We start from the raw sequence: 55,226 nt of genomic DNA, 5'->3' as shown, positions 1-55,226 counted from the left end.
GAGGAAATCACTGGACTGATAACGGGGGCCATCCGTGGCGAATAGTGTTCAGGAGTCAGTTGGCGTTCAGGGCTCAGTCGAAGAACATGGCCGGCCGGCCATGTCGGATTTCGTCCCGACCAAGGAAAAAACAGTTCTCCAACGTGTGATTTCAAGTCAGCCCTTCTGGGTGACGATCGCGCTCATCGCGCTCGTCATGTTGATGACTGCGATGGAGCCGAGCTTCGGCACCTCTGAAAACGTCGCCAATGTGACGCGCAATTTCGCACCTTTCGGCATCATGGCCCTCGGCATGACGATCGTCATCATCACCGGCGGTATCGATCTGTCGGTCGGCTCCGTCATGGGTCTCGTGGTCATCGTCGCCGGCCTGTTCCTCACCTGGCATTATCCCTGGTACGTCGCCTTCGCCATGGGCCTTTTCTCCGGTCTGGCCTGTGGCGCGGTCAACGGATTCTTTGTCGCCTATGTCGGGATGCCGTCCTTTGTGGTCACCCTCGGTATGCTGTCCGTCGCGCGCTCGCTGGCGGTCGTATTCTCGGCCAACCAGATGCTCTACCAGTTCGGGCCCGATGCTCCGATCGTGAAGGCAATCGGTCAGTGGAAATGGCCGCGGCATGGTCCGAACGACTGGGCACCGCATTGGATACCAGAACTGTCGTCACAATTCTGGACCATGGTGATCTTGGCCCTGATTGTCGGCTTCGTATTCAACTTCACAGCCTGGGCCCGGCATCTCTTCGCCATCGGCGGCAATGAGGAGGCGGCACGGCTCACCGGCGTTCCGGTCAACTGGATTAAATTCCAGGCCTATGTCTTCTCGGCTTTCACCGCCGCGCTCGCCTCGCTCCTGCTCCTCGGCTATAACGGCTCGGCCATCAATGCCATGGGCCAAGGCTACGAGCTGCGCGTTATCGCCGCGACAGTCATTGGCGGCGCCAGCCTCATGGGCGGCGCCGGCACGGCCTTCGGTGCGATCATCGGTTCGGCCTTCCTCGAGGTGATCAGGAATGCGCTGCTGATGGCCGGCATCGATTCAAACTGGCAGGGTGCCTTCGTCGGCGCCTTCATCGTTCTTGCGGTTCTTTTGGGCATGCAAACCGGCGGCAAATCGATTCTCGCCGCGTCGCTGGCAGTCTTGATGCCCAAAAAACGCCGCTAGAAACCCGCCGGCGGGAGGCTTGCGGGATCACACCCAGGAGGAGAACGTCACATGAAAAAACATCTGCTGACGGCCGCCGTGGCGCTTGGCGCAATGGTGCTCGCCGTTTCCGGCGCCCAGGCGAAATACACCTTCGCCCTGGTGCCGAAGAACATGAACAATCCTTTCTTCGACCAGGCACGCGACGGCTGCAAGAAGGCCGAAGCCGAATCCAATGGCGCCGTGGAGTGCATGTATATTGGCCCCGGCGAGCATGGCGGCGGCGACGAGCAGGTACAGATCGTACAGGATCTCGTGGCCAAGAAGGTGGACGGCATCGCCGTGTCGCCATCGAACGCCGCGGCGATGGCGGTTGCGCTGCAGGCCGCCAAGGAAGCCGGCATCCCGGTCCTCACCTGGGATTCCGACCTCCTGCCCGAAAACAAGGATCTGCGCGTCGCCTATATCGGCACGCACAATTATGAGATCGGCGAGAACCTCGCCAAGCTTGTCATGCAGATCAAGCCCAAAGGCGGCACGATCTGCATCCAGTCCGGCGGCGCCGCGGCGGCCAACCACAACGAGCGCATGCAGGGCATTCGCGATACACTTTCGGGCACCAAATCGGCGGCCTCGCCCGGGGATCGGCTGACGGGCCAGAACGGCTGGACCGAAATCGAAGGCTGTCCGCTCTACACCAACGATGATTTCCCGCTTTCGGTGCAACAGTTCGAGGATATCATGGCGAAAAACCCGAACCTCGACGCATTCGTCCCAACCGGTGGCTTCCCGCAGTTCATTCCCGATGCCAACCGCGCCGCGGTCGCACCGTACAAGGACAAGATCGCCTCGAAAGCCCTGGCCCTTGTCGTTGCCGACACGCTTCCGGTACAGATCGACCAGATGAAGGAAGGTTTCTCCCTTGGCCAGGTCGGCCAGCGGCCGTTCGAGATGGGCTACAAGACGATGATGGCGCTGAAGGAAATGAAGGAGGGCAAGGCTCCGCCGGCCGACCCGACCTACACGGGCCTCGATGTCTGCACTCCGGAGACAGCCGACACTTGCGTCGCCAAATAGTGCTTTTGGGCGGGAGGAAACTCCCGCCCTTTTCATAGGGGATCTCAATGCCGGAATTGTTCTCGCTCAAGGGCCGTGTCGCATTGGTCACGGGTGCCTCGCGTGGTCTTGGTTTTGCCATGGCCAAGGCACTTGCGGAAAACGGCGCGACGGTGATCGTCAATGCGCGCGACATGGCCGCCCTTTCCGCGGCCGCCGAAAGGATCGGTGCAGAAGCCCTGCCGTTCGATGTCACCGACGCGGCGATCTCAAGGGCGTCGCTCGAAGGAATCGTCGAACGCCACGGCCGCCTCGATATTCTGGTCAACAACGCCGGCATCCAGCATCGGAAACCGCTGGTCGAATGGCAGGACGAGGATTTCAACCATGTGGTTGCCGTCAATCTGTCGGCTTGCTTCCGCATGATGCGCGACGCGGTGCGCCTGATGCTGCCAAACAAGTTCGGGCGCATAATAAACACCGGATCGGTCGCAGCGATCCTTGGCCGTCCCACCATTCACGCCTATGTGGCGGCAAAGGCGGGCCTGCACGGGCTGACACGCTCCACTGCCGCTGAGCTGGGCCGTCACGGCATCACCGTCAACGCGATCGCCCCCGGCTATTTCGCCACCGAGCTCAACACCGCACTTATGCGCGACGAGGCCTTCACCAAATGGGTCGAGGCACGAACCCCCGCGGGCCGCTGGGCCCAGCCTGAGGAGCTCGGCGGAGCCGTGGTGTTTCTCGCCTCCGACGCTGCCGCTTACGTCAACGGGCACGTGCTGGCGGTTGACGGCGGGCTATCGGTTTCCCTGTGATTTCAACCGGCGACACCGTGCCGGCAGGGCGTGCCTGCTAGCCGCCTGAAATGACGACTTGCTGCATGCGCTGCTGGCCCGGTCCCCTGCACGGACGCCGACGCCACACGATTGGATGGCGCGCCGTATTGCAGCCGCCGACTTTCGATTCGCAACGGGTTATTTCGACGTCCGGCGGCATCGATGCTTGATGCCGCCAATATTTCATTCCACACACCGGTCACAATGAGAGACGACATAAGGGATCAGCGCCGGGTATTCGGGTGGGCCTTGCCTGCCTCCGCGGTCGTGCATTTGCTCGCCGCCGCGCTTCTTTTGTCCGCACTGCCGCTGTCGCCCCCGCAGCCGCAGAAGGAGCAGCCCATCGCAGTGGATATTGTGCCGCCCCCTAAACCGCCGGAAAAAACCAAACCTCCGTCCCCCGCTGAACCGCCCAAGCCGGAAAAGCAGCCGGAAGCCAAGGTCGAGACGCCGACGAGCCGTGAGGTCGCCGCGCAGAGAGCTGTCTTCGAATTCGGTGAGAAGGACGCCGGTCCTCGCAAGTCTCTGGACGGCAACAGTGCGGAGGATGGTTCGGAACAACCGCCAGCGCCGCAAGATCCCAATAAACAGGACCTTGCACAGGCGCCGGACGTGACCGCGGTCGGCGGCAAAGTCTCGGCTCCGCCGCCTGGCGTATCCGCGCCGCCTAAGCCCAAGCCAGCGAACGTCGCCAAGGAGCAAAAACCCTTGAAGCTTCAGCAAGCCAAGACGTTGTTCTCGGAAGCAGCAACCGGTGATCCGATAGCGACAAGCGCAATGGGTAATATACCCCGCCCCGTGCGGATCGGTCAGCTCTGCCTCACGGAATTGCGCGAACAGTTGCGCCGCGCCTCGCCCCCCTATTTTCCCGACCTCTTGCGTTCATTCAGGCTGAAGGAAGGCACTATCATGCAAGTTCCCAGGACCGCCTTCCGTGCCAACGGGCAGTGGTACGATTTGAGCTATCGTTGCGAGGTCGATCCGGACGCGACGAAAGTCATTTCCTTCGCCTTCCGTGTCGGAGATCCGGTGCCGCGCAGCGAATGGAAGCGCCGCGGGTTGCCCGCCGAATAGGTGGTCGAGGCCACGGAGGCTGGCTGGCCGGCGCCATCAAATCCGGCCGGCGATGTCTTCGCGCGCTCCGGGCTGCCGAACCAACACGCGCCAAAAGTGGCTTTCGTCAGCGGCTGCCGAAGTCTAGCATACGGCTTTGGGAGGAGGCTTCGATGACTTCAAGTTTCAACGTTCACCATGCTGCCGGCTATGAGCAGCTCATGGGCCGCTGGAGCCAAAAGCTCGCGCCGCTGTTCATCGGCTTCGCGGGCCTCAAGGACGGCGAAAAGATCCTCGACGTCGGATGCGGCACCGGCAGTCTGACCTTCGCGCTCGTCAAGGCCGCTGACCTCGGTGAGGTCGCGGCGATCGACTTTTCGGCCGTTTTCGTCGAGGAGGCAATCCGGCGCAACACCGATCCGCGGATAAAAATCCGTCAGGCGGATGCCTGCGCCCTGCCCTTTGAGGATGGCGCGTTCGACCGTGCCCTAGCCCTGCTCGTGCTCCATTTCGTGCCGGAAGCCGGCAAGGCAGTCGCCGAGATGCGCCGCGTCGTGCGGCCGGGCGGCGTCGTCGCGGCGACGGTATGGGACCATCTCGGCGGCATGCCGGGGATGCGCATGATGATCGACACGGTGGCGGTGCTCAGTGAAGGCGGACGCCAGCTGCGTGCCCGCTATTGCACGCAGCCGATGATGCAGCCGGGTGAAATGAAACGGACCTTTGTCGAACAGGGTCTCCGCGACGTTACGGAAACCCAGTTGATGATCCGCATGGACTACCAAAATTTCGATGATTACTGGGCGCCGATTGCCGCCGGCGAAGGGCCGCTCGGTAAGTATGTGGCCACGCTCGACCCGGAAGAGCGGGCGCGCACCGACGCCGCCATGCGCGACGCCTATGAGGCCGGCCGGCCCGACGGCCCGAGGTCCTTTGCCAATGTCGCCTGGGCCTGCCGCGGCGTCGTTGCCTGACCTTGGCGCTAATGCATGCCGCGCAAAAAGCGCGTCGCATGAGGCCGATCGAACGCGACGCGCTTTAGCCGATCCCGTAGACCAGCCCGACGCGGCCGTCCGAAAGCTGCTCGACCTTGCGCAGTTCGAGCCCACGACGATTCTTCGCCGTTCCAAACAGCGCCTTTCCGTCACCGGCGAGCAGCGGATAGACGATCAGCCTGAGTTCATCGACCAGCCCGGCATCGATAAGGCTCGCGGTAATTCGGGCGCCGCCCATAAGGTAGATGTCCTTGCCGGGCTGCTGTTTCAGCGCAGCGATATCCTCGAAATTCCGCACGAAGCGCGTCTTTGGCCAGGCCGCCGAAGTCATTGTGTTCGACAGCACATAATGCGGCGTCTGCGCGGCGAAGCGGGCCCATTCGAGCTCGGCCGGCTTCGGCAATTTGCCGGTCATCGGCAGCGGCTTGTCGGGCTCGTTCTGGATGGCGCTCCAGTAGCGCTCGTAGCCGGCATACATGACGCTGCCAAGCAGGCAAGCGTCGATTTGCGGCGTCAGGCCGTATTCGTCCGACCACGCGTCGACCCAATCGGCATAACCCTCGGGCCCCTCCATCTTGCCGTCGATGGAAATCTTCATTCCAGCGATCAATTTGCGCATGACTTCCTCCATCAGGCTTGCGGGATGCAAGCACGTTTCATCGTTTCAGCGTTGCTTCGTGTTGCTGGCGGCGACCTCAGGGATGGCCGCCGCGAGTTACATCAGGCCGGCAGGCGGCGGTCGTATTCTTCCCGCAGGCGGCTCCAGCCGTCCCAGAACGAGGTCGGCGTCTTGCCCGCCAGGCGGGCGGCCAGCAGGTCGAGGTGTATGTGCCAGCCGGCCGTGATGTTGAGCTGGATTGCACGTTCCGGCAGGCGGCGATGAACGACGGTGAGCAGCACATCGCTACCCTTCGCCTCCAGCAAGAAGGAGACGCCGCCGGTGTTTCCCCAGGTGATGGAAAGCTTGCGCGGCGGATCGAGTTCGGTGATCCGGCCCTCCATCCGATGCTCTTCGGGAAAGCCCGCGGGTCGCTGGCCAGGCGGGTCCGTCAGCTCGTCGTTACGCCAGACCAACTCGAACGAGCTGCCGGCCTTCATTTCCATCTGGCCCGCGGCCATCCATTGCCGGCGCAAGTCACTCTCGGTGAGATAGGCCCAGACGCGCTCGATGGGGCCGGGCAAGAGGCGCTGGATGGTGAACGTGGCGGGCTCGCTCAGCTCGCCATAGGCGTCGATGGTTCTCATCTGGTTCATTGCTCGTCTCCTTCTTTCGGGTTGGGCGATTTCCTGGACTCATCCTGGGCTTTGCGTGCGTCCTCTTCGCGAAGAAGGCGTTCGAGAACATCGAGACGACCGGTCCAGAAGCGCTCGTAGAAGCTGAGCCACTGATGGGCGCTGGCCAGCGGTCCAGGGGCTAGTCGGCACAGATGCGTGCGGCCCCTCACCTCTCGACGAATAAGCCCTGCGTTCTCCAGCGCCTTGATGTGCTTGGAGGCCGCCGCGAGCGACATCGCGAAGGGTTCCGCCAGCTGGCTTACCGTTTTCTCGCCATCAGCGAGATCGCGAAGCATGTGCCGCCGGGTGGCGTCGCCAAGGGCGTGAAAAACCGCATCCATCTTGGGTGTCTCTAATTCAACCATGTAGTTGACTATAGACGCACGCTTTGAGATAGTAAACCGTTTGGTTGAATAATTTATGTGAAGCGCCGCGGGGCCGTTTGCGCCATCGAGCGTGTCGACGTGACGGGAGATACGGACGCGCCCCGCGACAGTAAGGGCGAGGCCCCTATTTGCCGTTGAAGAAACTGTGGATCGCGGCTTCCAGCTTTTCGATAAGCTGAGGGTTGTGGCAGCTGCCAGCCCAGATCAGGGCGTTTAGCCTCATCTCTTTGTTGATAAAGCTCACTTTCCCAGAATCCAACAGGTATTCCGCGATCTCGTAGTGCCGCCCCTTGATAGCCTCGATGAGCGCGTTGTTTCTCCCCGTCTTGTCGGTCAAATTTACTTCCGCGCCATTCTCCACGAGCAACTTGACGACTTCGAGATGCCCGTTCTTCGCCGCCTCGATAAGAGCCGTTCTGCCGTAGTAGTCAGCTCGCGCGTTGATCTCTATTTGGGGGTGTCTCACGAGGACTGAGATACACGCGTAATGTCCCTTGGCCGACGCAAGGCTCAAGGGCGTGCTCTTCCACTTGTTTCTGGAATTCACGTCGATTTCCGGGTCTTCGATCAGCGCCTCCACCACAGCTGTGCGGCCATTGAGGGCTGAAAGGTGAAGTGCAGACCAGCCGCCGTCGTCCGACTGATTGATGTCGGCGCCAGCCGCCAATTCCGATCGAACCGCCTCCGCATCGCCTTGTTCTGCCGCGACCAGCAGGGGCGACCAGTCTCTTGCCCCTTCGGCTTCCAAGCTGTTGGTCAACGCAGTCGCCTCCTCGGATAGTCCACAGAATACCACAGAATCCGCGATAGTGGGGTCGTCCTGTATAGAGTTCCCTGGAGTCCGTGGGTCACAGAGAGCTGTCGGCCCGAAGCGGAGGATCAGCGCTTCACGTCCGTCTCCTCACATTCTCCTGATATCGACTGGCTTTGGCGGCCATTCAGACTAGATAGAGCCTGCGCCGGGCGGAGCGATGCAGAAGGACCTGAACATGCCTGAACAGATTACCCTGAATAGACCTGAACAAATCAGATTGAACGACGGCTCCGCCATTCCGCAAATCGGCCTCGGCGTGTGGCAGGTCGATCCAGCCATCACCGCCAAGGTGGTGCGCTGGGGGATCGAGGCCGGCTACAGGCTGATCGACACCGCCGAAGGCTATCAGAACGAGGAAGGTGTCGGGCAGGCGATCCGCTCGGCCGGCGTGCCGAGAAGCGAGTTGTTCATCACCTCGAAACTGCGCAACGGCGCACATCAGCGCGACGCCGCCTTGCGCGCCTTCGACGAGACGATGAGCAAGCTCGGCATCGAACAGATCGACCTGTTCCTGATCCACTGGCCGGTGCCCAGCCAGGACAGATATGTCGAGGCCTGGAAGACGCTGATCGAACTCAGGCAATCAGGCCGGATCAAGTCGATCGGCGTTTCGAACTTCAACCAGGACCACCTCGAACGGATCATCGGCGAGACCGGCGTCACGCCGACCGTCAACCAGATCGAGCTCCACCCCCGCTTCCAGCAGCGTGACAAACGTGAATTCCACGACAGGCACAACATCCGCATTGAGAGCTGGAGCCCGCTGGGCAGCGGCCGGCTGTTGAGCGATCCGACGCTTGAAAGCATCGCCAGGAAACACGGCAAGTCGGTGGCGCAGACGATCGTCAGGTGGCACCTTCAGGAAGGGCTGATCGTCATTCCAAAGTCGATCCACCAGGACCGCATCGCCGCCAATTTCGATGTCTTCGATTTCGAGTTGGAAGCGAAGGACCTCGAGCTTATCCGGGGCATGGATTCGTCCGACGGCCGCACCGGCCCGAACCCCGCCACGGCCGCATTCCTGTTCTAACGAGGCGGGCCAACCGGGACGTTGGCATTCCTTCACACCCCCCTCTGTCCTGCCGGACATCTCCCCCTCAAGGGGGAGATCGGCAGCTTCAATAGCTGCGCCCTTCTTGCAGCGTCGGAGATTAGCGAAGGCCGCGATGAGGGCCAATCTCCCCCCTTGAGGGGGAGATGGCCGGCAGGCCAGAGGGGGTGCTGTCCCGCCAGCGATCAAAACTATCCTTCCCGCTAGCCTCATATCCCGGAGCCATCCACCAGCGGCACATCTTCGCCCTCCCAGGGGCTCGGCATCGATCCCTTGCTGAGATTGGCCGACGGCAGCGGCATCCAGCACTTCAGTTCGGGTTCGGCATATTCGACGATGCGTCCTGGAGACGAGTCGGAGGCGCGCCAGCCTTCGCTGCCGAACTGATCGGCGCGGGCCCAGTAAGCCATGTCGACCTCGGCCGGACCCTGTTCGGACGGCCGAACCGTGACAAGGATTCTGCTGCCGTCCCTTGGCGCGCTCGACATGTGGCGCCACTGACCGGGCTCGTCCATTGCATTTCCTCCTGCGATCTTCGCCTCGAACGGATAGTCGCTTCGCGTTCGGAAGCGGTCAACCCGAACTTTTTTGCCTGAGACAAAACCCCTGTCCCGTCGTCGCGGAACAAGTCATGGCACGCCGGGTTTGGGCAAGTTGTTGAAGGAGGCAAAATGAGACCAGCGCCGCGACCGATCCTTACCATTATTGCATGGCAGGCCGCGTCTTTCGTTCGCAACCCGGTCCGGTCGCAATGAGGCAGGCCGGTTCCGATCATTCCATCCCACCGAAGGAGGGCAAAGGCGGCATAGGACGAGCGCTCGGCCTCGGACTGATAACAGGGGCGGCCGACGACGATTGTTCCGCAATAGGCACCTATGCCAGTGCCGGCGCCCGTTTCGGACCCGACCTGCTCTGGACGGCTCCGGTGACGTTGCCGATGATGTACGCGGTCGTCTACCTGTCGTCGAAGCTCGGCCAGGTGTCGGGGCGCGGATTGTTCCACGTCATCAAGGACTTCTACCCGCGGTGGCTGCTCTGGTCGGTGCTGTTGGGTGTGCTCGTCGGCAACACCATCGAGGCAGCGGCAGATCTTGGTGGAATGGCGGCGGCGATCAACATATTCGTGCCGCTTCCCATTCCGCTGATCGTGCTGTTCGTCGCCGCCCTCATCTTCGCCCTCCAGGTCTTCGGCTCCTATACTTTGATCCGCAACATCTTTCGCTGGCTGGCGCTGGCGCTGCTCGCTTATGTCGGTGCCGCCATTCTGGCCAAGCCGGATGCCGCGGCGGTGCTGCGCGGAACGCTGCTTCCCAGGATCGAATTCAACCGGGAGTTCCTGTCGATCCTGGTCGCCATCATCGGTACGACGCTGTCCGCCTATCTCTATACGTGGCAGTCCAATGAGGAGGTCGAGGAGGAGATTGCCCAAGGGCGAACGACGCTCAGGCAAAGGAAGGGCGCCACCGCCGGCGAACTCCGCCGCTCGCGCCGGGACATCCTCATAGGCATGACGTTTTCAAATCTCATCATGTATTTCATCATCCTGTCGACGGGTGCTACGCTCTACAAGGCGGGCCATCACGATATCGACACGGCCGCGCAAGCCGCGGAGGCGCTGCGCCCACTCGCCGGCCAGGCCGCAAGCGTTCTGTTCGCCGCAGGCGTGATCGGCGTCGGTTTCCTAGCGGTTCCTGTCATGACGACCGGCGCTGCCTATGATGTGGCACAAGCCATCGGCTGGAAAAACAGCCTGCACGCCCGGGCTCGAGAGGCGCCCAAATTTTATCTCGCCATCGGATTTTTTACGGCGATCGCCGCCGGCCTCAACTTCCTCGGCTTCAATCCGATGAAGGCGCTGGTCTGGTCCGGCATCGTTCAGGGCTTCTCGACGCCGCCCTTGCTGCTGCTCATCATGCTGATGACTAACAGCCGCAGGATCATGGGCGAGCAGGTGAACAGCCGCAGCACCAACATACTCGGTTGGGCAACGACCGCCGCTATCTTCTCGGCGACGATCGGCCTAGTGGCCACCTGGTTCATGTAAATCCGGCAGGACAAGGGACGCCGCTAGTTGGATTACCCGTTCCCGCTTGCGGATTGCCCCAGCTTTGCCGGCCTTGGAAACTCCACAACATCTCCCACCGGCCGCTTGTATTGCGCTGCGACAATTGCATCGATCAGGAGATCCAGAGCCGCACGAGCCGTGCGGCTCGTCTCGTCCTCGCCGCTCAAATAGTGGCAGGCTCGTTCAAGGTGCAGGTGTGCGGCGGCAAAATCGCTTGTCATAGGCATCTCCCTGTTGCCCGCCCGCCGGCAAGATGACCGCCTCGATTTAGCCAAAAGCAAATATCCACAGCCGGATTTGAATCAAATTGACCTGATTCACCGCAGCCCTAGGGACAAGGTGCTGCCAGGCCTTTGCGTCGCTGGTCGATGCGCTGCGCCGGTGCAGTACGCCGCATTGAATGAACCAATTGCGGGCGATGTGCCGCAAACTCCGTTCGCCCAATGCGCTACCTTTGAAATTTTCTCGCTCTTTTAATTCTACAAACTCTCTAGACTTAAAATAGATCGCTAGACCCAAGATCTTGAAATAGAGCGCTTGAGAGGGAGCCAGGAATGTCGAAAAAGCTCGTGGTGGGGCTGTCGGGCAATTTGACCCGGCCATCGAAGACCAAGGCGTTCGTCAGCCACATTGTCGGGCAGGCCGCCGAAAGCATCGGCGCGGCCTCGGCCGTCTTCGACATCGAGGATCTCGGCGCGTCCCTGCCGCAGGCAAGGCGCCTCGGCGATCTCGACCCGGCGGCGCGCAACATCGTCGAACGGCTGCTGGGCGCCGACATCCTGGTGGCCGGCTCGCCGACTTTCAAAGGCAGCTATACCGGGCTTTTCAAGCATTTCTTCGACCTGCTCGATCCGTCATCGCTGAGGGGCAAGCCCGTCATCCTCGCCGCGACCGGCGGCGGCGAGCGCCATTCGCTGATCGTCGAGCACCAGTTGCGGCCGCTGTTCGGCTTCTTCGAGGCGCTGACCGTGCCGACCGCGATCTACGCCTCCGACAAGGATTTTGCCAATGGCGTGCTGGTGTCGGAAGCCATCCACGCCCGCGCCCGGCAGGCGGTCGCCGAGGCATGCCGTGTAACCGGGGTGCCCTACGGCGTCGGCCTTGCCGCCTGAACGCACCACTGACCCGAGATCCCCTTTCCGATCCGTCCAGGAGCACGCCGCGATGACCAGATCCACCAAATCCAGGCAAATCAAACTGGGCGCTTTCCTGCCCGGCGGCGGACAGCATATCGCCGCCTGGCGCCACCCCGAGGCGCCGGCCGACGGCGCCACCAATTTCGAGTTCCACAAGCAGCTCGCCCTGACCGCCGAGCGCGGCCTGTTCGATGCCTATTTCCTCGCCGACAATCTGACGGTGGGGCTCGGCGCCCGCGAAGGCGGCAATGCCAAGATCGCCGGCTTCGAGCCGGTGACGCTGTTTGCAGCGCTGGCGCCGCTCACCACGCATCTCGGCTTCATCGCTACCGCCTCGACCACCTACGAGGAGCCCTACACGCTCGCCCGCAAATTCGCCTCGCTCGATCATCTGTCGAATGGCCGCGCCGGCTGGAACGTCGTCACCTCGGCCGGCGACGAAACCGCGCGCAACTTCAATCGCGAGACGCAGCCTGCCCACGCCGAGCGCTATGCCCGCGCGCATGAGCATGTCGAGACGGTCAAGGCGCTGTGGGACAGCTGGGAGGACGATGCCTTCATCCGCGACAAGAAATCGGGGCGCTTCTACGACAAGGACAAGCTCCACGACATCGACCACAAGGGCGCGCATTTCAGCGTGAAAGGGCCGCTCAACGTGCCGCGCCCGGTGCAGGGGCACCCGGTCGTGGTGCAGGCGGGGCAATCGGAAGACGGTCGCAAGCTCGCCGCCCACTCGGCGGAAGTCATCTTCACCGCCCATCAGAACCTGGCGTCGGCGCAGGAATTCTATCGCGATATCAAGGCGCGCGTGACGGCCGTCGGCCGCGATCCCGAGCAGGTGCTGATCATGCCGGGCGTGGCACCCTTCGTCGGCCGCACCGAAGAAGAAGCGCGCGCCAAGTACCAGCAGCTGAACGATCTCATCCTGCCCGAAGACGGCGTCGCCCTGCTCAACGGGCTGGCCGGCCAGACGCTCGACATCACCGGCTATCCGCTCGATGGACCGCTGCCGCCGAGCAAGGAGACCGAAGGCATGAAGAGCCGCCAAGCGCTGATCCGCCAGATTGCCGACGAGCACAACTTCACCATCCGACAGCTCTACCAATGGGTGGCAACGGCCCGCGGCCATTATACCGTCATCGGCAGCGCCACGCAGGTCGCCGATCGGCTGGAGGAATGGTTCGGCGACGAAGCCGCCGACGGCTTCAACATCCTGCCGCCCTGGCTGCCCGGCGGGCTCGACGACTTCGTCGAGCTGGTGATCCCCGAACTGCAGCGCCGAGGCCTGTTCCGCACCGCCTATGAAGGCAGGACCCTGCGCGAGAACCTCGGCCTCAGGCGGCCGGAAAACCCCTGGACCGCCGCCCGCTCGGCGGTGCTGGCCGCCGAATAATCCCGAGAAGCCCACTACCCTCGAAGCGAGAGGCAAGACGATGACCTTGCAGCACATCGAACAGGCCGCCAGCCTCGGCACGCGTGACAGCACGACGAGCCTCGGCACCGACTTCCTGCGCCTCGGTGGCCGGGCGGGCATCCGCTTCCTGTCACGCTACGGCGTCCTCATCGCTTTCCTCGCAATCTGGCAAGTGTCGAGCAGCGCCGGCTGGGTCAACGCGGCCGTGCTGCCGCCGATCGACATGATTGTCGCAGCACTTTGGAAGGGGCTGGCCGGCGGCACTCTGCTCGGCGACATCGCCATCAGCCTGCAGCGCGCCGGTCTCGCTTTCGCGGCCGCCGTGCTGGTCGCCATCCCGCTTGGCCTGTTCATGGGCCAGGTGCGCGCCGTCGAGACCGCTCTCGATCCCATCCTGCAGGTCTTCCGCCAGACCTCGGCGCTGGCGCTCTATCCGGTGTTCATCCTGCTGCTTGGGCTCGGCGAAGCCTCCAAGGTGTTCGTCATCTTCTGGGCGACGCTGTTCCCGCTGCTGCTCAACACCATCGGCGGCGTCAAGCAGGTCGATCCGAAACTGCTGGAGATGGCCCGCGTCTATGGCGCCGGGCAGCTCACCGTCTTCCGTCGCGTCGTGCTGCCCGGCGCCGTGCCGTCGATCTTCGTCGGACTGAGGCTCAGCGCCACCACGGCGCTGCTCCTTTTGATCGCCTCCGAAATGATCGGCGCCAACAAGGGCATCGGCTTCCAGGTGATGAACGCGCAGTACAACTTCCAGATCCCGCTGATGTTTGCGGCAATCGTCATCCTCGCCGGCCTCGGCCTGATCGCCAACCAGGCGCTGGTCAGCCTGCAGCGCCGGCTCTGCCGCTGGAGCAATGCCGTCGACTGACCACCCGCCCTTACCAATCTCAACCAGGCCAGAACTCAAATCAAGAAAGACCCGGACCATGAAAATCACCCGCCGTTCCCTGCTTGCCGGCGCGCCCTTCGCCGCCGGCCTTCTCGCCGCCGGCCTGCCGCGCTTCGCCTTTGCCGAAGCGGCACCAGTGAAGTTCCGCTCCCTCGCCAGCCGTGGCAGCATCTCTCCGCATGAGTTGGCCGGCGAGCTCGGCTATTTCAAAGGCCTCGGTATCGAGGTCGAGAATGTCGGCTATTCCGGCGGCGGCCCGGAATCATTGTTTGCGCTCGCCTCCGGCAGCGTCGATATCGGCTCGGCTGCAACCGCAGCCGTGATCAACTCGATCTCCGGCGGCAACGACTTCGTCGCCGTCTATGCGAGCAACGGCATCAACAGCAAGGTGCGCAGCGTCTTCTACGTGCTCGACGACAGCCCGATCAAATCGATCGCCGACATTGCCGGCAAGACAATCGCCGTCAACACGCTCGGCGCCCATCTCGACTACACCGTGCGCGAGGCGCTGCACAGCGTCGGCCTGTCGCCGGATGCCGCCAATCTCGTCGTCGTGCCCGGACCGCAGCTCGAGCAGACCTTGCGCTCCCGCCAGGTCGACATCGCGGCGCTCGGCTACTGGCAGGCGACGTTTGCCGGGGCGCTGGTCGACAATGGCGGCGTGCGTGGCGTGTTCAACGACACCGACGTGCTGGGTGAGCTGGCCGGCGGCTTCGTCGTGCTCAGGCGCGACTTCATCGCCGCGCATCCCGACGCCGCCCGCAATTTCGTCGAACAATCCGCCCGTGCCTCCGACTGGTCGCTGCAGAACCCCGACGAAGCGCGCAAGGTGCTCGCCACCATCCTCGACAAGCGCGGCGAAAACGGCGAGCTGGCGCGTTATTGGACCGGCTTCGGCCTGCGCCAGGGCGCCAAGGCGACGGACCGCGACATCGACTTCTGGGTCAGCGTGCTCGAGCGCGACGGCCGCCTGCCAAAGGGTAAGCTGAAGGCAACAGACATCCTCTACCGGCCCGGCGAAACCAAGACCAACTGACAAAAGCAACCGACCAACCAGTTGGGAGACGAGCGCGATGAGCAGCACAAGCGGCGGTCAGGTCAGCATACGCGACCTGTCCAAATCGTTCAGCATCGGCGGGCGCTCGCTCGCCGTGTTGAGGACCCTCAACCTCGACATCCGCTCGGGCGAATGCCTTGTCATCGTCGGCGCCAGCGGATCGGGCAAGACCACGCTGCTGCGCATCCTAGCCGGGCTGGAGGCCGCCGACAGCGGCGGCGTCGCCATCAACGGCAAGCCGGTGCACGGCGTCGGCGCCGAGCGCGCGGTGATCTTCCAGGAACCGCGCCTGCTGCCCTGGCTGACCGTGCTCGGCAATGTCGCCTTCGGCCTCGAAGTGCGCGGCGTGCCGAAGGCCGAGGCCGAGAAACGGGCGCGCTTCTATATCGCGCTCGTCGGCCTCGCCGAATTCAGCGATGCGTTTCCCCGGCAGCTATCGGGCGGCATGGCGCAGCGCGTCGGCATCGCCCGCGCGCTGACCGTGCAGCCCGAAATCCTGCTGCTCGACGAGCCGCTGGGCGCGCTCGACGCGATGACCAAGATCGGCATGCAGGAGGAACTGGCGCGCATCTGGAGCGAGGAGAACGTCACCATGGTGATGGTGACGCACGACCTAGAGGAAGCGATCTACCTTGCCGACCGGGTGCTGATCCTGCCCAAGGAGAAAGGCGGCGCGGCGCGGCTGATCGACATCGACCTGCCCCGCCCGCGCGAGCGCAGCGAAAGCCGCTTCGTGCGCTACCGCGAAGAATTGCTGCGCGAATTCGGCCTGCACTGAAAGCCGCCTAAGATCCCCGCCCCGCGCTTTCCTGGAACCGGATTCCCCACCCCCGCATTTCCTTAACCGGGAGGCGAAGGAGCGCGGCATGAAAGCCTTGTTCGCAATCTTTGGCGGCTTCGTGCTGACGCTTGCCGTATTCGCCAGCGGCCTCGCCTTCGCCACCTGGCTTCTAATAGCCAAGCCGGTACGGCCGGCCGCCCCGGTCTCCAGCGTCGCCGAACTGTGGACCAGGGACCCGCGACCGGTGAACCCGGCCTCGCAGCGCCTCGAGCGCCTCCCGGCCCGCCCGGTCCCCGTTCGCACCTCGGAAGTCGATCGCACCTCGAAACCCGCCGATGCCCCAGCGTCGACAACCGACATCACCGCGACCGGCTCTACCCAGCCACCAGCGGAAGAGCAGCAGACGCTACCCGCCGCCCACGTGGAATGGTGCGCCAGCCGCTACCGCTCCTACAGGCCGGACGACAACCACTACACATCTTACAGCGGACAACAGCGCCCCTGCATCTCGCCCTATCTCGGCGCCGCCGATGACGGCAGCTATTTCGAGGCGAGCGATACGTCGTCGGTGGAGGGCTACCCGCCATCGGATGAACCCGGCGCCGCCGAGCTCTCATCCGATCACGTGCAATACTGCTTCAGCCGCTACCGGTCATATCGACCGGAGGACAACAGCTATCAGCCGTATTCCGGGGGGCCGCGCAGGCAGTGCGAGTAGGCAGGCCGGGGGTTGCTGGCGGCCGCAGTGCATGGCGCCTTGTGCGACCCCACCCAACGATCACGCAGATTTCTTGGATCGTTCGGGTTGGCGCGGCGTTCATCCGATACCCAAAGGAGAAATCAACATGGGCGACGACCGGGAAGACAAGATTCGTGAGCGCGCATACCAGATCTGGGAACGCGAAGGCGGGATCCATGGCGATCCCGAGCGGCACTGGCACCAGGCCGAGGCCGAGATCGACAGGGAGGCAGCCCTGCCGCTGACGGCAGGCGATGCTTTGCCGGAAACCCGCGAGGTCGCGAGCTCCGACGTTTTGACGGTGGAGGCCCTGGCGATACGCACCGGCATATCGGGCGAACAGGCGCAGGAGCTGATCGACAGGCTGGGCAACGACCGGGCGGCGATCGAGCAAGCCGCGCGCAACCTCAAGGGGAAGCAGCAACTCGGGGAGTGACAGATGATCAGAAAACTCAAAGACGGAAAATACCGCCTCTATTCGCGCAAGAAGGACGAAAAGACCGGCAAGCGCCGCAATCTCGGCACCTTCGATACCCGCGAGGCCGCCGAAAAGCACGAACGCGAGGTGCAGTATTTCAAGAGGCATTGAGGGGAGTGCTGTCGCTTCCCAGGCAGCCGCGCCGGAGGGCAGCCTCCTGGCGGCTGTCCAGCGTCACGATGTGGTCCTTGGCGGTGCCTCCAGCGTTCCTGTTGAAATTGAACAAAACGGGAACAAAAATGTCAAGAGCGAATTGACTCTGCGAGGAATGCCTTCCTATTTGTCAGTAGGCGGGGCGGTTGCTCACAAATCGAGGAGAGCCGCGATGGGCAGACGAAAAAGCCGGTTTGACAGGCTGTCGGCGAGGGATGCGGAGGCGATCATCAGGGACGCTTTGAGCCTGCGCAAGACGGTGCTGTCGTCGCAGCTGCATCTGAAGGCGCATGGCGAGCTGTTCTGGCAGCTTTGCGGGCTTCTCGAGAAATTGCACGGGGTGCTGGCCAGCGTCGCGGAGAAGGAGCCTGATTACCGGATGGCGGAGCTTGGCCTGCTTCCGCTGCCCGAGGATTACTCGACCCGGAAATGAGCCATGGCCGGGCCGATGGACAGCGTTGGGCGTGCCGCCAAGGCCAACATGCTGCTCATCGTGGAGTGCGGCCATTGCTACCATGTCGGACGGTTCAGGGCGAATGACGTGGCCCAGGTGGTGGGCTGGAACAAGCCGCTGGAAGCGATCAGGTTCAGGTGCAAGCGATGCAGCCGCAAGGACACGACGGTGAAGACGCAGTTCATCGACCAGGATCATCCGCCAAAGGGCTACATCTGGGTGCTGCAGAAGTTCAAGCGCTAAAATAATGAGCCTTGCACCGGCGCCTGTTGCGGAAACTTGATCTGCGTCGCCGGCTTGTCGACGATCACCAGCGCATCATCGGGCGCCGTGCGCTGCAGATGCCTTGCCTTGGACCATGGCGCCGTCAGCCAGGTCTCGGTTTCTTCCGGCGTGGCCAGGATCACCGGCATTGCCTTTTCGTGGATCGGCGCGACCGGCGCGTTGGGCTGGGTCGTCATGAAGCCATAGACCTGGTGATCGGCAGGGCGGTCCTTGACCTTGCGAAGGCCATGCCAGCGCGTCCACAGGCCGGCAAAGAAGAATAGCGGGCGGTCCTCGCCGAGTGCAAACCAGTAGTTGCGCTGAATGCCGGTCTCGGGGTCCTTGTCGCCGGGCGTCGGGCTGGGCTCGGCGAAGCTGGTGACGGGCACCACGCAGCGGTTCTCGATGCCGAGATATTGCTGCCAGTGGCCGTATTGCGGATTGCGGATATTAGTGGTGCCGTAGTCGGCCTTGCCCTTGACCCGCTCCAGTGGCGTCGGCATGCCCCACAGCAGATTGGCCAATTCGCGTTCGCCGTCCGGCGCGTTGCGCACCACCGGGCCGGGCTGGTTGGGATAGATGTCGATGGAGGGTTCGAGATTGCCGAGGATGTCGCGCAAGGCGCGGGTCCACTGGCGGATAGCCTCCTGGCTGGTCGTGATGTTGTAGAGATTGCACATTTTCAGGCCGTTCCCGGATGCTCAGGCATCTTGTTGGAAACGGCCTGGAATTTCCAGCGCTGTCCGTTGGGTTGCTGACACGGCAGGCCGTGTCAGCAATGGCTTTGTGAGACCTACCGCGCCGATTGTCTCATAGCTTGTGCGGCTACCGCCGCGAGAAAAGCCCTCGCCGCGGCATCGCAGGCCGCTCGAGACGGGCCTTTGGCGAAAAGAAGAAGCTCGGCGGCTCGAATGTTGAGCCCGTGCTTCCTTGCGAATGTGGCTAGATCGTAAGGCTTGTTGTCGTAAGGTTCGTCGTAGTCGATCGTCAGATCGTAGTTTTCTTTCATTTTCTTCCTCCCGTTAGCGATCTCCCCCCTCCTGTCGCTAACGCAAAATTAACGTCGATGGCGGCGGGCGAGTCCACCAATCAGAGATTGTGTAAAAAACGTACGAGCTCGCATGCTCGCCCTCGCAACGGGCCTGCGAGCAATCGCCGCCGACCGGACCGGTCGAAAGAGCCGATTATGATGGCAATGTTGGAAAGGCTGCCACGGCCTGGTGCTACGAGGTGTCCGCGACGCCTAGCGTGCCTAAATGGCCGGCATTTTCATCTTCCAGGCCCCGGTCCGCAGCCGGCCTCTTTGGGTCCGGCTAAAGGATAAATCCGGCTAATAACACCGTAAGGAGCAGCGACAGCGGAACGGCCGCAAGACACCAGATCTCCAACGTGTTGTTTTGCAGCGGGTCCATCATCAGCCTCACTTTTTGGTTTGTCATTGTGACACTAACGGTTGGTCGGAGGTAGCGGTTCCAAGCGACGCCGTTCATAGAGCGCTGCGTGTGCTGCATATTAGCAACAGCTTGACGACCGCTGAGCCCGTACCGCTTGGACAACTTCACTGGCGCCGGTGGATGCGTATTCCGCAGGAATGCAAGCGCCCCTCGGCATCAGTCGTGCGGGGATCGATCGCCGCCCATCATCAGCGCCGAGCCGGTCATGCCCCGGAACCCAATGGCTGCATCTATCTCCGGCCGAAGTTTCGCTACCACCGAGCCGATCCGATGTTCACTCCAGCCAGCGATGCGCGTTTACAGGGACCTAAGTCTGACCTGCCTGCGCAATGGTCTTGTGTACGGCCGGCGTCGGGAACAACTGCGCCCGTCTTCAGTTGATGGCGTCACCTCCTCGAGGAGACATCGGCGCAGAATCAGTCCCTTCATGCGCTGATTAGGGTCCGCCGCCATTGCTGGATTTGGCAGGCGGACCCTTGGTTCTGTACGCTCCAGATGAAAAGCGGGTAAGCTCGGGATCACTCATCATCCCAGAAATCCCGTAGAGACGTATGGCGGAGGTCTTCCTCGCCCCTGAGATGCTTGACCTGGCTTGACATCCGAGACGACCTCCCAGCGCGCGCACGCAGCGGGGTCGCCCTCAGCCTTCCAGCGCCTCGTGCTGGTAAAGCTCGTCCATGCTGAGCGTCGCAAGCGCGGCGAACGGCGCCTGCTTTTTCACGCGGCCGTGGCTCAGGATCACGACGTCGTCGCAGAACGAAATGGTGCTGCGATGATGGCTGATGACGATGGTGGTGCGGCGGCCGGCGCGCGACTTCAGCGTCTCGACGATTGCCGCCTCCGACAGGCCGTCCACCGCATTGGTGGCTTCGTCCAGGATGAGGATATCGGGATCGCGCACCAGCGCTCTGGCCAGCGCGATCCGCTGTCGCTGTCCCGCTGAAAGATTGACGCCGCGGTAGCCGACGACCGTCCGGTAGCCTTGCGGCAGTTGCTCGATGAAGTCATGGGCTTCGGCCAGCCTTGCGGCGCGCTCGGCGTCGTCGGCCGAGGCCGCGTCCTGGCCGTAGATGATGTTGTCGAAAATCGTGCCGTCGACCAGCTCCAGCTCCTGGCTGGCGAGCGCGATGTGCTTTCGCCATTGGCTGGGGTCGATGCGGTCCAGAGGCGATCCATCAACGAGGATCCTGCCGCTATCCGGTTCGACGAAGCGGCACAAAAGATTGACGATCGTAGTCTTGCCGGCGCCCGAGCGGCCGATCAGCGCGGTCGAGCGGCCGCTGCGGATGTCGAAGCTCGCCGCATGCAGCACCACCGCGCGCTGTTCCGAACCAGAATAGGTAAAGGTGACGTCCTCGAATTTGATGCCTTGGCTGAGCCCAGGGAACGCTGCGCTGCCTTGCGGCGGCGCGGGCTTGCCGGATGGGTCCAGCATCCACGTCACCTCTTCAAGCGATCCGCTCAGGCCCTGCAGCTGGCTCCAGGCCATTTGCAGCGACCGCATATAGGGCTGCAGCCTGTAGAGCAGGATGACGAAGGCGACGATCAGCGGGAAGGAAACATTGGCGAACCAGGCGCCGATCACCACCGCCAGGAACAGCATGGCGTGCAGAACCTCGGTCAGCGGCGGCAAAGCTCCCTGACGCGTCAAAAGCACGAACGCCGCCCGGCGCACCGCATCCGATGCCTGGTCGAATGCCGCCTTCTCGCGTTGCTCCTGGCCGAAGATGCGGATCAGCCGCCCGGCATGCACCAGATGCAGCATCTGCGATGCGAGCTGGCTGTTGCGGGAGGCGACGCTGCGGCTCGGCGCCTTCAGATTGGCCGACAGCACGGCGTGCGCGACCTGGACCAGCGCCAGGCCCAGCGTCACCAGCAGCGTCATCTGCCACGACAGGAGCAGCAGGAAGGTCAGGAGGATGATTGCGGCCGATGCGTTGACGATTGCCCCCAGCGTGATCTGGATGGCATCCGAGGCCCGCCAGGATTCGTTGGAGATGATGTTGAGCAGCCGTCCCGGGCTTTGCTGCAGGAAGAACGGATAGCCTACCCTAAGCAGCTGCTCCGACAGCGCGCTGCGGATCGAATGACTGGCCTTGCCATAGATGAAGGTGGTCAGCAGCGTATTGGCGTAGGCGAACAGGTTCTTCAGCACGATCGAGCCGAGGATGGCGACCGATATGACGATCAGCCGGTCGCGCTCGCTCAGGCTCGATCCGACATGCTGGAAGACGGCGGAGAAGCCGGCCATGCCGGTCTGCCCTTGCCCCATGATTATGTTCAGCAACGGAATGATCAGGCCGATGCCGAAGCCTTCAAGCGCGGCGCTGAGCAGCCCGAGCACCACCACGGCAGGAAGCAGGCGCAACTGCTTTCTTCCGAGCGCGCGGCGCAGCATCGGCAGGCTGGGCGGCATCAATCGCATGGTGGCGGATCACCTCGCCTCGGCATTTGCCTGTTGCTCCTGTCGCATCTGCGCCGGCTGCGGCGATTTCGCCAGCAAAAGCACCGCGAATTTGGCTGCGCCGAGCAAATTCATGCCGACGATCGGCCAGTGCGACAGCTTGAGTTCACGGTCGAACAGAGGGCCTTTCACCAGTTCGCGCAAGGCCGCCCTCATCGACCAGTAGCAATGCCGAAGCAGCCACGGCGCGTGGCGGATATGTTTCAGGCAAAGCCCGCCATTGCCCATGCTGTAGTCGCGGTGCAGCTTTTCGATGGCCTTGCGGTCGCGCCGGCCGTGATGGTGATAGATAGTCATGTCGGGCACATATTCGACCGGAATCCCAAGCAGCACCGCCCGCACCAGATAGTCCGTATCCTCGGCGGAGCGCAGCGGGCCGCCGGCGCCGAACCGTTCGTCGAAACGGCCGATGCGGGCGGCAACATCGCGGTGCATCGTCATGTTGCAGCCAAGCACGAAGCCGCCGGGATGGACATCCGGCGTAAGCCGCGCGCGCACCGGCGACCGCTTGATGGTGAACGGCAGGTCGCGAGGATCGCCGATCTCGACGCGGCCACCGCGGATGACCCGTTCGCCGGCCGCATAGTGCCGCTGCAGATCGCGCAGATAATCCTTGTGGACAGCGCAATCATCGTCGACGAAGACCAGCACGCGTCCCCGCGCCCGCTCCAGCCCCGCGTTGCGCGCGGCCGCCAATCCGGGTCGCGGCTCGCAAATGGCCGTGAACGGGATGTCCGACAGTTCGGCTATGCCGGCCAGCCGTTTGGCCGTGCTGTCGGTCGAGCCATTGTCGACAACCACCAGTTCGGCAGAGAAGGCAGCGTAGGCGCGGCACGCGGCCTGGATCGACTTTATGCAAGGCTCGAGCACGTTGACGCGGTCGCGTGTGCAGACAATGAAGCTGACCTCCGGTGCCGGCCCGTGCTGCGGCCGGGGCGACATGGCCGCCGGCACCGTCGAGCGGCCGCGCTGCTGGAGCTGATGGGATTTGACGAACATGCGCTGCTAGCTCAACTGGTTCGAAGGCAAAACCGCCGCGGCCGGCACGGACTGCAGATACCGCGACAAGGCATCCACCTGCCTGGTGACCGACATCGAGGCGAGACTGAAGCGCGGCGCGAAGGCACCGGTGCGAAACACGTACTGCTCGCGCCGCCGGATGAGTTTCCATTTCGCCGTCCGCGTCAGGAATTCGTGCATCAGCTGCGGCTGCCTTTCCCCCGATATCAGCTGGTAGAGGAAATAGAACAGGTTCAGCGTGCCAGCCTGGTAGCTCGGCCTCGTCTCGGCCGGCAGCGCGGCAATCCTTTCTTCAAGCGCAAGGATCCATTCGGCGGCACGGCGAACCGTGTCCATCGACGGGACTTCACCGATGCCGCGGAGGTCCTGCGTCTCTTGTACGAGCCCTTCGCGCTCGAGGTTCTCGGCGACGATCTTCAAATGCGTCCTGCGCATTTCGCGCTTGTGCCTGTTGGTCACGCTGTCGTCATGGATACGATAGGCGATCAGGCTTTCGGGGATCATGGCCGCCGGGTAGCGGTCGGTCAGCCGCCTGAACAGGTCGAAATCCTCGGCATGCTTGTAGCTGGTATCGTAATATAGAACATCTTCTTCTATGACATTCCTGTTGTATACCACGGTGGAATGCATGAAGATCGTGAAGAACATCGACAATATACGCAGCGGATTGTCCTGGAATATCGGATCGGGCGAACCCCTGACGACGCGGTTGCCGAGCAAGGTATCGAAACCCGCGCCGCATAGAGCGAGGTCAGGCTGCTGGTTGAACAGCGCGACCTGCCGCGACAGGCGCTGGGGATAGGCGATGTCGTCGGCGTCCATCCTGGCGACCAGATCGCCGCGCGCCACGGCCAGGCCTTCGTTCAAAGTTGCGATCAGGCCACGGTTTTCGCGTGAGATGATCGAGATGCGGCTGTCGGCCTGGCGGTATTTCTGCAGGATCTGCAGCGAGTTGTCGGTCGAGCCGTCATCGATGGCGATGACCTCCAGACGATCGTAATCCTGCCGCAGGATGCTGCCCAGCGCAGCGGCGAGATAAGGTCCCGCATTGTAGATCGGCAGCAGAACTGACACCAAGGGAGCAGCCATGATCAGCTCCGATCGGTTCGTCGCAGCTTGCGTGGCAACGGTGAAGTGCCACCATCAAGCGGCCTGCCCAGATATGCTCCCGCCGCGAGCCATCCGGCATTGCCCACGTCAATGCCTGCCGGGATGGCGCCGCGGCCTTTTCGAGCAACATAGGGGAAGTGGCGCTTGAGGCTGTTGAGCGGCTTCTCGAAAAGCAGCCACGAGACCGAAGCCAGCATGAGCGTTGCCGTTCCCGCCACCAGAAACCGCCCGGGCCCTTGCTCCGAGACGTTGAGCGGGATCCACGGCTGCGATTTGACGACCAGCGCCAGCACTATGGGATGGTAGAGATAGACGCCGTAGCTGATGCGGCCAAGGCCAAGCAGCGGCGGCAGTTCGAGAAGTTTTCCGATATAGCCGCCAACCCCTGTCGAACAGCTTGCAACGATGACCACCAGCGGTACGAGAGGCAGGATCTGCAACAGCAGCCAGAGGCCCCATTCCTGCACCGGATTTGCCGGCGCCGGCGCAAACCACTGCAGAACGAAAAACGCCGCCGCGAGCCCCGGCCAGCCATTTCGAAGCCATTGCGGCAAGCCGGCTGTTCTTGACCGGTAGGCGGCAAGCAGCGCGCCTGACGCCAATGCGTCCATCGACGCCGGCGGCAGCAGGTCGCGTGCCAAACCCGGCGTTCCAGCGATCGGCCAATAAAACCGATAGGCCAGCGACAGCACGATAACGCCGATGCAGATCGATTCCAGGCGCCGGCGCGGCGCCAGCAGGACGATCAGCGGCCAGACGATATAGAACTGCTCCTCGATGCTCAGGCTCCAGAAATGGCAGAGCAGCCAGGGCGTCCATTCATTCTGCGCCGCGTACCAGAAATTCGACAGATAGAACGCATGCCAGACCAGTGATCCTCTAGACTGCTCCAGGTCCACCAACCAGACGAAACCCAGCACGGCGAAATAGGGCGGGAATATCCGCAGCGCCCGCCTGATATAGAAGGATCTCAGCGCCGGTCCGGCTTCGAATTCGGCGGCCGAGCGGGCTTCGAGCAGCAGGCGGGTGATCAGAAAGCCGCTCAGCACGAAGAACAGACGCACGCCGATATGGCCCCAGAACGAGGACCCTCCAGCCGCGAAGAAATGGGAGTACAGCACCATCGTCACGGCGATGGCCCTCAGCGCGTCCAATTGGGTGTCGCGCGCATTTCCCATTAGTGACGTACGCCGGCGGGACGGCGAAACTGCCAATCGGTCAATATAGCGGCTTCGTTCACGGCGCATTCCAATCGGAAGCGCCCCCCTTGCGCAGAATAGGACCACCATTGTGCAACGCAACACAAAAAGTTGACACATTTGAAACAGGAACGTGAGGCACGGCTAATAAAAGCCAAAAACAGCAGGAACCAGCCCGAATTGTCCATTTTTGACGATTTTCTCGCACTCCCTTGGCCCGCCGATATCGGCGGCAGGGTGCTGCGATGCAGCATGTTCGCCGCCATCACGGGCGCGCAAGATCTGGGTCTGGACACAGATGCCCCCCACAGGACCGGCCGGCAACCGACGCTCGGCGACCTTTTTGCTGCGCTGGCGCGGCCTGCTGTTAACGCGACAACAGTGGGAGCAAGCGCAAGCTTCCCGCCTCCGAGTTACGCCTCCTTGCTGGCATTCGCGAGCACCACTGCGCGACGCTCCGGGAGCCCCAATCCGACGAGCGCGCCGGCGAGCGAGAGCAGAGCGGAGACGTCGATTGCCGAGGTGAAGCCATCGCTGAACGCGTCGGTGGACGAGAAGCTTCCAGTGCCGGCGAACACCGCACCGGCGATCGCGATCCCGGATACGCCACCGAGGAAGCGGAATGTGTTGAACGTGCCGGCAGCCTTGCCGACCTCCGGCCGGGCGACCGCATTGAGAACCGCGTTCTGCGCGGCAGGCATGGCCATCGACACGCCGGCACCGGTAATGATCAGCGGGGCGACTAGCTGGATATAGGGCAGATCAGGTGCTGCGATCTGCGCCAGCCAGGCCATTCCAGCCGCTTGCAGGATCAATCCGGCCACGACAAGCCAGCGCTCGCCAACGCGGTTGATCAGGCTGCCGGCGATCGGTGCGACCACGAAAAGCGTGGCGGTCCAAGGCAGCAATCCCATGCCGGCGCCGAGCGGCCCACGGCTCTGGGCAAACTGCAGAAACTGCGGCAACAGGAACACGAGCCCGTACATGGCGGCGCAGAGCAGGAAGTTCGCCCCTACGCCCGAGGAGAATGCGCGCGCCTGAAAGAACCGCAAAGGCAGCATGGGCTCAAGGGTACGCAGCTGCCAAAGGACGAATGCGATGGCCAGAAGCAGCCCGGCCGTCAGCGCCGACAGCACTTCAGCGCTGCTCCAGCCCACAATGTTGCCGCGCATCAGACCCCAGACCACTCCAAATGCCGCCGCAGTTACCAGGACGACGCCGAGGACATCGATTGCCGTGCCCGGCCCGTAACTCTCCGGAATCCGACGCATCACCAGCGGGATGAGAACGATGCCGACCGGAACATTGAGCCAGAATATCCAGTGCCAGGAGAGGCCTTCGGAAATCGCACCGCCCGCCATCGGGCCGATGATCAGGGCCAGGCCGGTGATGCTGCTGAAGATACCCAGCGCCTTGCCTCGCTCCTCCGGGGGAAAAGCGACGCTCAGCAGCGCCATCGCCAGCGGCATGACCATTGCGGCACCTGCGCCCTGGACCGCACGCGCCGCAATCAGCAATCCGGCATTGCCAGCGAGCGCGCAGGCAACCGACGCTGCGACGAACAACGCCAATCCGGCAACGAGCGTACGGCGGCGGCCGAACCGGTCACCGAGCGCAGCCCCGGTCATGAGCAGGACGGCAAAACTCAAATTATAGGCGTTCATCGTCCATTGCAGCGTCTCCAGCGAGGCATCGAGCTCGACCCGCATCGTGCTCAATGCCGTCGCCACAACCATCGCATCGAGAACGACCATCAAGGAGCCTATCGACGTGAGGGCGAGAACCCAGACCTTCGTTGATCCCGCACTTTGCTTGCTCATGACTATGGCGCCTCCGGCTTGAACAGAGGGCCCGCCAGGTCGCGGGCCCACGATCCAGAGACGCGGAAGCACCACCAAAGGATTCCAGCCAAAGAAAGTTTTTTCGACCGAATCCTTTTGCCATCGTCGAGCGTCTATAGGACGCTGCGCCCGATGGCGGGCGCCTCTGCCTGGGAGATACGCATGAAATCGACCCTTGTGCGATGACCGGATCCGCAACCGGCACCCCAGAAGGACGGGAGCCATTTGACCGGCTGCTCGGCGAATTGCGGCCGAAACTGCACCGCTATTGTGCCCGCATGACCGGTTCGGTGATCGATGCCGAGGATGTCGTCCAGGAAGCTACGGTCAAGGCGCTCGAGGCGTTCCCCGGGACCGGGCCGATAGCCAATGTCGAGGGCTGGCTGTTTCGCATCGCGCACAATGCCGCGCTCGACCACCTACGCCGTCGTGCCAGGTTGGATGCCGCGCATGTCGTTGAGGATATCGATATGATCCCTGACCCCGGTATGTCGGCCGAGGGTCGACACACTGCAGCCGCAAGCCTGCAGACTTTCATGCGCCTGCCCGCGGCGCAGCGTAGCAGCGTCATCCTCATGGATGTGCTCGGCTATACGATCGAAGAGATCGGCAACATTATCGACAGCAGCGTTCCGGCGGTGAAAGCCGCACTGCATCGCGGCCGTTTGCGCCTGCGCCAGGTCGCCGGCGAGCCTCACGATCGGCCTGTGCCGGTGTTGGCCGAGGCCGAACGGGCGCGTCTGGCAGCCTATGTAGAGCGGTTCAACGCCCGCGACTTCGATGCGATCCGCGACATGCTGGCCGAGGACGTCCGGCTTGACCTCGTCAACCGGCTCCGGGCGAGTGGCCGCACGAAAGTGGGCCGGTACTTCCATAATTACGCGGGTATCCACGATTGGCGGCTGCTTCCAGGCCTGGTGGATCGGCAGCCAGCCATTCTGGTGATCGATCCGGACGACTCGGCCAGAGGGCTAAAATATTTCATCCTGCTGGAATGGGCCGGCGACAGACTGGCGAGAATTCGCGATTTCCGCTATGCGCGCTACACGCTTGATGGCGCCGAGGTGGTGCCTCTGCTTGCATAGCAATTCGCGTTTCATAATGCCGAACACTGCCAGCTATTTTTGGATCGCGGCCGCTTGCCATCCAAGCGGCCGCCCTTTTCCGCCGATCCTGCTTTAAGCCGGTTGCAACTCCCTGCGCGGCAGCGGCGGGAAGGCGATCGCAATCGCCATCGCGCCAAGCCCGACAAGGGCCGAGCCGATGAACAGCCAGGAATAGCTGGCATAGGCATCGAACACCATGCCGCCGGCGAGCGGGCCGAAAGCCATGCCGAGGCTGGACAGCATGGTTACGGCACCGAACACCGTGCCGAGGATGCGCTGGCCGAAATATTCCCGCGCCAGCACCGCATAGAGCGGCATGACGCCGCCATAGGTGGCGCCGAAGATGACGGCGAGCGTGTAGAATTGACCAAGCTCGCTGACCGCCAGATAGGCGGCGATGACCACGGCCTGTATGGCCAGCCCGGTGATCAGCACCGGCTTGACGCCCAACCGATCGGCAAGCACGCCGTAAAGCAGCCGGCCACCCAGCCCTGCCAGGCCCTCGATACTGTAGATGCTGACCGCCGCCATCGGCGCTATGCCGCACAGCATCGCATAGCTCACCATGTGGAAGATCGGCCCGGAATGCGCCGCGCAGCAGGCAAAGAAGGTCAGTCCCAACACGATGAATTGCGGCGAGCGCAGCGCCTGCGGAACCGTCATGCCGGCACCCTCGGCGGCAACGCTTGGGGTAGCGCTGTCGGCAGCGGGTTGGGGCGGCTGGCGCACCAGAAGCGCGGCCGGCAGTAGCAGCACCCACGCGGTTAAGCCGATGTCGAACATCGCGGTGCGCCAGTCGTAGGCCGAAATCAGCCAGCGGGCGAACGGCGAGATGGTCATTGGCGCCACGCCCATGCCGGCCGAGACCAGCGAGACGGCGAGGCTGCGGTTCGTGTCGAACCAGGCGGAGGTCAGCGCGATCATCGGCGCGAAGAAGGCGCTTGCCGCGAGGCCGACGAGCACGCCGTAGGCCAACTGGAAAACGAGCAGCGAACCGGTGCGGCTGGCCAGGACCAGCGCCAGGCCGAGCAGCACGGCGCCGGTCATGACGACGATGCGGGCGCCAAAGCGGTCGTAAATGGCGCCCCAGGCGAAGCCGCCGAGGCCCATTACCAGGAAGTTCAGCGTCATCGCACTCGATATGCCGGCGCGCGACCATTGTGTGTCGAGCGCCATCGGTTCGAGAAAGATCGCCAGCGAGAACATCGCCCCGAGGGCGACACAGGTCATCAGCGCGCCAGCCGCGACGATAACCCAACGATAGGGAAGGCTCATTTCACTTTTCTCCCATGCCGGAAGCGTTGATACGGCACGACCTTTTTCGAGCTCCGCCGAGCCGCTTGCGTACGAAGGACGTTGGACATGTCTTGAATCCGACAATCCGGTTGCATTTTTTATCCAGTCGGCGTGATGGCGCCATTCCACGGCTTTCTGGATTGACCGCGCACCATTCGAAGCTAGATTTCCAACCGGCGATCAGGAGCTGTCAAGCATGGCAAATCAGGAACTTCATCGCGGCCGTCTCATCGACCACCTCCAGCTGGTGGTCAGGGATCTCAAGGCCAGCCGCCGCTTCTACGAGGCGGTTTTCAAGGTGCTCGATATTCCGATCGGTGGCGCCGGCAATGATTATTTCTGGGCCGACGAGCTGGTCATTTCCAGCCCCGACAGCCCGGCGGCCCTGGGAAAGCTGACCGGGCGCCACCACCTGGCCTTCCAGGCAAAGGACCGCGCGATGGTCGATGCCTTCTACAGGGCCGGGCTTGAGGCCGGCGGCACCGACAATGGCGCGCCGGGCGAGCGATCCTACCATCCCGGCTATTACGCCGCCTTCCTGCTCGACCCCGACGGCAACAACATCGAGGCCGTCCACCACGGCGCGGCCAACCGCAGCGCCGATTCAGTGAAGATCACGTTCTAGCTTCCGGTAAGGGTGGTTCGCTCGCGCAAACGGCCGGCACGGTTGGTCTCTGCCAAACCTGGGTGCTTGCGTCAGACCGCGTCTGCCCTATCGCGTCAGTGCCGCCATTTGGCCCACCACGAAGTCGACGAACAGCCGCGCCCGGACCGGTAGCTGCCGCCCGTAGGCATGGACGATGTGCACCGGCATGGTCGGCATCGCCACCTCGGGCAGCATGCGGACCAGGCGGCCCGCGTCGAGATCGTCCTGCACGGCAAACCGCATCAGATGCGCGATGCCGGCGCCGGCAAGTGCCGCATTGCGGATGGCGCCGCCGTCATCGGTATCGAGCCGCCCATCCGGCACGATCATCGTACCGTCGGCAAACGTGACCGGATAAGGCCGGCCAGCCATCTGGTGGCGGACGAATTCATGGTCCCGTAAATCCTCGACCGATGCCGGACGGCCGCGCCGCTCGACATAGGCCGGTGAGGCCACCAGCACGATCGGCAGATTGGCGATCTTGCGCGCGACGAGCCCGGTGTCTGAGAGCGGCCCCATGCGCACCGCAACGTCATAGCCTTCGCGGATCAGGTCGGCGTGGCGGTCGGTGACGCTGAGCTCGACCTTCACTTCGCCATGCTGCGCAAGGAACGCTTGCGCCCATGCCGCGATCAGGCCGCGACCGAGTTCGACCGGCGCTGTAACGCGCAGCAGGCCGCGCGCCGTATCGGCCATCTGGACGATGTCTTCGGCATCGTCCAGCGCCCTTAGCAGTGGCGCCACGCGCTCGTAGTAGGCGAGGCCTTCGCTGGTGAGCCCGAGCCGACGCGTCGAGCGCTGGATCAGCCTGACGCCGAGCCGGCGCTCGAGCCGCGCCACGCTTTTCGACACCGCCGACGGGCTGGAGCCGACCAGCCGGCTGGCGGCATGGAAAGAGCCGGCATCGACGGTTCGGACGAAGGCGACGAGACCGGCGGTCTTTTCGAGGATGGTGGTCATTCCGGAATTCCAGGCACGAAAGAACGGATTGTGGGCACCATAATACGCGTTTCGATCATGATTAAATACCGCTCATCGCCAACAAAGGAGAGATTTGATGAGCAAACTGAACGGCAAGGTCGCCATCGTCACCGGCGCCTCCAAGGGTATCGGCGCCGCCATCGCCAAGAGTCTTGCCACGGCCGGCGCCGCAGTGGTCGTCAACTACGCCTCGTCACGGGAAGGCGCCGACCGCGTCGTCGCCGAGATCGAGGACCGTGGCGGCCGCGCCGTCGCCGTCCAGGGCGACGTGTCGCAAGCGGCTGATGTGCGCCGCCTGTTCGAGGCGGCGAAATTGGAGTTTGGCGGGCTCGACATACTGGTCAACAATGCCGGAGTCTTCGCATTCGAGCCGCTGGAAGCGGTTACCGAGGCCGAGTTTCACCGCGAGTTCGACACCAATGTGTTGGGCATCATTCTGACCACGCAAGCAGCGGTGAACCATTTTGGCGCGGGCGGCGGCAGCATCATCAACATAAGCTCGGTCGCCAGCCGCAATCCGCAGCCGAACTCGCTCGTCTACGCCGCGACCAAAGGTGCGGTGGACACGATCACGCTGTCGATGTCGCGGGAGCTCGGCGCACGCAACATCCGCGTCAACGCCATCGCGCCCGGCGGCATCGATACCGAGGGCCTCGCGCGCATCGGCATCGTCGGCAGCGGATTCGAGAAGCAGATCATAGCCATGACGCCGCTCGGTCGCTTCGGCCTGCCCGACGACGTCGCCCGCGTCGCGGTGTTCCTCGCCTCCGACGAAGCGTCCTGGCTGACCGGCGAGCGCATCACCGCCTCCGGTGGCTGGCGATAGGCATGGAGGGCGCGAACCTGCCGGCTCGCGGACCGTGCTACTCGCGGCGCGACGCACTGCAATCGATGACGAGAGCGATCTAAGCCCTATGTAGCAGCGAGGGAGGAGCGCCGTGCGCCATCGATGACGGCGAGATGCCAGGGAGGTAACGGATGACGGGCGACGAAAAAGCAATCCGAAAGCTGGTCGAGACGTGGATGGATGCGAGCAAGCGTGGAGACATCGCGACCGTCCTCAGCTTGATGACGGACGACGCGATCTTCATGGTTCCCGGCCGGGAACCCTTCGACAAGGAGATCTTCGCGGCAGCCGCGCGGGAGACGGCCGGCGTTCATATCGACGGCACGAGCGATATCGTGGAACTACAGCTTCTCGGCAATTGGGCCTTCATCCGCAGCCGCATCAATATGACCGCGACTCCGCCGAATGGCGAGCCGGTCCATCGATCGGGATATGCGCTGACGCTCCTGCGCAAGGAGGCGGATGGTGAGTGGCGGCTCGCGCGCGACGCAAACCTGCTGACCCAGCAAGGCTAGAGCCGGTCTCCGGCATCTCTGCACCTAGGCGAAGATGCGATGCAGGTCGCTCTGATCCCCCTCCACCTGATCACACCGGCAAGAGGGCGTTCGGCTTGACATCGGCGATGGAGGCGAAAGTGTGCGTTTCGCGCACGCCAGGCAGTGGCAGGATGACCCGCTGCAGGAAATCCTGGAACACCGCCATATCGGCGATCCGCGCCTTGACCAGATAATCGAAACCACCAACCACCATATGGCACTCCAGAACCTCCGGAGCTTTCGCCACGGCTTCGGCGAAGCGGTCAAAGACATGCGGCGCCGTGTGGTCAAGCCGGACCTCGATGAACACCAGCGTTCCCCGGCCGACCTTGCGCGGATCAAGCACGGCCCTGACCGCGGTGATGAACCCGTCGCGGAACAGGCGCTTCACCCGCTGGCTGGTTCCGGTCGGCGACAACCCGACGCGCCCGGCAAGATCAAGCGTCGTCCGACGGCCGTCTTCCTGGAGCAGCCTGAGCAGGCTGCGGTCTATCTGGTCGAGATCCTCCATTCCACAATCCACGCTATCTCAGAGATTTTTGTGCTTATTTCACGCAGAGATGCCAAAAACAACGTATTTCATCACATAAAACGTCGCAATAACCTGCGCTTCCCTCTCTCACCTAAGCAAACGCGGTGAGCCGATTTCGACGACCACAGGAGTGCAGGATGACCAAACAAGCGTTCAGCCCAGCCGGCAGGAGTGCGGCGGAAATCAGCAAGGGAGCGACCGAGATCTGGTGCTGAGCGAAGCCGACGTGATGGCATGCATCGACCTCAGCCAGCTTCTCGATGTTCTGGAAGACGGCTTCAAGGTGCTGTCACAAGGCAAGGTCGTCAATCCACCCCGACCACAACTCGACATCCCCGGGGCCGGCTACAGCCTCGCCATGCCGGCCTGGATGGAGGGCATGAACCTGACCGTCAAGATCGTCAACGTCTTCGAAGGCAACCTGGCCAAGAACCTGCCCAGCCACCTTGCCACCATCAGCCTGTTCGATCCGCTGTCCGGCCTGCCGGTCTGCATCATGGACGGCACCTTCATAACCGCAGTGCGAACCTCCGGCTCCGCCGTGCTGTCGGTGCGCGCGCTTGCGCGCCGGGATGCCAGGATAGCGACCGTGGTGGGCGCCGGCGTGCAGGCCAACCAGCACCTGCATCTGTTGCCGCTGGTGCGCGACTTTGCCGAAATCCGTGTCGCTTCAAAGAGTTTCGACGATGCGGCAGCGCTTGCCCGGCTGCATCCGTCGGTGGTGGCGGTCGCCGACCTCGAGGCGGCAGTGCGCAGTTCCGACGTGGTGTGCCTGGCGACCCACTCCTACCAGCCGGTGATCGACGCAGGCTGGGTCCAGCCGGGCACGCATGTCTCGTCGGTCGGGGTGGCACCGCCCGGCGGTGAAATGCCGATCGAGCTCATCGGCAAATCCAGTCTTTTTGTCGAAACCAAGGATGCGTTCAAACCGACCCCGGTCGGCTCTTGCGAGCTTGCCGGCTTCGATCCGGCTTTCGGCACCGAGCTTGGCGCCATGCTGCTCGACCGCGCGCCGGGTCGCGTTTCGGATCAGCAGATCACCACCTACAAGGCGATGGGCATTGCCATGGAAGACATGGTCGCCGCCGACCTCGCCTATCGTTGCGCCCGGCGTCTGCGCAAGGGAAAGCTCATCGTGCTGTAGGCGCGCGCCGCGCGCCAGGCGGGATCGACGGTGCTGACAATGGCGCTTTCGCGCAAGCGGCCGGGCTAAAGGCCGGCCCCTCAGGCCGGCTCGCGCTTCAGCGCCTGCGCCATGCAGTGAATGCCGCCGCCGGTCTTCGAGATCTCGCTCATGTCGATGGCCGCCACCTCGAAGCCGCGCGCCTCGAGCTGACCGATCAGCGTCTGGCTCGAGGTCGGCGCGATCACCCGGTCCTTGCCCAGCGACATGAAGTTGCAGCCGAGCGCCATCGTGTCCTGGAAGGGCACGTCGATGATCTCGTGGCCCTTGCCCTTCAGCCAGTCGACGATGCCGGGCTCGGTGCAGGCGAGGCAGACGGCCGTCAGCTTCTCGGCGATCGGAACCACCATCAGGTCGATATGGACATAATATTCGTCGATGAAGGCGATGCGGGTTTCCCAGCCTTCCCTGTCGAACCAGGCCTGCACCTGGCGCGCGCCCTCCTCCTGCGTGCGGGCGCCGCCGCAGCCGATCAGCACCACGCCGTCCTCGATGACGTTGAAGTCGCCGCCTTCGAACGTGCCGGCGGTGACCATGTCGTAGATCGGGATGCCGAGCTTCTCGTAGGTGCGGATCGCCGCGTAATTCTCGCCGCGCCGCCACCACTGGGACATCGCGGTGATGATGGCGCCGTACGGCGTCATGACGCTGGAATCGCGCGAATAGACCTGCATCGGCAGTTCCGGCGTCGGCTCGTGCCAGTGGATGTTGACGCCGAAATGCTCATAGGCGGCGACCAGGTCCTTGTGCTGCGCCTGCGCGATCTGGACGTTGCACGGCGCCTCGCGCAGATGTTTGCGCGACAGCGAACTGGTCGAGAGATGGCGCAGGAAATTCGGCGAGCCGAGCAGCACGTCGGTCAGCACGTCGGTCTCGTTGGCGAAGCCCCAGGCGGTCAGCGGCTTGGTTCCGCCGGCCGGGTTGCGGCGCTGCAGCGAAAACGGCTCGGTGACGATGCGGTCATGGACGGTCATAGGGTTTCTCCTCGTGAAGGGCGGCTTGGTTGATCATGCGGCTTGGTTGCCTGGTATCCACCAATCCCGTCCGCGCGGGGTGGTGACATATTCCGGCCAGCGAAATCCAATCGGCGGATCGTAGTCGCAGAGCGGCGCGATCCAGTTCGAGCCACCGATGCCGCCGCCGGTGCGGGTGACGAATTCATCCATCGCCGCGTCGCGCGCAGCCTCGTCTTCCAACAGGCGAAGTGCTGCCAGCGCGACCGTCTTTGCGGCGCAGATGACCATCGGGTCGATGGTGGCAGAAATGCCGCCCAGCGCATTCATCGCCCAGGACGGAAACGCGTGGCCGTTCTCGGATCGCAGCGCCGGCCGGGCGACGTAGAATCGTGCCGTCGGTGTATGCCACGACATGTCGGTGTAATCGTCGGAGGTGGAATTGAGCTGCGATGGCGGCAAGTCACGGCGCAGGATCGCCTCGGCATCCTGCGGTGCAATCAGCCGCTCCAGTTCGGCGATGAATGGTTCCTCGGTCGCCTCGCCGCCGGCATTGACCTGGATTTCGCGGGCGATCGCCTTGGCCGTCTCGTCCCAGCACGGCGGCCCGACCGCCGCCAGCGCGTCGAAGGCAATGCCGGCCATTGCGTGGTTGGCAAGCCCCGGCCGCGACTTCGACACCCAGTGCCGCTCATGGCGGCAGCCGCTCATCCTGGCTGCGGTTTCCGCATTACGGTCGAGCACGGCGGTGACCTGCTCGGCCATCGCCAGCGTCGGCACGCGGATCATGTACTGGATCTCGGCCAGCCCGGCCGGCAGATTGTCGGCGGTCGCCTGGCCCGCCGTCAGGATCGCCTCGCTGATCGACCAGCCACCCTGGTGCGGCAGCATGGAATCGCGCAGCGCCTTGGAGGCCATATACATCATCATCAGCGCGTCGTTGGCGCCGGGCGCCCTGACTGCCGAATGCGCCTGCGGGATGGGTGCTGCATCGCTTGCGCGAACCCAATTTTCGGGTTCGTCGCACACAAAGCGGTAGATCATCGCATAGGCCGCACCGCAATGCGTGTCCCAGCGCGCCGTGTTGCACAGCGGCAGCATATAAAAAGGATGGAAGGAGATCATGCCCGCCAGCCCATCGTAATAGCCCTTCGCGGCATGGATCGGCTTCGATCCCCTCACCTTCTCCGCCGGCTCGCCGGTGAAGCGCAGCGTGCCTGATATGCCGTGGCGCTGCATCGCCGCCTTGGTCGCCAGCAGCCCGCCGAGGCTGGCAATACCGAGGCCGGAATGCGGATCGGTGTGGCCGCCGGCCTGTTCGCCCAGCCCCGGGCGCGGTCGCTTCACCGTCGCCGCATCCTGGCAATTGCCAGGCACCGCGTCGTATTCGGCATACATGCCGATCGTTGGGCCAGTCCCGTTGGTCCAGTGCGCGCAAAACGCGGTCGGCATGCCGCCCGAGCCTTCCTCGACCGAAAACCCTTCGTGCTTCAGGCGCTCGACATACCAGGCTGCCGACTGGTATTCGCGCCAGGCGGTCTCGCCGAAATCGAAGATGGTCCGCGTCCACGCCGACAGCGACGGCTGGATTTCGTCCACACAGGCAAGCGCGGTCGCTTGCGCCGAGGTCACCGGTATCTTCATCCGTCAAAGAAAGCAGTGAAGCGCCTCGCCAAAAAGTGATATGTTTTTCCGGCTCATGCAAATTCGGTTCACCTCTTGAGAATTCCCTCGACGCAGGCGCTGCGCGCCCTCGACAGTTTTGCCCGCCACGGCAGCGTCTGGCGCGCCGCTGACGAACTGCATCTGACCCGCAGTGCCGTCAGTCATCAGTTGCGCCTGCTCGAACGCGATCTCGGCTTCGATCTGCTCGAACGCATCGGCAAGGGCGTGGCGCTGACGCCACGCGGCCAACGCTATGCCAGCGACGTGCGCAAGGCGCTGACGGTGCTGGGCGACGCGGTGACGCGCCATGCCGGCACCGGCATCGGCGGCTCGTTCAGCGTCAGTTGTACGCCGGGTTTCGCCTCGCTGTTCCTGTGCACCCATATCGGCGAGTTCCGGCAGATGTACCCCGATGTCGCGCTGCGCATCCTGACGCCGCGCCGTCTCGACGACGTGAGCAATGCCGAGGCCGATGCCTTCATCGCCTTCGGCGTCGGCAATTGGCCGAACCGCGCGGTCGAGCTGTTGTGCGGGATCTCCTTTACGCCGCTGTGCAGCCCGACGCTGCTCAACAAGATCGGCGGCTTCTCCAAGCCGGCCGACGTGCTGCGCGCCAATCTCCTGCATCTCGGCGATACCGAGGACTGGGCGCGCTGGCTGGCGCTGTCCAAGGTCGAGAACCCCGACCCGGAAGGCGGCATCTTCTTTTCCGACATGAACCTGGTCTTTTCGGCGGCGATCGCCGGCCAGGGCATCGCCATGGGCGACGAGCTGACCAGCGGCCGGGCACTGAGCGAAGGCCGGCTGGTCCGCCCCTTCGACATAGCGATCAATTCACCGCGCTCGTATTTTCTGGTTTCCGAGCACGCCAAGGCGGCGCATCCGGTGCTGGAGGCGTTTGGGCGGTGGCTGAGATCGAAGCTGTCGGAGAACCAGCGTTAATCTCCCCCCTCGAGGGGGAGATGGCCGCGAAGCGGCCAGAGGGGGTCGGTCCAACTGGGCTCGGCCTGCTGCTGCAGAGGAGGTTGGCACTTCAAGCGAAGCGACCCCTTCTGTCGCCTTCGGCGACATTTCCCCCTCGAGGGGGGAGATTGGCACATAGATGAATCAAATTTGCCGATCAGGCGAAAACTATTCGGTTGCGGTGAGCCGCCGCCCTGCCTACGATTTCGCCTACGCTAAGGAAAGGGCAGGATGCAGCAACCCGGCCGGGCCGCAGAGATCAAGGCAATCGGGATCGGCAAGAGCTTCGGCTCGTTCCGTGCGCTGGACGATCTGACGCTCGATATCGGCCGTGGCGAATTCCTCACCTTGCTCGGCCCCTCCGGTTCCGGCAAGACCACCTTCCTGATGATCCTTGCCGGCTTCATTCAGCCGACCGACGGTCGCCTTTACAGCGACGGCGTCGACATCACCGAGCGGCCGGCCGAGCAGCGTGCCGCCGGCATGGTGTTCCAGGGCTATGCGCTGTTCCCGCATATGAGCGTCGAGGCCAACATCGCCTTCCCGCTCAAGGTGCGCAAGAAACCGGCGGCCGAGATCAAACGCCGCGTCGGCGAAATGATCGAGCGCGTCGGGCTCAAGGGCCACGAGAAGAAACTGCCGTCGCAATTGTCCGGCGGCCAGCAGCAACGCGTGGCGCTGGCGCGGGCGCTGGTGTTCGAGCCGGGCGTACTTTTGCTCGATGAGCCGTTTTCGGCACTCGACAAGGGCCTGCGCGGCCAGATGCAGGCCGAGATGAAGCGGTTGCACCAGGAGACTGGCACCACCTTCGTCTTCGTCACCCATGACCAGAGCGAGGCGTTGGCGTTGTCATCTCGCGTCGCCATCTTCAACCATGGCAAATTGCTGCAGGTCGGCGCGCCGGACGAGGTCTACGACCGGCCGGACAACCGCTTCGTCGCCGAGTTCCTGGGCGAGATCAACATGCTGCCGCTGAAGGGCGTGCGCCCGGCCGACAATGGCTCGACGGGCCTCTGCGAAGACCGCGCGATCAGCATGCGCTGCAGGGCCGAGAAGGTCCGTGGCGATGCCATCCTGGCGATCCGGCCGGAATACATGTCGATCGCCCGCGAAGCCGCGGCAGGCGAGAACGGCATTGCCGCGACTGCCGTCGCCTCGACCTATCTCGGCGCTGCGACGCGGCTCGATCTGACGACGCGGCAAGGCGCCAAGGTGACGGTCTCGGTGCCGAACGAGGTCGCCGCCTCTGCCCTCAGCAAGGGCAATTCCGTCTGGCTGACCTGGCCCGCGGAGAAAGGCTTCCTCCTTCCGGATGGAGAGCAATGACGATCGGCGTGGCGAATTCGCCAAGCTGACATTCAGGAAATACCAACGACAAAAGGGGAACTGACATGACAAACCAAACCAAGAAAAATTCCATCGAGGCGCTATCCGCCAGGGCAGTGCGCGGCGAGATCTCGCGCCGGCAGTTCACGCAGCTGGCCGCATTGGTGCTGGCCGGCACGCCGATGCTGCTGCGCTCGACCGGCGCCGTTGCCGCGGCGAAGGAACTGGTGCTGGTCAACTGGGGCGGCGACGCCATCACCGCCTACGATGCGGCTTATGGCCAGGCCTTCACCAAGGAGACCGGCATCACCGTCAAGATGGACGGCTCCGGCCCGACCGAAGGCGCGATCGCGGCGCAGTTCAAGAGCGGCGCGCCGACCTGGGATCTGGTCGACGTCGATCCGTTCTCGGCCATCACTCTCGGCGCCCAAGGCATGCTGGAGCCGATCGACTATGCGGTCGTCGACAAGAAGAAGATGCGGCCGGGATTCGGCTGGGAGTACGCTGCCTCGACCTATTTCTTCTCCTACGTCATCGCCTACGATGCCGAGAAATACGGCAGCCAGGCACCGACCGGCATGGCCGACTTCTTTGACGTGGCAAAATTCCCCGGCAAGCGCTCGCTCTACAAATGGGGCGTGTCGAGCTGGGAAGCGGCACTGCTCGCCGACGGCATCGCGCCGGCCTCGCTCTACCCGCTCGACCTCAAGCGCGCGCATGACAAGATCGCCGCCTTCAAGGAAAACGTCGTCGCCTATTGGGGTGGCGGCGCCGAAAGCCAGAGCGTGCTGCTCAATGGCGAGGCCTCGATGGCGATCGTCTGGTCGACCCGGGCTTCGCTCATCGAGCAGGATTCCGGCGGCAAGATCAAGTTCATCTGGGACCAGGGCCTGATCTCGCCCGGCGCGCTCGCCGTGCTCAAGGGCAATCCCGGCGGCAAGGACGCGGCGATGAAGTTCATCGCCAGCACCCAGGACCCGGAGAAGGAACTCATCATGTTCGACAAGCTCGGCCAGGGTCCGGCCAACCCGGCCACCGATGCGCTGATCCCCGCCGACAAGAGGCGTATCAATCCGGTCGATCCCGAGAACATGAAGAAGCAGATTCCGCTCGACATGGATTGGTACGCCAAGAACTACGGGGCGGCACTCGACGAATACACGAAGATCATCTCCGCCTGACAAGCCGGGATAACCGGATGAGAGCATACCTCTCCGACAGGATGGGCGCGGCGCTGTTGATGGCGCCGCTGCTCCTCTTTCTTGTGCTGGCATACGCCTGGCCATTCCTTGGCGTGGTTAAATGGAGTTTTACGCTGCCCACGCCGGGGCTGGGGCAATACAATGCGCTGCTCACGGATCAGTTGGTGCAGTCGGTCTTCATCCGCACGCTGCGCATCGCCGCGATCGTGACGATCGTTTCGGTTGCCGCCGCCTATGCCATCACCGTTGTCTGGGTGCGCGGCACGCCGGCCCAGCGCGTCGTGGCCGAGTTCTGCATCCTGGTGCCGTTCTGGATCTCGGTGCTGACGCGCGCCTTCGGCTGGGTGGCGCTTTTGTCCAATCGCGGCCTGATCAACACCTGGCTGCAGGCGGTCGGCTTCATCTCGGAGCCGCTGGCGCTGGTGCGCAACGAGTTCGGCGTTATCGTCGGCATGACGCATTTCCTCATTCCCTTCGCCGTGTTTCCGTTGGCCTCATCGATGCGCAGCCTCGACGATCGCGTGCTGCTGGCGGCGCGCGGCCTCGGTTCCAGCCGTATGCGCACCTTTTGGTCGGTATTCGTGCCGATGACCCGCTCCGGCATCATCGGCTCGGCGCTGATCGTCTTCGTCTTTTCGCTCGGCTTCTTCGTCACGCCGGCGATTCTCGGCGGCGGCCGCAGCGTGATGATCGCTGAGCTGATCTATCTCCGCATCTTCCAGAGCCCAGACTGGGGCCTGGGCGCGGCGATCAGCGTGGTGCTGGTGTTATTCGTCGGCGCGCTGATGGCGCTGCTTTTCCGCTATATCAGGCCGAAGCAGTTGGTGTAGCGCGATGCCGACCTACCGCCCCGGTCCCGTCTCGCTGATCCTCGCCGCCCTGGTCGCGCTCTTCCTGCTGCTGCCGCTGCTCGCCGTCATTCCGGTGTCGCTGACGCCGAGCCGCATGCTGGCGATGCCGTCGGGCGAATTGTCGCTGCGCCATTACCGGGCGCTGATCGAGGATCCGCGCTGGATCAATTCGATCCTGCTCTCGATCAGGATCGGCATCGTCAGCAGCGCCTTTTCCACCGTGCTGGCGCTCTGCTTCAGCCTCGGCATCTGGATGTTCCAGCCGCGCTTCACGGCAGCATTGGTCGGTTTCGTGCTGCTGCCGATGGTGGTGCCGCCGGTGGTCTCGGCAATCACGCTCTACTTCCTGCTGACCTCGATCTCGGGGTTCTCGTCGTTCTTCGGCTATGACACCTGGCTGGGTGTCGCCATGGCGCATGCGGTGATGACGGTGCCCTTCGCCACGGTGCTGATCCTGGTGTCGCTCAGCCAGCTCGACCGCCGCATCGACCTCGCCGCCCGCGGCCTCGGCGCCACCGTGTGGGAGCGCGCCACCCGCATCATCATGCCCAACATCAAGTTCGGCATCGTCACCGCGGCGTTGTTGTCGTTCGTGCTGTCCTGGGAGGAGATCGGCGTCACCCTGTTTATCACCTCGGTCAACGCCATCACGCTGCCGCGCTTGATGTGGATGGGCCTGCGCGACAACATCGACCCGGCGATCGCCGCACTCTCGGTGATCCTGATCGTCATCACCGTGCTGGTGCTTGTGGCGCGCAGCGTCGTGGTCAGGCTGCGCGCGGCGCAGTAGACGCGCCTCACGCCGTGGTGACTGGCGCAAATGAAACCTTGCGCTACGATTTTCGTTATAAGTAGTTCAACACGTCGAAGGCTCCGCCATGACCCAAGGATGGTTTTCCAAGCCGGTTGCGGTTGCGGTCGGCATCGTGGGAGATATCCGCAACATTTCCAACGCACGGCAGGCTGTCGAGTTGCTGGAAACCCACTGGCGTGACGCCGGCAGCGCCAAACACGGCTTGGCACTGCGCACATGCCGCCGCGCCATGAGCGACGATCGCTGGACCGAAGCCGCCAGGGATGCGTTCGTCGAGGCCGCGCGGGAAGCGCATGTCCTGGTCGAGCGAGCCGTCGAACCGGAGAACCGGTCCAGGCAGGCGGGACCGTGATCGATTTGTGATAGCCTCGGTGGTCCGGCGGATCTATTGCATCTCAGGCAGCATGCAGCCTTGGAATGGCGCTGACGTCAACCTCGCGTTCCGCGTGCCACGCATCGTAGGCGGCCTGCATCCTGAGCCAGATCGCGGCGCCGTCGCCGAACATCTTTCCAAGACGGGCCGCGACAGCCGGCGACACCGGCTTCTTTTCGCGGATGATGTCATAAAGCTGCTGGCGCGAGATTCCGAGCAGATTGGCGATCTCCACCTTGGTCTTTCCGGTTGCCGGGATAATGTCGTCAAGCAGCGCTCCAGGGTGGGATGGGCAGCGCTCCATCGGACGCATCGGCTCATACACTCGCCTTCTCCAATCTGGCCGCCTCAATGGTACTGTTCGAATCGACGCGGGCGGCATCATTGGCGTCGAATTCGAATGTGATGCACCACGGCCCGTTGACATGCACCGTGTAGCGGGTCGGGTTGAAGCCCTTCAAAGCGTGGAAGTCGAAGCCGGGCAGGTCCATGTCATCAGGCCATTCCGAGACCTCCAAGCGGTCAAGACGGACAAGGATGCGCTTATGCATCTTGGCGTCTATCTTTCCGGTCTTTCCGGTTTGAAAGAGATCTGCCAGCGCCTTGTGCTTGAACGACTTTATCATGCAACATGTAAGCATATTGCTGACGCGGGTCAAGCAGGTGTAAGCAAATAATTTACAGAATGGTCCGAGCCCATCGGAGGCAATAACTACGCCCGCTGGATGCTGGGCCCGGCCAGCCGAATACCTGGCGGACCTATGTCACGGCACTATCCGCTAACCCATCGCATGGCGGATTCTCTTGGACAGGCGGCTCAAAAATGCCGGCCTCGACGACGCATCAAGCTTCCACGACAGCACCGCGGTCGCCATTTTCCGCGGCAACACCCCGACCGACAGGAACCAGGCGGCAAGGATTGCACGCCGCCGCAGGGATGCGGTCATTTCGAGGCTGGCGACGGCGCCGGCCGCCCCGAGCGCCAGCCGGGAATCGTCGGCCACGGGATGTCGGTCTCTGTCCGCGCAAAGCGACGCCAGCCGCTCTTCCAGGTGGACCGGATCGTGGCGGACAGCATCCGACGGTACGATGGTCAGGCCGATCCCGGAGGCCTGGTCCGACAGCGCCTGCATGCGGCGGAAATCGTGAGTTACCCGCCAGCGTGCCCGCTCGGCGAGCTTTTCACCGAAGACTGAATGGTTGGCGCCATGGATCCGGTAGGCGCCGAGGCATTCGTCGATCGATTGGACATGCCCGTACATCGGCGCCAGCGTTGCCAGATAGCCGTCGGCGCCCTGGCGGAACTCCGGCTCCGGTATCGGCATGATCGATTCGAGCGTTGCGCGGTCAAAGGCCAGCCCACTGGTCACTGTCGTCTGATAGCGGCCCTTGTGCAGGAGTTTCGGCATGACGTCGCCGCTGTCGAAAGGCAATTCGGGCGGCGGAAAGACATCCTTGATGCGTTGCCCCTCGTCGACGATATGCAGTCTGGACTGGACCTGAGCGGTTGCATCATCCCAGGTTTCGACAATGGTGGAGACGGCGGTTGGATAAAGATAATCGTCGGCGTCGAGGAACAGGACGATCTTGCCCGAGCTCGCCGCAAAGCCGGTGTTGAACGCCGCCGCGTGTCCGCCATTTTGCGCCCGCGGGCATGCGAGTATCTCATCGCGATAGGATTCCATGATTGTCGTGGAATTGTCCTGCGATGCGTCGTCGACGACGATGACTTCGACATCCGCGTAGTCCTGCTCGAGGGCGCTGTCGATGCTGCGTTTGAGGAACCGCGCATAGTTGTAGTTCGGGATGATGATGGATACCGGAATGACAGGCTGCATCGTGTTTGACCTCGCATCTTGCTTTGGTTCGGCAAAGGCCCTCATGGGCCTGCCCCTCTTCAAGTGCCCCTCTTCAGGCGCGACGAGTTCCCCTCAGAAAAGCTTGCGCTTTCCACCAGGAGACGGGTCACGTTTCGCTTGCGACTTCGCAGTGAGGCCGCCATTGCCTTCGAGGGCTGCCGCCATAGTCAGAACGCGGTCGGCAGCAAAAGCTCCGACGGTTCGGCAAGGATGATGTTGCAAACCGAGCCCGACGGAAATGTCTCGCCTCGCGATCAGGTCGGGAGCGAAGCGGACGGTGCCCTGAAGGCACAGCGGATACTGGCCTGCAAATGCGGCTGGAACAAGCCCCGCGTCGAAAACAGGGCCACTTCAGGTTGCGTTTCAGGCGGCATGCCGCGACCGCCGCCGCTGTTGCCCCGAAGCCGGCGAACCGCCTCCGGGGCCTTGTGGTCATGTGGCCTAAACAGTCAGGCGGCCTGCAAACCCGGCAGCGACAGGTCGACTTCCTCCGGCAAGTCGCCGGCCATGGCGGCGGCAAACTTGGTCTGGTCGAGTTCTCCCTCCCAGCGTGCCACCACGACCGTCGCCACCGCATTGCCGATAAAGTTGGTCAGCGCTCGGCATTCCGACATGAAGCGGTCGACGCCGAGGATCAGCGCCATGCCGGCGACCGGCACGGTGGGGACGACCGAAAGCGTTGCCGCCAGGGTGATGAAGCCGGCGCCGGTGATGCCGGCGGCACCCTTGGAGCTCAGCATGGCGACAGCGAGCAGCAGGATTTGGTCGCCGTAGGTGAGCGGCGTGTCGGTCGCCTGCGCGATGAACAGCGCCGCAAGCGTCATATAGATGTTGGTGCCGTCCAGATTGAAGGAATAGCCGGTCGGGATGACCAGACCGACCACCGAGCGGTTGCAGCCGGCGCGCTCCATCTTGGCCATCAGGCCCGGCAATGCCGCTTCCGAGGACGAGGTGCCGAGCACCAGCAGCAGCTCTTCCTTGATGTAGCGGATCAGCGCCAGGATCGAGAAGCCGTTGTAGCGGGCGACAGCGCCGAGCACCACCAGCACGAACAGCAGCGCGGTCAAGTAGAACGTGCCGATCAGCATGGCGAGATTGGCGATCGAGCCGATGCCGTATTTGCCGATCGTGAAGGCCATGGCGCCAAACGCGCCGATCGGTGCGGCCTTCATCAGGATGGCGACGAGGCGGAAGATCGGCGTGGTCAGCGCCTGCAGGAAATCGACAACGGGACGGCCGCGATCGCCGACCAGTGCCAGGGCGACGCCGAACAGCACCGAGAAGAACAGCACCTGCAAAATGTCGCCCTGCGCGAAGGCGCCGGTGATGGTGTCGGGGATGATGTTCATCAGGAAGCCGACGATGGTTGTGTCGTGCGCCTTCTCGGCATAGGCCGTCACCTTGGTGGTATCGAGCGTGGCCGGATTGATGTGCATGCCGGCGCCGGGCTGGACGACATTGGAGACGACCAGGCCGACGACAAGCGCCAGCGTCGAGAACACCAGGAAATAGATCATCGCCTTGCCGGCGACGCGGCCGACCTTCTGCAGGTCGGAAACGCCGGCGATACCGGTCGCCACCGTCAGGAAGATCACCGGCGCGATCACCATCTTGACCAGCTTGATGAAGGCGTCGCCGAACGGCTTCATCGCCTCGCCGGTTTCGGGATAGAAATGGCCGAGCAGCACGCCGGCGGCGATCGCCGCGAGCACCTGCACATAAAGATGCCGGTATAAGGGAAGTTTGCCGCGCGGCTCGGCGGCAGCGATTGCTGTCTGCATAACGTCCTCCATGGCGCCCCGATCGAAAGCTCGACTCCCCGGGGCAGTTGTTTTGAGACCAGCAGCCTCGCGACTGCTGAATTCGTGTTTGCAACAGCCGTGCCAGATACGCAGAAGAGTGCTTCAGCATTGATTTTATTGAGCATTCGCAAACGTCCGTACTGCCGGACGCATGGTCAAGTGCGACTCTCCGCATAGGTCGAATTGTGTTTTGTGCGAGTTCATGCACAAATGGGCGATGCTGCAACGCCCCGCCGGTGCCTTGTCTTCGACGCCCGAGCAACTCGCCAAGCGGGCGCGCCGAGCCTGGCTGCTGTTTGCGGCCGTCGCCCTGCTGATCGTCACCGCAGCGCTCTACGGCGCCGGCCTCTACGGCCGCACCGCCGAGGTCGAGACCCTCGCGGCGCAGGAGCGTACCGACGCCAATCTGAAGGTCGCGCTGCTGCGCGCCGTGCTCGAAAGCCCGCGTGCCCTGCCCCTGCTTTTGTCCGCAGACCAGCAAGTGCGTGACGCGCTGACGCAGAAAAATGCCGCGGCAATCGATGTGCTGAACCGCAAGCTCGAGGGGCTGGTCTCGGGCACCAAGGCGTCGGTGCTCTATGTCATCGGCACCGATGGACTGGCGATCGCCTCCAGCAACTGGCGCGAGCCGATCAGCTTCGTCGGCAACGACTACCGTTTCCGCGATTATTTCTCCGGCGCGATGCAGGCCGGAACCGCCGAGTATTTTGCGCTCGGCAATGTCAGCAAGCGTCCCGGCCTCTACATTTCGCGCCGCGTCGGCGACACAGACGCACCGCTCGGCGTCGTCGTCGTTAAGATGGAGTTCGACCAGCTCGAAGCCGACTGGCGCGAGGCGAACCGCCCGGCTTATGTCAGCGACGAGAATGGCGTCGTGCTGATCACCAGCGTGCCGTCCTGGCGTTTCATGACAACCGCACCGCTGGCCGCACCTAAGCAAGCCGCGATCCGCGACAGCCAACAGTTCGGCGACGCGCCGCTTGTGCCGTTGCCGATCATGCACGCGCAGGCGCTCAGCCCGGATGTGTCGATCGTCCACGCAGTAACGCCCGGCGGCAGCGACGCGGAGTATCTCAGCCTTTCCACGACGGTTCCTTCGACCCCCTGGCGGCTCGACTATCTGATCCCGGCTGAAGCGCCGATCGCCGCCGCGGTCCGCGAAATGCGGCTTCTTGCGCTCGGCGTCGTCGTCCCGCTGCTCGGCCTTGCCGCGTATCTGTTGTGGCGCCGGCAGTCGGCGCAGATGCGGATTGCCGCCGAACAGGCGGCCCGCACCGAACTCGAACGCCGCGTCGTCGAACGGACCGAGGATTTGAGCCGCGCCCGCGACCGGTTGCAGGCCGAGATAACAGGCCACCGCAGCACGGAAGCCAAGCTCCAAATCGTGCAGCAGGATCTGGTCCAGGCCAACCGTCTCGCCATCCTCGGCCAGGTCGCTGCCGGCGTCGCCCATGAGATCAACCAGCCGGTCGCCACCATACGCGCCTATGCCGACAATGCCCGCACCTTCCTCGACCGCAAACAGACCGGGCCGGCCGAGGAAAACCTCGGCGCTATCGCAGCCCTTACCGAACGCATCGGCTCAATCACCGAGGAGTTGAAGGCATTTGCCCGCAAGGGCCGCACCGCCGCCGAGCCTGTCGAATTACGCGGTGTTATCGAAGGCGCCGTCATGCTGTTGAGAAGCCGCTTTGCCGGCCGGCTCGACGCATTGGCCATCGACCTGCCGCCGCCGAGCCTCAAGGTCATGGGCAATCGGGTGCGGCTCGAACAGGTGCTGATCAACCTCTTCCAGAACGCGCTCGAAGCACTCGACGGCCGCGACGACGCTCGTGTGCAGGTGTCGGTCGAGGAGACCGCGGACGGCGTGACGGTCGGCGTGTCCGACAACGGACCGGGCATTCCACCCGCGATCCTCAAATCGCTGTTCACGCCGTTCAACACCTCCAAGGAAAAAGGCCTTGGCCTTGGCCTCGTCATCTCGAAGGACATTGTCGCCGATTATGGCGGCCGCATCGAAGTTTCGAGCGACGACAGCGGCACCCGCTTCACCATTCATCTCCAGACAGCAGCGTAAGCCATCATGACGAACGACAATGCCGCGCCGGTGATCCTGATCGACGACGACCGCGATCTCCTCAAGGCCACCGTGCAGACGCTGGAGCTTGCCGGCTTCTCGGTCTCCGCCTTTGCGGTGGCGGCTGAGGCGCTGGCCGGGCTCGACGCCGGTTTTACCGGCGTCGTGGTGTCGGATATCCGCATGCCTCAGATCGACGGCTTGCAGCTTTTCAATCGCATCCTGCGGCTGGATGCCGACATTCCCGTCATCCTCGTCACCGGCCACGGCGACATCGCCATGGCCGTCAAGGCGATCAAGGACGGCGCCTACGACTTCATCACCAAACCCTTCGCCGCCGACCGGCTGGTACAGAGCGTCCGCCGCGCAGCGGAAAAGCGCCGCCTGGTGATGGAGAACCGCGCCTTGCGCGAGGCGGCCGGAGAGGCGCAGGACGGCCTGCCGCTGATCGGCCAGACGCCGGCGATGGACAGGCTGCGCCGCACGCTACGCCAGATCGCCGACACCGACGTCGACGTGCTGGTGACCGGCGAAACCGGCTCCGGCAAGGAGGTGGTGGCAAGCCTTCTGCATCGGTGGAGCCGCCGCGCCAAGGGCAACTTCGTTGCGCTGAATTGCGGCACGCTGCCGGAGACGGTCATCGAGAGCGAGTTGTTCGGCCATGAGGCCGGCGCCTTCACCGGCGCGCAGAAGAAACGGATCGGCCGCATCGAGCACGCCAGCGGCGGCACACTGTTCCTCGACGAGATCGAAAGCATGCCGGTCTCGACACAGGTGCAGATGTTGCGCGTGCTGGAGATGCGCGAGGTCACGCCGCTCGGCACCAACGAGGTGCGGCCGGTCGACCTGCGCGTCGTCGCCGCCGCCAAGGTCGACCTCGGCGATCCGCGCCAGCGCGGCGCTTTCCGCGAGGATCTCTACTACCGGCTCAACGTGGTGACGATCTCGATCCCGCCGCTGCGCGAACGCCGCGACGATGTCGCCCTGCTGTTCTTCTATTTCGCCGAACGCGCCGCCGCCCGCTTCCACCGTCCGATGCCAAATGTTCCGGCTTCGGTGCATCGCCATCTGAGCGGCCATGACTGGCCGGGCAATGTGCGCGAACTGGCGCATTTCGCCGAGCGGTTTGTGCTTGGATTGGAGGAAGGCGCCGAAGCACAACCCCCTGCCCCGACCCAATCGAACGCCGCCATGAAGCTGCCGGAGCGGCTGGAGCGCTACGAGGCCGACATCATCCGCGAAACGCTTGGCCGCAACGAGGGCGACGTCAGGCGCACGATCGAAGCGCTGGGGATTCCGCGCAAGACCTTCTACGACAAACTCCAGCGCCACGGCATCGTGCGCAGCGATTTTTCCCGGTAACCGCCGCCGGGCCTCGACCGGGCGGCTCGGTTACTTGGCGTCGTGGAAGATGATACCGACAGTGTGGCGCATGCCGGAGCGAAGCCGGCTGACGCCGTGCCTGAGATTGACCCGGTAATTACCTCGTGTGCCCTGGACCGGACGATTGTGGACCGCGAAGGCGACCGCATCGCCCTGGCGCAGCGGCACCACCTCGGCGCGGCTCTGCATGCGCGGACGCTGCTCGGTCAGCACGAACTCGCCGCCGGTGAAATCCTTGCCTGGTTCCGACAACAGGATCGCGACCTGCAACGGGAACGCCAGATCGCCGTAGAGATCCTGGTGCAGGCAGTTGAAGTCGCCGTTAACGTATTGCAGCAGGAGCGGCGTCGGCCGCGTCTGGCCCTGCTCGTGGCATTGCTCGAGGAACGCGGCGTGTTCGTCGGGATAGCGCTGCGCGATACCCACGTTCCAGTCGTTGGCGACCGCAGCCAGGCGCGGATAGAGCGCGGTGCGCAAGCCGCCGATCAAGTCGGGCAAGGGATAGCGGAAATAGCGGTACTCGCCCTTGCCGAAGCCGTGCCGCGCCATGTGGACATGGCTGCGGAAATGGCTCTCGTCCGAATAAAGTTCGGCAATCTGCCGGCACTCCTGCGGCGTCAGCAGCTTTTCCATCACCGCGCAGCCATAGCCGCTCAGCTCATCGGCCAGCGTCCGCCAATCATATCCGGCAACGCGCAGCTCCGCCGATTTCACCGCCGCTTTCGCGCCTATCGAATGGATGGTCATGGCTTCGCCTCCTGTGGCTTCTCTGTCATTGAGATGGGTGAAACGGCGCGCGCGGACCACCCGTTTCTTGCTGGGTGAGCTCGTTAGCGATTGTCTCGGGGATTTCGTTGAATACAATGCAGCTGGGCTTGCCGCGATGGGGGGCGAATTGATCGGACGGGTTCGACAAAGGGACGGGGCAGTCCGGCAATTCCTCGTTTGCCTCGTCGCGATGCTGGTCTCGGCGCTCCCGGCCTTGTCCGCCAGCAGCGACTGCGTCAGCGACGACGAGGTCGAGGCCAGCACGCGGATCGCCGCCTGTACGCGCATGATCGAGGATCCCACCGAGCCTGTGGCCAACCGCGCCACTGCCTACTACAAGCGCGGCGAGGCACGGGCGTCACAAGGCGAGTACGACCGTGCGATTGCCGATTTGGGCCAGGCGATCGACCTCGATTCGAAATTCGCCGGTGCTTACTATGCCAGAGGCACCACAATGGTCGAAGTGGGCGAAAATGATCGCGCCATCGCCGATTTTGGCCAGGTGATCAGCCTCGACCCGACAAACCCGGAGCCGTACAACAGCCGAGGTGTCGCCTGGGAGCACAAGGGCGACTACGACCGCGCCATTACAGACTATGATCAGGCCATCAGCCTCGATCCGAAGCATTCCGATGCCCACAGCAACCGGGGCAACGCCTGGGCAGACAAGGGCGACTACGATCGTGCCATCGCCGACTACGACCAGGCAATCAGCCTCGATCCGAAAAATGCGGGGGCCTACAACAACCGTGGTGTTGCCTGGAAACAGAAGGGCGAATACGACCGAGCCATCGCCGACTACGAACAGGCGATCAGTCTGGATGCGAAAGACGCCAAAGCCTACAGCAATCGTGGTGCTGTCTGGGTACACAAGGGCGACTATGACCGCGCCATTGCAGACTATGATCGTGCGATCGACCTCGACCCGAAACATGCCGACACGTATGGAGATCGTGGCATCGCTTGGGCACGCAAGGGCGATAATGATCGCGCCCTTGCCGACTACGATCAGGCAATCGGCCTGGGTCTGAAAGACGCCAGCACCTACTACAACAGAGGCCTGGCTTGGTCGCACAAGGGCGACTACGACCGTGCCATCGCCGATTATGACCAAGCGATCGGCCTCAATCCTCAGGACGCTAGTGCTTACAACAATCGAGGCGTTGCCTGGAAACACAAGGGCGATTACGACCGCGCTATCGCGGATTATGACCAAGCGATCGGCCTCGATTCCCAGGATGCCACGGCTTACAACAACCGTGGCATTGCCTGGAAGAAGAAGGGTGACGACGACCACGCTGTCGCCGACTACACCCAGGCAATCAGCCTCGATCCAAAAAACGTTGATGCCTGGTACAACCGAGGCCTCGTCTGGTCTGACAAGGGCGACTATGATGGCGCCATTGCCGACTTCAGCCAGGCAATCACGCTCGATCCTAAAGACCCAACTGCCTACGACAACAGAGGCAATGCCTGGGCACACAAGGGCGACGATGACCGCGCCATTGCCGACTACAGCCAGGCGATCGTGCTCGATCCAGTACATGCCAAGGCGTTCAGGTACCGAGGCCGTATCTGGCACAAGAAGGGCGACGATGACCGCGCCATTGCCGACTACGACAAGGCGATCAGCCTCGATCCGAAAGACGCCCGTGCTTACAATGGCCGGGGCGTTGTCTGGTCGGCAAAGGGCGACTACGCCCGCGCGACCGCCGACTACGATCAGGCAATCAGCCTCGATCCGAAATATGCCTATGCCTATTTTGGCCGCGGCATTCTCTCCTTCTATTCGAGCGCGCTGGCCAAGGCGCAAGCCGATTTCGGACAGGCGGCCACGCTCAAGCCCGACAATGCCTATTTTGCGATCTGGCTGGAGATGACCGAGCGGCGCAACGGTGCGGTGGGCCACTTGCAGGAAGCGACTGAAAAGCTCGATATGACCAAATGGCCGGCGCCGGCGGTTCGCATGCTGCTTGGAGAACTAACGCCGGCCGAGGTATCGGCGGCAGCCGACGACGCCGACCCGGCCAAGAAGCGTGGCAATTTGTGCGAGGCGAACCTGTTCATCGCCGAACTCGATCGGCTGCAACGCCATGACGACGAAGCCTTGCGGCTCTACCGGGTCGCTGCCAGCGATTGCCCTGGGGACTATTACGAATACGTTGCGGCCAAGGCAGCTCTGCACGAGTTGGGCGCGGTTCCGTGAAGACAATTTCCAAGACTTTTTGATGACCCGAGGAGCGAATTGACCGGACCGGTTCGAGAACGGCACAGGTTTTTCTGGCGCACGCTGGCTGGTCTCATCCTCCTGCTTGTCACGGGGCTTCCGGCGCTGGCTGCCAGCAGCGACTGCGTCAGCGATGACGAGGTCGAGGCAAGCACGCGGATCGCCGCCTGCACGCGCATGATCGAGGATGCGACAGAGCAAGGTATACGGTCAGCTATTGTCCAAAGAGTTTTATCGAATACCGTGCCGCCAACGCTGCATTACGCGAGTTGGGTGTTTCGCCGTAACTCTGCCCGACGGATGTTCGTTTGCCGGTCGTGCAGTATCTCTTGAGCAGATCACCAATAGCCTGCTTTTCATACCCTATCTCGATACGGTCACAGGCTATGTCCAACCGGTGCTTGGCGTGGGTTGGACGCTCAATCTGGAAATCCTGTTTTACATTCTGTTCGCGGCGACTATGGGTTTTGGCGGCAATTATCGGCTTGACGTACCAAACTTCGAAGGATATGGAAATTGCCCGACAGGCCGGCACTTTACGCCCACGGAAATGGCAATGGGGGAAGACTAGTTCTTCGCGGGGAAGGCTTCGATGAACGCCTCGACCGCCTCTCTTGCCGCTTGGGCGAGATTTCTGATCGTTGGGATAACCGGCTCGTTCTCCACAAGGTCCATTTCCCGGAACACTATATCGAGGGTAAAGTCGCCGTCGTGCTTGATGTCAGGATTACTGCCGAATCCTTCCACAAGGAACGGTATTACGCCCTCATCGAATGTTTGCCCCACAAATCTGTGGCCCCCGAACAGGGTCACGACACCAGTTCTTATCCTTCTGACTGCGAATATGAGCAGGTTGTGTTTGTTCCAATTGCTCAGGTCATTGAGGGCGCAAAGATTTCGATTCCCACCGGCGGCAAAGTCGCGGTGAAACTTTATCGTCTCCCCGACAAGCCCCTTCACTTCTGGGAAGGCCTTACCTACCAAAGTATTTTCGATGCGAGATATCACGTCCTTCCGGGTCGTTCCGATTGGAAGGGTGCGCTTGTCCGGTTTGGGTTCAATCGACCGCCAGAGTCCCATCCAACAATAGTCAAGGGCGGCGCGGAGATTGCCAACGATGTCGCCGGCAAGGAGGGACACTTCGTTGCCGAATGGCAACTCAGGCGTCAAGTGGAACTCGTAGCCGCCACCGTGCGCTTGCGTTTTGATGATGGACTGATGCACGTTAGATTGGATGAGGTCGGTGCAGACCGAATTGAGGTTCTCGATGTGTTTGTTGGCCCATTCGATCTTTAGAATAGCTTTCTCGAATGACATTTGAGGGTCGATTGGCATGAAAGGTTCTCCAAAGAAGGACAAAGACCAGGATAAGGCCGACCAGCGGCGCGACGATCTGGCGAAGCGTGTTTTGAATACGCCGCCGAAGCCCAAGACAGAGAAGCGCCCGGATCGCTCCGGGACGCCCCTATCAAAAGAAGATCGAGAGAATGGCCGCGATACCAAATAGGCAGAGCGCGACGTTCACTTTCACTTCTATCGTGACCTTGGGTTTCATGGGAAATCCCTCGGTCCGTGCGCACGGAACCAAAAGGTTTCGTGTGTCATGCCAGCGTTACGAATAAGCCGTCGTTCGCTGGTGTATCGGCTCACTCTTGGCGTTGTACTTCCGCCGCCAGTGGCCCCATGTGCGTCCAAGGGTAGCGCTAGGTTTTTCGCCGTTTGATAGGCGATTCCGTCGCGGGCTCGGCATGGGCCGTAGGGATTCTCAAGATCGGGAAACCGAACACGCAAGTTCGGGGCGTTCTTGGGACTACGGTGTTCTGAGAGTGGGCCGTAATTTATTTGGAGTCGAGTCGGCGTTTCTTGCGCTTGTGGAAAAGCTTCCGCGCCTTCTGCTTAAGCGTGACCGGCTTCGTTAGTCCGCCGATAGGTAAGGCGCTTCCCGACCATACCCTTGATGGCGCGTTCGCAGCGTTCGGTGTCAGTGACGCCAAGGCCGATGCGGTTGTTGTAACGATAATCGAACTCGGCAAGGTAGCGGTGCAGATGGGCTTCGCTGACTTGGTGATAGACACCATTGATGCCGCGCTTCAGGATCGAAAAGAAGTTTTCGGCGGTGTTGATGTGCATGAAGCCGCCGAGGCGGGCGTATTCATTGGCCGAATGGTTCACGGTGCCGTGACTGGCGTACTCCCTGCCGAGACGCGGATAGATGCCGCTCTCGTCGGTCATAAGGGCGCTGGCGCGGTCGGCGGTCGTCACGATGATCGGGCGCAAGGTTGCGGCGGTCACGTTCGCAACATGGAAAGAGGCAACGCGCCCGTCGCGCTCGACCAGTGACAGAACGGCTTTCTTCGGGGCAGGCTCGCGATGTGCGCGGTTCTTCGCCTTGCCGCCGACATAGGCTTCGTCGGCCTCGACAACCTTGTTCTTGCCGCCAAGCGGACCAGACGACTTAGGATCGTCGCGCATGGCTTCACGAAGGCGATGGCAAAGGAACCAAGCGCTTTCGTAGGTAATACCCAACATGCGGTGCATTTGGTGCGCGGACATACCTTTCTTCGATGAGGTCAACAGGTGCATCGCGGCAAGCCATACGTTGATCTTGATATGGCTTCGTTCCATCAGCGTGCCGACAGTCACAGAGAACGGCTTGCGGCATTCCTTGCACTTATAGACGCCGGGGCGCGTGGACTTGCCCTGCAGCT

The 55,226-nt window shown here is 63.0% G+C and carries 58 protein-coding genes and 1 pseudogene (2 of these 59 running past the window's edge); 34 read left to right on the top strand and 25 right to left on the bottom strand.

What is annotated here, in order from left to right:
* The 6 genes from NKI58_RS05970 to NKI58_RS05945 all read left to right on the top strand — a co-directional run.
* Positions 1-45: the 3' end of an ATP-binding cassette domain-containing protein gene (locus tag NKI58_RS05970; protein WP_023677318.1), read on the top strand. 696 nt of this gene lie to the left of the window's left edge; 45 of the gene's 741 nt are visible here — the last part of the coding sequence; the start codon falls outside the window, past its left edge; it ends in the stop codon at positions 43-45.
* 55 nt (positions 46-100) lie between these two features.
* Complete coding sequence (locus NKI58_RS05965; protein ID WP_023677317.1) at positions 101-1,162, top strand: ABC transporter permease; 1,062 nt, start codon at positions 101-103, stop codon at positions 1,160-1,162.
* Positions 1,163-1,213: 51 nt separating this feature from the next.
* The gene (locus NKI58_RS05960) at positions 1,214-2,218 is read left to right on the top strand and encodes a sugar-binding protein (protein WP_023677316.1); all 1,005 of its coding nucleotides are present in this window, start codon (positions 1,214-1,216) and stop codon (positions 2,216-2,218) included.
* A 47-nt stretch (positions 2,219-2,265) separates the two neighbouring features.
* Positions 2,266-3,015, top strand: a complete 750-nt coding sequence (locus tag NKI58_RS05955) for a glucose 1-dehydrogenase (RefSeq protein ID WP_352451446.1) — start codon at positions 2,266-2,268, stop codon at positions 3,013-3,015.
* Positions 3,016-3,198: 183 nt separating this feature from the next.
* The gene (locus tag NKI58_RS05950) at positions 3,199-4,110 is read left to right on the top strand and encodes a DUF930 domain-containing protein (RefSeq protein ID WP_352587114.1); all 912 of its coding nucleotides are present in this window, start codon (positions 3,199-3,201) and stop codon (positions 4,108-4,110) included.
* Between the two features lie 152 nt (positions 4,111-4,262).
* Positions 4,263-5,063: a class I SAM-dependent methyltransferase gene (locus tag NKI58_RS05945; RefSeq protein ID WP_023677312.1), complete on the top strand. Its 801-nt coding sequence runs from the start codon at positions 4,263-4,265 to the stop codon at positions 5,061-5,063.
* A gap of 64 nt (positions 5,064-5,127) precedes the next feature.
* Here the strand turns inward: NKI58_RS05945 and NKI58_RS05940 are convergent, their stop codons facing one another.
* The 4 genes from NKI58_RS05940 to NKI58_RS05925 form a co-directional block, all read right to left on the bottom strand.
* Entirely contained in the window at positions 5,128-5,703 is a 576-nt protein-coding gene (locus NKI58_RS05940; protein ID WP_031211957.1) for a dihydrofolate reductase family protein, read from the bottom strand.
* 101 nt (positions 5,704-5,804) lie between these two features.
* Positions 5,805-6,338: an SRPBCC family protein gene (locus NKI58_RS05935; protein ID WP_023677310.1), complete on the bottom strand. Its 534-nt coding sequence runs from the start codon at positions 6,336-6,338 to the stop codon at positions 5,805-5,807.
* The gene (locus tag NKI58_RS05930; protein WP_352458214.1) at positions 6,335-6,724 is read right to left on the bottom strand and encodes an ArsR/SmtB family transcription factor; all 390 of its coding nucleotides are present in this window, start codon (positions 6,722-6,724) and stop codon (positions 6,335-6,337) included. Before NKI58_RS05930 ends, NKI58_RS05935 begins: the two co-directional genes overlap by 4 nt.
* 145 nt (positions 6,725-6,869) lie before the next feature.
* A complete protein-coding gene (locus NKI58_RS05925; RefSeq protein ID WP_352784432.1) occupies positions 6,870-7,505 on the bottom strand; it encodes an ankyrin repeat domain-containing protein in 636 nt (211 codons plus the stop codon).
* A 229-nt stretch (positions 7,506-7,734) separates the two neighbouring features.
* On the opposite strand from NKI58_RS05925, the gene NKI58_RS05920 reads away from it, so the two are divergent.
* Positions 7,735-8,589: an aldo/keto reductase gene (locus NKI58_RS05920; RefSeq protein ID WP_352784430.1), complete on the top strand. Its 855-nt coding sequence runs from the start codon at positions 7,735-7,737 to the stop codon at positions 8,587-8,589.
* Positions 8,590-8,819: 230 nt separating this feature from the next.
* Here NKI58_RS05920 and NKI58_RS05915 read toward each other — a convergent pair whose 3' ends face one another.
* Complete coding sequence (locus NKI58_RS05915) at positions 8,820-9,125, bottom strand: hypothetical protein (protein WP_023677305.1); 306 nt, start codon at positions 9,123-9,125, stop codon at positions 8,820-8,822.
* A 236-nt stretch (positions 9,126-9,361) separates the two neighbouring features.
* Between NKI58_RS05915 and NKI58_RS05910 the strand changes: the two genes are divergently transcribed.
* A complete protein-coding gene (locus NKI58_RS05910) occupies positions 9,362-10,654 on the top strand; it encodes an Nramp family divalent metal transporter (RefSeq protein WP_031211955.1) in 1,293 nt (430 codons plus the stop codon).
* Positions 10,655-10,686: 32 nt separating this feature from the next.
* Here the strand turns inward: NKI58_RS05910 and NKI58_RS05905 are convergent, their stop codons facing one another.
* Positions 10,687-10,896, bottom strand: coding sequence for a hypothetical protein (locus NKI58_RS05905; RefSeq protein WP_352782893.1), 210 nt, complete (start codon positions 10,894-10,896; stop codon positions 10,687-10,689).
* A 333-nt stretch (positions 10,897-11,229) separates the two neighbouring features.
* Here NKI58_RS05905 and msuE point away from each other — a divergent pair, with 333 nt between their 5' ends.
* The 10 genes from msuE (at position 11,230) to NKI58_RS05855 (ending at position 18,019) form a co-directional block, all read left to right on the top strand.
* Positions 11,230-11,787, top strand: a complete 558-nt coding sequence (gene msuE, locus NKI58_RS05900; RefSeq protein WP_023677302.1) for an FMN reductase — start codon at positions 11,230-11,232, stop codon at positions 11,785-11,787.
* Between the two features lie 52 nt (positions 11,788-11,839).
* Positions 11,840-13,204: an LLM class flavin-dependent oxidoreductase gene (locus tag NKI58_RS05895; protein ID WP_352784428.1), complete on the top strand. Its 1,365-nt coding sequence runs from the start codon at positions 11,840-11,842 to the stop codon at positions 13,202-13,204.
* A 40-nt stretch (positions 13,205-13,244) separates the two neighbouring features.
* Positions 13,245-14,093 (top strand): ABC transporter permease, encoded by an 849-nt coding sequence (locus NKI58_RS05890; RefSeq protein WP_352784426.1) that lies wholly within the window; start codon positions 13,245-13,247, stop codon positions 14,091-14,093.
* Between the two features lie 58 nt (positions 14,094-14,151).
* Positions 14,152-15,150: an ABC transporter substrate-binding protein gene (locus tag NKI58_RS05885; protein ID WP_352784423.1), complete on the top strand. Its 999-nt coding sequence runs from the start codon at positions 14,152-14,154 to the stop codon at positions 15,148-15,150.
* 37 nt (positions 15,151-15,187) lie between these two features.
* Positions 15,188-15,949 carry an ABC transporter ATP-binding protein gene (locus NKI58_RS05880; protein ID WP_352784421.1) on the top strand — a complete coding sequence of 254 codons (762 nt, stop codon included), beginning with the start codon at positions 15,188-15,190 and terminating at the stop codon, positions 15,947-15,949.
* A gap of 88 nt (positions 15,950-16,037) precedes the next feature.
* Positions 16,038-16,670, top strand: coding sequence for a BA14K family protein (locus NKI58_RS05875; protein WP_352578492.1), 633 nt, complete (start codon positions 16,038-16,040; stop codon positions 16,668-16,670).
* Between the two features lie 127 nt (positions 16,671-16,797).
* A complete protein-coding gene (locus NKI58_RS05870; RefSeq protein ID WP_352645513.1) occupies positions 16,798-17,127 on the top strand; it encodes a DUF2934 domain-containing protein in 330 nt (109 codons plus the stop codon).
* A gap of 3 nt (positions 17,128-17,130) precedes the next feature.
* On the top strand, positions 17,131-17,280 hold the full coding sequence (locus NKI58_RS05865) for a hypothetical protein (RefSeq protein WP_023677295.1): 150 nt from the start codon (positions 17,131-17,133) through the stop codon (positions 17,278-17,280).
* A gap of 214 nt (positions 17,281-17,494) precedes the next feature.
* Positions 17,495-17,755 (top strand): hypothetical protein, encoded by a 261-nt coding sequence (locus NKI58_RS05860; protein WP_352569131.1) that lies wholly within the window; start codon positions 17,495-17,497, stop codon positions 17,753-17,755.
* A 3-nt stretch (positions 17,756-17,758) separates the two neighbouring features.
* A complete protein-coding gene (locus NKI58_RS05855; protein ID WP_023677293.1) occupies positions 17,759-18,019 on the top strand; it encodes a hypothetical protein in 261 nt (86 codons plus the stop codon).
* Here NKI58_RS05855 and NKI58_RS05850 read toward each other — a convergent pair.
* The 7 genes from NKI58_RS05850 to NKI58_RS05820 form a co-directional block, all read right to left on the bottom strand.
* Complete coding sequence (locus tag NKI58_RS05850) at positions 18,016-18,720, bottom strand: SOS response-associated peptidase (protein ID WP_352853092.1); 705 nt, start codon at positions 18,718-18,720, stop codon at positions 18,016-18,018. The two genes, NKI58_RS05855 and NKI58_RS05850, sit on opposite strands and share 4 nt — an antisense overlap.
* 113 nt (positions 18,721-18,833) lie before the next feature.
* On the bottom strand, positions 18,834-19,049 hold the full coding sequence (locus NKI58_RS05845) for a hypothetical protein (RefSeq protein WP_023677289.1): 216 nt from the start codon (positions 19,047-19,049) through the stop codon (positions 18,834-18,836).
* A gap of 1,085 nt (positions 19,050-20,134) precedes the next feature.
* Positions 20,135-21,919, bottom strand: coding sequence for an ABC transporter ATP-binding protein (locus NKI58_RS05840; RefSeq protein ID WP_352784415.1), 1,785 nt, complete (start codon positions 21,917-21,919; stop codon positions 20,135-20,137).
* A 9-nt stretch (positions 21,920-21,928) separates the two neighbouring features.
* Entirely contained in the window at positions 21,929-22,957 is a 1,029-nt protein-coding gene (locus NKI58_RS05835; RefSeq protein WP_502896901.1) for a glycosyltransferase family 2 protein, read from the bottom strand.
* A 6-nt stretch (positions 22,958-22,963) separates the two neighbouring features.
* Positions 22,964-24,067, bottom strand: coding sequence for a glycosyltransferase family 2 protein (locus NKI58_RS05830; protein ID WP_352645517.1), 1,104 nt, complete (start codon positions 24,065-24,067; stop codon positions 22,964-22,966).
* Between the two features lie 2 nt (positions 24,068-24,069).
* Entirely contained in the window at positions 24,070-25,266 is a 1,197-nt protein-coding gene (locus NKI58_RS05825) for an acyltransferase family protein (protein ID WP_023677284.1), read from the bottom strand.
* Between the two features lie 434 nt (positions 25,267-25,700).
* Positions 25,701-27,107, bottom strand: coding sequence for a DHA2 family efflux MFS transporter permease subunit (locus tag NKI58_RS05820; RefSeq protein ID WP_352784408.1), 1,407 nt, complete (start codon positions 27,105-27,107; stop codon positions 25,701-25,703).
* 203 nt (positions 27,108-27,310) lie between these two features.
* On the opposite strand from NKI58_RS05820, the gene NKI58_RS05815 reads away from it, so the two are divergent.
* Complete coding sequence (locus NKI58_RS05815; protein WP_352569125.1) at positions 27,311-28,213, top strand: sigma-70 family RNA polymerase sigma factor; 903 nt, start codon at positions 27,311-27,313, stop codon at positions 28,211-28,213.
* A 93-nt stretch (positions 28,214-28,306) separates the two neighbouring features.
* Here the strand turns inward: NKI58_RS05815 and NKI58_RS05810 are convergent, their stop codons facing one another.
* Complete coding sequence (locus NKI58_RS05810) at positions 28,307-29,509, bottom strand: MFS transporter (protein ID WP_352645521.1); 1,203 nt, start codon at positions 29,507-29,509, stop codon at positions 28,307-28,309.
* Positions 29,510-29,726: 217 nt separating this feature from the next.
* On the opposite strand from NKI58_RS05810, the gene NKI58_RS05805 reads away from it, so the two are divergent.
* Complete coding sequence (locus NKI58_RS05805; protein WP_352784405.1) at positions 29,727-30,155, top strand: VOC family protein; 429 nt, start codon at positions 29,727-29,729, stop codon at positions 30,153-30,155.
* 87 nt (positions 30,156-30,242) lie between these two features.
* On the opposite strand, the gene NKI58_RS05800 is transcribed toward NKI58_RS05805, so the two are convergent.
* Entirely contained in the window at positions 30,243-31,136 is an 894-nt protein-coding gene (locus NKI58_RS05800) for a LysR family transcriptional regulator (RefSeq protein ID WP_352784402.1), read from the bottom strand.
* 97 nt (positions 31,137-31,233) lie between these two features.
* Here NKI58_RS05800 and NKI58_RS05795 point away from each other — a divergent pair, with 97 nt between their 5' ends.
* Both NKI58_RS05795 and NKI58_RS05790 read left to right on the top strand, forming a co-directional pair.
* A complete protein-coding gene (locus tag NKI58_RS05795; protein WP_352784399.1) occupies positions 31,234-31,983 on the top strand; it encodes an SDR family NAD(P)-dependent oxidoreductase in 750 nt (249 codons plus the stop codon).
* A 152-nt stretch (positions 31,984-32,135) separates the two neighbouring features.
* Entirely contained in the window at positions 32,136-32,519 is a 384-nt protein-coding gene (locus tag NKI58_RS05790; protein ID WP_023677276.1) for a YybH family protein, read from the top strand.
* 70 nt (positions 32,520-32,589) lie between these two features.
* Here the strand turns inward: NKI58_RS05790 and NKI58_RS05785 are convergent, their stop codons facing one another.
* Complete coding sequence (locus NKI58_RS05785) at positions 32,590-33,051, bottom strand: Lrp/AsnC family transcriptional regulator (RefSeq protein ID WP_352455438.1); 462 nt, start codon at positions 33,049-33,051, stop codon at positions 32,590-32,592.
* Positions 33,052-33,280: 229 nt separating this feature from the next.
* Here NKI58_RS05785 and NKI58_RS05780 point away from each other — a divergent pair, with 229 nt between their 5' ends.
* Complete coding sequence (locus NKI58_RS05780) at positions 33,281-34,216, top strand: ornithine cyclodeaminase family protein (RefSeq protein ID WP_352853091.1); 936 nt, start codon at positions 33,281-33,283, stop codon at positions 34,214-34,216.
* Between the two features lie 80 nt (positions 34,217-34,296).
* Here NKI58_RS05780 and NKI58_RS05775 read toward each other — a convergent pair whose 3' ends face one another.
* Together NKI58_RS05775 and NKI58_RS05770 are read right to left on the bottom strand one after the other, a co-directional pair.
* Positions 34,297-35,229 carry a dimethylarginine dimethylaminohydrolase family protein gene (locus NKI58_RS05775; RefSeq protein WP_352784394.1) on the bottom strand — a complete coding sequence of 311 codons (933 nt, stop codon included), beginning with the start codon at positions 35,227-35,229 and terminating at the stop codon, positions 34,297-34,299.
* Between the two features lie 33 nt (positions 35,230-35,262).
* On the bottom strand, positions 35,263-36,840 hold the full coding sequence (locus NKI58_RS05770; RefSeq protein WP_502896900.1) for a zinc-binding metallopeptidase family protein: 1,578 nt from the start codon (positions 36,838-36,840) through the stop codon (positions 35,263-35,265).
* Positions 36,841-36,927: 87 nt separating this feature from the next.
* On the opposite strand from NKI58_RS05770, the gene NKI58_RS05765 reads away from it, so the two are divergent.
* From NKI58_RS05765 to NKI58_RS05740, 6 genes are all read left to right on the top strand, one after another.
* Positions 36,928-37,815 (top strand): LysR substrate-binding domain-containing protein, encoded by an 888-nt coding sequence (locus NKI58_RS05765; protein WP_023677271.1) that lies wholly within the window; start codon positions 36,928-36,930, stop codon positions 37,813-37,815.
* A 252-nt stretch (positions 37,816-38,067) separates the two neighbouring features.
* Entirely contained in the window at positions 38,068-39,162 is a 1,095-nt protein-coding gene (locus tag NKI58_RS05760) for an ABC transporter ATP-binding protein (RefSeq protein ID WP_352455434.1), read from the top strand.
* Between the two features lie 65 nt (positions 39,163-39,227).
* On the top strand, positions 39,228-40,343 hold the full coding sequence (locus tag NKI58_RS05755; protein WP_352569116.1) for an ABC transporter substrate-binding protein: 1,116 nt from the start codon (positions 39,228-39,230) through the stop codon (positions 40,341-40,343).
* A gap of 17 nt (positions 40,344-40,360) precedes the next feature.
* Positions 40,361-41,194, top strand: coding sequence for an ABC transporter permease (locus NKI58_RS05750; protein ID WP_352706288.1), 834 nt, complete (start codon positions 40,361-40,363; stop codon positions 41,192-41,194).
* Between the two features lie 4 nt (positions 41,195-41,198).
* A complete protein-coding gene (locus tag NKI58_RS05745; protein ID WP_352706285.1) occupies positions 41,199-42,005 on the top strand; it encodes an ABC transporter permease in 807 nt (268 codons plus the stop codon).
* 88 nt (positions 42,006-42,093) lie between these two features.
* Entirely contained in the window at positions 42,094-42,381 is a 288-nt protein-coding gene (locus tag NKI58_RS05740) for a DUF982 domain-containing protein (protein ID WP_352587184.1), read from the top strand.
* A gap of 43 nt (positions 42,382-42,424) precedes the next feature.
* On the opposite strand, the gene NKI58_RS05735 is transcribed toward NKI58_RS05740, so the two are convergent.
* The 4 genes and pseudogenes from NKI58_RS05735 to NKI58_RS05720 form a co-directional block, all read right to left on the bottom strand.
* Positions 42,425-42,715, bottom strand: coding sequence for a HigA family addiction module antitoxin (locus NKI58_RS05735; RefSeq protein WP_352853097.1), 291 nt, complete (start codon positions 42,713-42,715; stop codon positions 42,425-42,427).
* Between the two features lie 35 nt (positions 42,716-42,750).
* Positions 42,751-43,028 (bottom strand): annotated as a pseudogene (locus tag NKI58_RS05730) (type II toxin-antitoxin system RelE/ParE family toxin).
* A 153-nt stretch (positions 43,029-43,181) separates the two neighbouring features.
* Entirely contained in the window at positions 43,182-44,240 is a 1,059-nt protein-coding gene (locus NKI58_RS05725) for a glycosyltransferase family 2 protein (RefSeq protein ID WP_352784383.1), read from the bottom strand.
* 470 nt (positions 44,241-44,710) lie between these two features.
* On the bottom strand, positions 44,711-46,042 hold the full coding sequence (locus NKI58_RS05720) for a dicarboxylate/amino acid:cation symporter (protein ID WP_292659748.1): 1,332 nt from the start codon (positions 46,040-46,042) through the stop codon (positions 44,711-44,713).
* Between the two features lie 238 nt (positions 46,043-46,280).
* Between NKI58_RS05720 and NKI58_RS05715 the strand changes: the two genes are divergently transcribed.
* Positions 46,281-48,140 carry a sensor histidine kinase gene (locus NKI58_RS05715; protein ID WP_352784379.1) on the top strand — a complete coding sequence of 620 codons (1,860 nt, stop codon included), beginning with the start codon at positions 46,281-46,283 and terminating at the stop codon, positions 48,138-48,140.
* 6 nt (positions 48,141-48,146) lie between these two features.
* Complete coding sequence (locus NKI58_RS05710) at positions 48,147-49,502, top strand: sigma-54-dependent transcriptional regulator (protein WP_352784376.1); 1,356 nt, start codon at positions 48,147-48,149, stop codon at positions 49,500-49,502.
* A 30-nt stretch (positions 49,503-49,532) separates the two neighbouring features.
* Here the strand turns inward: NKI58_RS05710 and NKI58_RS05705 are convergent, their stop codons facing one another.
* Positions 49,533-50,270, bottom strand: coding sequence for a 2OG-Fe(II) oxygenase (locus NKI58_RS05705; protein WP_352784373.1), 738 nt, complete (start codon positions 50,268-50,270; stop codon positions 49,533-49,535).
* A gap of 235 nt (positions 50,271-50,505) precedes the next feature.
* Here NKI58_RS05705 and NKI58_RS05700 point away from each other — a divergent pair, with 235 nt between their 5' ends.
* Both NKI58_RS05700 and NKI58_RS05695 read left to right on the top strand, forming a co-directional pair.
* Positions 50,506-52,497 (top strand): tetratricopeptide repeat protein, encoded by a 1,992-nt coding sequence (locus NKI58_RS05700; RefSeq protein WP_352784370.1) that lies wholly within the window; start codon positions 50,506-50,508, stop codon positions 52,495-52,497.
* Between the two features lie 208 nt (positions 52,498-52,705).
* A complete protein-coding gene (locus NKI58_RS05695) occupies positions 52,706-53,089 on the top strand; it encodes a hypothetical protein (RefSeq protein ID WP_352784367.1) in 384 nt (127 codons plus the stop codon).
* Here the strand turns inward: NKI58_RS05695 and NKI58_RS05690 are convergent.
* Entirely contained in the window at positions 53,086-53,853 is a 768-nt protein-coding gene (locus NKI58_RS05690; protein ID WP_352784364.1) for a hypothetical protein, read from the bottom strand. The genes NKI58_RS05695 and NKI58_RS05690 overlap by 4 nt on opposite strands.
* On the opposite strand from NKI58_RS05690, the gene NKI58_RS05685 reads away from it, so the two are divergent.
* Positions 53,852-54,025 carry a hypothetical protein gene (locus tag NKI58_RS05685; RefSeq protein ID WP_352784361.1) on the top strand — a complete coding sequence of 58 codons (174 nt, stop codon included), beginning with the start codon at positions 53,852-53,854 and terminating at the stop codon, positions 54,023-54,025. The two genes, NKI58_RS05690 and NKI58_RS05685, sit on opposite strands and share 2 nt — an antisense overlap.
* Positions 54,026-54,414: 389 nt before the next feature.
* Here the strand turns inward: NKI58_RS05685 and NKI58_RS05680 are convergent, their stop codons facing one another.
* Positions 54,415-55,226 carry the 3' portion of an IS1595 family transposase gene (locus tag NKI58_RS05680; RefSeq protein ID WP_352784358.1) on the bottom strand. It continues 124 nt past the right edge of the window, so 812 of the gene's 936 nt are visible here — the last part of the coding sequence; its start codon lies off the right edge, out of view — the gene reads right to left on this strand; its stop codon occupies positions 54,415-54,417.

This window comes from Mesorhizobium sp. M0522, assembly GCF_040321085.1.
GTDB lineage: Bacteria > Pseudomonadota > Alphaproteobacteria > Rhizobiales > Rhizobiaceae > Mesorhizobium.
This window is presented reverse-complemented; position numbering and strand designations above follow the sequence as displayed.

Excerpts from the sequence above, each read along its gene's own strand:
- NKI58_RS05965 (WP_023677317.1), top strand. The coding sequence starts at position 101 with ATGTCGGATTTCGTCCCGACCAAGGAAAAAACAGTTCTCCAACGTGTG.
- NKI58_RS05960 (WP_023677316.1), top strand. The coding sequence starts at position 1,214 with ATGAAAAAACATCTGCTGACGGCCGCCGTGGCGCTTGGCGCAATGGTG.
- NKI58_RS05955 (WP_352451446.1), top strand. The coding sequence starts at position 2,266 with ATGCCGGAATTGTTCTCGCTCAAGGGCCGTGTCGCATTGGTCACGGGT.
- NKI58_RS05950 (WP_352587114.1), top strand. The coding sequence starts at position 3,199 with ATGCTTGATGCCGCCAATATTTCATTCCACACACCGGTCACAATGAGA.
- NKI58_RS05945 (WP_023677312.1), top strand. The coding sequence starts at position 4,263 with ATGACTTCAAGTTTCAACGTTCACCATGCTGCCGGCTATGAGCAGCTC.
- NKI58_RS05940 (WP_031211957.1), bottom strand. The coding sequence starts at position 5,703 with ATGCGCAAATTGATCGCTGGAATGAAGATTTCCATCGACGGCAAGATG.
- NKI58_RS05935 (WP_023677310.1), bottom strand. The coding sequence starts at position 6,338 with ATGAACCAGATGAGAACCATCGACGCCTATGGCGAGCTGAGCGAGCCC.
- NKI58_RS05930 (WP_352458214.1), bottom strand. The coding sequence starts at position 6,724 with ATGGTTGAATTAGAGACACCCAAGATGGATGCGGTTTTTCACGCCCTT.
- NKI58_RS05920 (WP_352784430.1), top strand. The coding sequence starts at position 7,735 with ATGCCTGAACAGATTACCCTGAATAGACCTGAACAAATCAGATTGAAC.
- NKI58_RS05915 (WP_023677305.1), bottom strand. The coding sequence starts at position 9,125 with ATGGACGAGCCCGGTCAGTGGCGCCACATGTCGAGCGCGCCAAGGGAC.
- NKI58_RS05910 (WP_031211955.1), top strand. The coding sequence starts at position 9,362 with ATGAGGCAGGCCGGTTCCGATCATTCCATCCCACCGAAGGAGGGCAAA.
- NKI58_RS05905 (WP_352782893.1), bottom strand. The coding sequence starts at position 10,896 with ATGACAAGCGATTTTGCCGCCGCACACCTGCACCTTGAACGAGCCTGC.
- msuE (WP_023677302.1), top strand. The coding sequence starts at position 11,230 with ATGTCGAAAAAGCTCGTGGTGGGGCTGTCGGGCAATTTGACCCGGCCA.
- NKI58_RS05895 (WP_352784428.1), top strand. The coding sequence starts at position 11,840 with ATGACCAGATCCACCAAATCCAGGCAAATCAAACTGGGCGCTTTCCTG.
- NKI58_RS05890 (WP_352784426.1), top strand. The coding sequence starts at position 13,245 with ATGACCTTGCAGCACATCGAACAGGCCGCCAGCCTCGGCACGCGTGAC.
- NKI58_RS05885 (WP_352784423.1), top strand. The coding sequence starts at position 14,152 with ATGAAAATCACCCGCCGTTCCCTGCTTGCCGGCGCGCCCTTCGCCGCC.
- NKI58_RS05880 (WP_352784421.1), top strand. The coding sequence starts at position 15,188 with ATGAGCAGCACAAGCGGCGGTCAGGTCAGCATACGCGACCTGTCCAAA.
- NKI58_RS05875 (WP_352578492.1), top strand. The coding sequence starts at position 16,038 with ATGAAAGCCTTGTTCGCAATCTTTGGCGGCTTCGTGCTGACGCTTGCC.
- NKI58_RS05870 (WP_352645513.1), top strand. The coding sequence starts at position 16,798 with ATGGGCGACGACCGGGAAGACAAGATTCGTGAGCGCGCATACCAGATC.
- NKI58_RS05865 (WP_023677295.1), top strand. The coding sequence starts at position 17,131 with ATGATCAGAAAACTCAAAGACGGAAAATACCGCCTCTATTCGCGCAAG.
- NKI58_RS05860 (WP_352569131.1), top strand. The coding sequence starts at position 17,495 with ATGGGCAGACGAAAAAGCCGGTTTGACAGGCTGTCGGCGAGGGATGCG.
- NKI58_RS05855 (WP_023677293.1), top strand. The coding sequence starts at position 17,759 with ATGGCCGGGCCGATGGACAGCGTTGGGCGTGCCGCCAAGGCCAACATG.
- NKI58_RS05850 (WP_352853092.1), bottom strand. The coding sequence starts at position 18,720 with ATGTGCAATCTCTACAACATCACGACCAGCCAGGAGGCTATCCGCCAG.
- NKI58_RS05845 (WP_023677289.1), bottom strand. The coding sequence starts at position 19,049 with ATGAAAGAAAACTACGATCTGACGATCGACTACGACGAACCTTACGAC.
- NKI58_RS05840 (WP_352784415.1), bottom strand. The coding sequence starts at position 21,919 with ATGCGATTGATGCCGCCCAGCCTGCCGATGCTGCGCCGCGCGCTCGGA.
- NKI58_RS05835 (WP_502896901.1), bottom strand. The coding sequence starts at position 22,957 with ATGTTCGTCAAATCCCATCAGCTCCAGCAGCGCGGCCGCTCGACGGTG.
- NKI58_RS05830 (WP_352645517.1), bottom strand. The coding sequence starts at position 24,067 with ATGGCTGCTCCCTTGGTGTCAGTTCTGCTGCCGATCTACAATGCGGGA.
- NKI58_RS05825 (WP_023677284.1), bottom strand. The coding sequence starts at position 25,266 with ATGGGAAATGCGCGCGACACCCAATTGGACGCGCTGAGGGCCATCGCC.
- NKI58_RS05820 (WP_352784408.1), bottom strand. The coding sequence starts at position 27,107 with ATGAGCAAGCAAAGTGCGGGATCAACGAAGGTCTGGGTTCTCGCCCTC.
- NKI58_RS05815 (WP_352569125.1), top strand. The coding sequence starts at position 27,311 with ATGACCGGATCCGCAACCGGCACCCCAGAAGGACGGGAGCCATTTGAC.
- NKI58_RS05810 (WP_352645521.1), bottom strand. The coding sequence starts at position 29,509 with ATGAGCCTTCCCTATCGTTGGGTTATCGTCGCGGCTGGCGCGCTGATG.
- NKI58_RS05805 (WP_352784405.1), top strand. The coding sequence starts at position 29,727 with ATGGCAAATCAGGAACTTCATCGCGGCCGTCTCATCGACCACCTCCAG.
- NKI58_RS05800 (WP_352784402.1), bottom strand. The coding sequence starts at position 31,136 with ATGACCACCATCCTCGAAAAGACCGCCGGTCTCGTCGCCTTCGTCCGA.
- NKI58_RS05795 (WP_352784399.1), top strand. The coding sequence starts at position 31,234 with ATGAGCAAACTGAACGGCAAGGTCGCCATCGTCACCGGCGCCTCCAAG.
- NKI58_RS05790 (WP_023677276.1), top strand. The coding sequence starts at position 32,136 with ATGACGGGCGACGAAAAAGCAATCCGAAAGCTGGTCGAGACGTGGATG.
- NKI58_RS05785 (WP_352455438.1), bottom strand. The coding sequence starts at position 33,051 with ATGGAGGATCTCGACCAGATAGACCGCAGCCTGCTCAGGCTGCTCCAG.
- NKI58_RS05775 (WP_352784394.1), bottom strand. The coding sequence starts at position 35,229 with ATGACCGTCCATGACCGCATCGTCACCGAGCCGTTTTCGCTGCAGCGC.
- NKI58_RS05760 (WP_352455434.1), top strand. The coding sequence starts at position 38,068 with ATGCAGCAACCCGGCCGGGCCGCAGAGATCAAGGCAATCGGGATCGGC.
- NKI58_RS05755 (WP_352569116.1), top strand. The coding sequence starts at position 39,228 with ATGACAAACCAAACCAAGAAAAATTCCATCGAGGCGCTATCCGCCAGG.
- NKI58_RS05750 (WP_352706288.1), top strand. The coding sequence starts at position 40,361 with ATGAGAGCATACCTCTCCGACAGGATGGGCGCGGCGCTGTTGATGGCG.
- NKI58_RS05745 (WP_352706285.1), top strand. The coding sequence starts at position 41,199 with ATGCCGACCTACCGCCCCGGTCCCGTCTCGCTGATCCTCGCCGCCCTG.
- NKI58_RS05740 (WP_352587184.1), top strand. The coding sequence starts at position 42,094 with ATGACCCAAGGATGGTTTTCCAAGCCGGTTGCGGTTGCGGTCGGCATC.
- NKI58_RS05735 (WP_352853097.1), bottom strand. The coding sequence starts at position 42,715 with ATGCGTCCGATGGAGCGCTGCCCATCCCACCCTGGAGCGCTGCTTGAC.
- NKI58_RS05725 (WP_352784383.1), bottom strand. The coding sequence starts at position 44,240 with ATGCAGCCTGTCATTCCGGTATCCATCATCATCCCGAACTACAACTAT.
- NKI58_RS05720 (WP_292659748.1), bottom strand. The coding sequence starts at position 46,042 with ATGCAGACAGCAATCGCTGCCGCCGAGCCGCGCGGCAAACTTCCCTTA.
- NKI58_RS05715 (WP_352784379.1), top strand. The coding sequence starts at position 46,281 with ATGCTGCAACGCCCCGCCGGTGCCTTGTCTTCGACGCCCGAGCAACTC.
- NKI58_RS05710 (WP_352784376.1), top strand. The coding sequence starts at position 48,147 with ATGACGAACGACAATGCCGCGCCGGTGATCCTGATCGACGACGACCGC.
- NKI58_RS05705 (WP_352784373.1), bottom strand. The coding sequence starts at position 50,270 with ATGACCATCCATTCGATAGGCGCGAAAGCGGCGGTGAAATCGGCGGAG.
- NKI58_RS05695 (WP_352784367.1), top strand. The coding sequence starts at position 52,706 with ATGCGACAGAGCAAGGTATACGGTCAGCTATTGTCCAAAGAGTTTTAT.
- NKI58_RS05685 (WP_352784361.1), top strand. The coding sequence starts at position 53,852 with ATGAAAGGTTCTCCAAAGAAGGACAAAGACCAGGATAAGGCCGACCAG.
- NKI58_RS05690 (WP_352784364.1), bottom strand. The coding sequence starts at position 53,853 with ATGCCAATCGACCCTCAAATGTCATTCGAGAAAGCTATTCTAAAGATC.